The 57,671-nt window shown below is 63.5% G+C and carries 49 protein-coding genes; 31 read left to right on the plus strand and 18 right to left on the minus strand.

Going from position 1 to position 57,671, the window contains the following annotated elements; all coding sequences use genetic code 11:
* From AB0I57_RS09370 to AB0I57_RS09390, 5 genes are all read left to right on the plus strand, one after another.
* On the plus strand, positions 1–336 hold a 336-nt coding region (locus tag AB0I57_RS09370), incomplete at its 5' end, for an ABC transporter permease subunit (protein ID WP_358333355.1).
* 274 nt (positions 337–610) lie between these two features.
* A complete protein-coding gene (locus AB0I57_RS09375; RefSeq protein ID WP_358333358.1) occupies positions 611–1,345 on the plus strand; it encodes a GNAT family N-acetyltransferase in 735 nt (244 codons plus the stop codon).
* A 122-nt stretch (positions 1,346–1,467) separates the two neighbouring features.
* Complete coding sequence (locus AB0I57_RS09380) at positions 1,468–2,223, plus strand: (Fe-S)-binding protein (protein ID WP_358333361.1); 756 nt, start codon at positions 1,468–1,470, stop codon at positions 2,221–2,223.
* Complete coding sequence (locus AB0I57_RS09385) at positions 2,220–3,701, plus strand: LutB/LldF family L-lactate oxidation iron-sulfur protein (RefSeq protein WP_358333364.1); 1,482 nt, start codon at positions 2,220–2,222, stop codon at positions 3,699–3,701. The genes AB0I57_RS09380 and AB0I57_RS09385 overlap by 4 nt, the downstream gene beginning before the upstream one ends.
* Positions 3,698–4,309 carry an LUD domain-containing protein gene (locus AB0I57_RS09390; protein WP_358333366.1) on the plus strand — a complete coding sequence of 204 codons (612 nt, stop codon included), beginning with the start codon at positions 3,698–3,700 and terminating at the stop codon, positions 4,307–4,309. The genes AB0I57_RS09385 and AB0I57_RS09390 overlap by 4 nt, the downstream gene beginning before the upstream one ends.
* An 84-nt stretch (positions 4,310–4,393) precedes the next feature.
* Here AB0I57_RS09390 and AB0I57_RS09395 read toward each other — a convergent pair whose 3' ends face one another.
* The 3 genes from AB0I57_RS09395 to AB0I57_RS09405 form a co-directional block, all read right to left on the minus strand.
* Positions 4,394–5,230, minus strand: coding sequence for a F510_1955 family glycosylhydrolase (locus tag AB0I57_RS09395; protein ID WP_358334846.1), 837 nt, complete (start codon positions 5,228–5,230; stop codon positions 4,394–4,396).
* A gap of 44 nt (positions 5,231–5,274) precedes the next feature.
* On the minus strand, positions 5,275–6,816 hold the full coding sequence (locus AB0I57_RS09400; RefSeq protein WP_358333369.1) for a multicopper oxidase family protein: 1,542 nt from the start codon (positions 6,814–6,816) through the stop codon (positions 5,275–5,277).
* Between the two features lie 408 nt (positions 6,817–7,224).
* The gene (locus AB0I57_RS09405; protein WP_358333372.1) at positions 7,225–7,632 is read right to left on the minus strand and encodes a hypothetical protein; all 408 of its coding nucleotides are present in this window, start codon (positions 7,630–7,632) and stop codon (positions 7,225–7,227) included.
* Between the two features lie 228 nt (positions 7,633–7,860).
* Here AB0I57_RS09405 and AB0I57_RS09410 point away from each other — a divergent pair, with 228 nt between their 5' ends.
* The gene (locus tag AB0I57_RS09410; RefSeq protein ID WP_358333375.1) at positions 7,861–8,808 is read left to right on the plus strand and encodes a M23 family metallopeptidase; all 948 of its coding nucleotides are present in this window, start codon (positions 7,861–7,863) and stop codon (positions 8,806–8,808) included.
* 3 nt (positions 8,809–8,811) lie between these two features.
* Here AB0I57_RS09410 and AB0I57_RS09415 read toward each other — a convergent pair whose 3' ends face one another.
* Positions 8,812–9,831 (minus strand): PHP domain-containing protein, encoded by a 1,020-nt coding sequence (locus tag AB0I57_RS09415; RefSeq protein ID WP_358333378.1) that lies wholly within the window; start codon positions 9,829–9,831, stop codon positions 8,812–8,814.
* A gap of 166 nt (positions 9,832–9,997) precedes the next feature.
* Positions 9,998–10,966, minus strand: coding sequence for a 2-hydroxyacid dehydrogenase (locus AB0I57_RS09420; RefSeq protein WP_358333381.1), 969 nt, complete (start codon positions 10,964–10,966; stop codon positions 9,998–10,000).
* 393 nt (positions 10,967–11,359) lie between these two features.
* Here AB0I57_RS09420 and AB0I57_RS09425 point away from each other — a divergent pair, with 393 nt between their 5' ends.
* From AB0I57_RS09425 to AB0I57_RS09450, 6 genes are all read left to right on the plus strand, one after another.
* A complete protein-coding gene (locus AB0I57_RS09425; RefSeq protein ID WP_358333384.1) occupies positions 11,360–13,429 on the plus strand; it encodes a PhoX family phosphatase in 2,070 nt (689 codons plus the stop codon).
* A gap of 138 nt (positions 13,430–13,567) precedes the next feature.
* Complete coding sequence (locus tag AB0I57_RS09430; RefSeq protein ID WP_358333387.1) at positions 13,568–14,608, plus strand: BadF/BadG/BcrA/BcrD ATPase family protein; 1,041 nt, start codon at positions 13,568–13,570, stop codon at positions 14,606–14,608.
* Positions 14,605–15,540: an N-acetylmuramic acid 6-phosphate etherase gene (gene murQ, locus AB0I57_RS09435; RefSeq protein WP_358333390.1), complete on the plus strand. Its 936-nt coding sequence runs from the start codon at positions 14,605–14,607 to the stop codon at positions 15,538–15,540. Before AB0I57_RS09430 ends, murQ begins: the two co-directional genes overlap by 4 nt.
* Complete coding sequence (locus tag AB0I57_RS09440; RefSeq protein WP_358333393.1) at positions 15,537–16,745, plus strand: anhydro-N-acetylmuramic acid kinase; 1,209 nt, start codon at positions 15,537–15,539, stop codon at positions 16,743–16,745. Before murQ ends, AB0I57_RS09440 begins: the two co-directional genes overlap by 4 nt.
* A 39-nt stretch (positions 16,746–16,784) precedes the next feature.
* Positions 16,785–18,296: a sodium:solute symporter gene (locus AB0I57_RS09445; RefSeq protein WP_358333396.1), complete on the plus strand. Its 1,512-nt coding sequence runs from the start codon at positions 16,785–16,787 to the stop codon at positions 18,294–18,296.
* 178 nt (positions 18,297–18,474) lie between these two features.
* The gene (locus tag AB0I57_RS09450) at positions 18,475–19,506 is read left to right on the plus strand and encodes an alpha/beta hydrolase family protein (protein WP_358333399.1); all 1,032 of its coding nucleotides are present in this window, start codon (positions 18,475–18,477) and stop codon (positions 19,504–19,506) included.
* Positions 19,507–19,533: 27 nt separating this feature from the next.
* Here the strand turns inward: AB0I57_RS09450 and AB0I57_RS09455 are convergent, their stop codons facing one another.
* The 4 genes from AB0I57_RS09455 to AB0I57_RS09470 form a co-directional block, all read right to left on the minus strand.
* Positions 19,534–20,439 (minus strand): MurR/RpiR family transcriptional regulator, encoded by a 906-nt coding sequence (locus AB0I57_RS09455; protein WP_358333401.1) that lies wholly within the window; start codon positions 20,437–20,439, stop codon positions 19,534–19,536.
* 165 nt (positions 20,440–20,604) lie between these two features.
* Positions 20,605–22,200, minus strand: coding sequence for a PucR family transcriptional regulator ligand-binding domain-containing protein (locus tag AB0I57_RS09460; RefSeq protein ID WP_358334848.1), 1,596 nt, complete (start codon positions 22,198–22,200; stop codon positions 20,605–20,607).
* Positions 22,201–22,437: 237 nt separating this feature from the next.
* A complete protein-coding gene (locus AB0I57_RS09465; protein WP_358333404.1) occupies positions 22,438–23,184 on the minus strand; it encodes a glycoside hydrolase family 25 protein in 747 nt (248 codons plus the stop codon).
* 142 nt (positions 23,185–23,326) lie between these two features.
* Positions 23,327–24,205, minus strand: a complete 879-nt coding sequence (locus AB0I57_RS09470) for an alpha/beta hydrolase (RefSeq protein WP_358333407.1) — start codon at positions 24,203–24,205, stop codon at positions 23,327–23,329.
* A gap of 630 nt (positions 24,206–24,835) precedes the next feature.
* Here AB0I57_RS09470 and AB0I57_RS09475 point away from each other — a divergent pair.
* Positions 24,836–25,639: a hypothetical protein gene (locus AB0I57_RS09475; protein ID WP_358333410.1), complete on the plus strand. Its 804-nt coding sequence runs from the start codon at positions 24,836–24,838 to the stop codon at positions 25,637–25,639.
* A 197-nt stretch (positions 25,640–25,836) separates the two neighbouring features.
* On the opposite strand, the gene AB0I57_RS09480 is transcribed toward AB0I57_RS09475, so the two are convergent.
* From AB0I57_RS09480 to AB0I57_RS09490, 3 genes are all read right to left on the minus strand, one after another.
* Entirely contained in the window at positions 25,837–28,344 is a 2,508-nt protein-coding gene (locus AB0I57_RS09480) for an FtsX-like permease family protein (protein ID WP_358333412.1), read from the minus strand.
* 2 nt (positions 28,345–28,346) lie between these two features.
* Entirely contained in the window at positions 28,347–29,117 is a 771-nt protein-coding gene (locus AB0I57_RS09485; protein ID WP_358333415.1) for an ABC transporter ATP-binding protein, read from the minus strand.
* 147 nt (positions 29,118–29,264) lie between these two features.
* A complete protein-coding gene (locus tag AB0I57_RS09490; protein ID WP_358333418.1) occupies positions 29,265–30,737 on the minus strand; it encodes an MFS transporter in 1,473 nt (490 codons plus the stop codon).
* Between the two features lie 852 nt (positions 30,738–31,589).
* On the opposite strand from AB0I57_RS09490, the gene AB0I57_RS09495 reads away from it, so the two are divergent.
* Positions 31,590–33,032 carry an amino acid permease gene (locus AB0I57_RS09495; RefSeq protein WP_358334851.1) on the plus strand — a complete coding sequence of 481 codons (1,443 nt, stop codon included), beginning with the start codon at positions 31,590–31,592 and terminating at the stop codon, positions 33,030–33,032.
* Positions 33,033–33,109: 77 nt separating this feature from the next.
* On the opposite strand, the gene AB0I57_RS09500 is transcribed toward AB0I57_RS09495, so the two are convergent.
* A complete protein-coding gene (locus AB0I57_RS09500; RefSeq protein WP_358333421.1) occupies positions 33,110–34,582 on the minus strand; it encodes a PucR family transcriptional regulator ligand-binding domain-containing protein in 1,473 nt (490 codons plus the stop codon).
* Positions 34,583–34,691: 109 nt separating this feature from the next.
* On the opposite strand from AB0I57_RS09500, the gene AB0I57_RS09505 reads away from it, so the two are divergent.
* From AB0I57_RS09505 to AB0I57_RS09515, 3 genes are all read left to right on the plus strand, one after another.
* On the plus strand, positions 34,692–36,116 hold the full coding sequence (locus AB0I57_RS09505) for an FAD-binding oxidoreductase (RefSeq protein ID WP_358333424.1): 1,425 nt from the start codon (positions 34,692–34,694) through the stop codon (positions 36,114–36,116).
* A 38-nt stretch (positions 36,117–36,154) separates the two neighbouring features.
* Entirely contained in the window at positions 36,155–36,502 is a 348-nt protein-coding gene (locus tag AB0I57_RS09510; RefSeq protein WP_358333427.1) for a cupin domain-containing protein, read from the plus strand.
* 73 nt (positions 36,503–36,575) lie between these two features.
* Complete coding sequence (locus tag AB0I57_RS09515) at positions 36,576–37,118, plus strand: CAP domain-containing protein (protein WP_358333430.1); 543 nt, start codon at positions 36,576–36,578, stop codon at positions 37,116–37,118.
* A 43-nt stretch (positions 37,119–37,161) separates the two neighbouring features.
* On the opposite strand, the gene AB0I57_RS09520 is transcribed toward AB0I57_RS09515, so the two are convergent.
* Complete coding sequence (locus AB0I57_RS09520) at positions 37,162–37,533, minus strand: DUF4352 domain-containing protein (RefSeq protein WP_358334853.1); 372 nt, start codon at positions 37,531–37,533, stop codon at positions 37,162–37,164.
* Positions 37,534–37,741: 208 nt separating this feature from the next.
* Between AB0I57_RS09520 and AB0I57_RS09525 the strand changes: the two genes are divergently transcribed.
* The 3 genes from AB0I57_RS09525 to AB0I57_RS09535 all read left to right on the plus strand — a co-directional run bounded on the left by AB0I57_RS09525 (position 37,742) and on the right by AB0I57_RS09535 (position 40,300).
* A complete protein-coding gene (locus AB0I57_RS09525; protein ID WP_358333433.1) occupies positions 37,742–38,992 on the plus strand; it encodes a sensor domain-containing protein in 1,251 nt (416 codons plus the stop codon).
* Positions 38,980–39,624 carry a response regulator transcription factor gene (locus AB0I57_RS09530; protein WP_358333435.1) on the plus strand — a complete coding sequence of 215 codons (645 nt, stop codon included), beginning with the start codon at positions 38,980–38,982 and terminating at the stop codon, positions 39,622–39,624. The genes AB0I57_RS09525 and AB0I57_RS09530 overlap by 13 nt, the downstream gene beginning before the upstream one ends.
* 343 nt (positions 39,625–39,967) lie before the next feature.
* Complete coding sequence (locus AB0I57_RS09535; protein WP_358333438.1) at positions 39,968–40,300, plus strand: hypothetical protein; 333 nt, start codon at positions 39,968–39,970, stop codon at positions 40,298–40,300.
* A 427-nt stretch (positions 40,301–40,727) separates the two neighbouring features.
* Here the strand turns inward: AB0I57_RS09535 and AB0I57_RS09540 are convergent, their stop codons facing one another.
* Positions 40,728–41,945, minus strand: a complete 1,218-nt coding sequence (locus AB0I57_RS09540; protein WP_358333441.1) for a hypothetical protein — start codon at positions 41,943–41,945, stop codon at positions 40,728–40,730.
* A 483-nt stretch (positions 41,946–42,428) separates the two neighbouring features.
* Between AB0I57_RS09540 and AB0I57_RS09545 the strand changes: the two genes are divergently transcribed.
* From AB0I57_RS09545 to AB0I57_RS09560, 4 genes are all read left to right on the plus strand, one after another.
* Positions 42,429–43,685 (plus strand): hypothetical protein, encoded by a 1,257-nt coding sequence (locus tag AB0I57_RS09545; protein WP_358333443.1) that lies wholly within the window; start codon positions 42,429–42,431, stop codon positions 43,683–43,685.
* 207 nt (positions 43,686–43,892) lie between these two features.
* Positions 43,893–45,779, plus strand: a complete 1,887-nt coding sequence (locus AB0I57_RS09550) for a dynamin family protein (protein ID WP_358333446.1) — start codon at positions 43,893–43,895, stop codon at positions 45,777–45,779.
* A gap of 4 nt (positions 45,780–45,783) precedes the next feature.
* On the plus strand, positions 45,784–46,290 hold the full coding sequence (gene grpE, locus AB0I57_RS09555; protein ID WP_358333449.1) for a nucleotide exchange factor GrpE: 507 nt from the start codon (positions 45,784–45,786) through the stop codon (positions 46,288–46,290).
* Entirely contained in the window at positions 46,290–47,708 is a 1,419-nt protein-coding gene (locus AB0I57_RS09560; RefSeq protein ID WP_358333452.1) for a GTPase, read from the plus strand. The genes grpE and AB0I57_RS09560 overlap by 1 nt, the downstream gene beginning before the upstream one ends.
* Before the next feature lie 69 nt (positions 47,709–47,777).
* On the opposite strand, the gene AB0I57_RS09565 is transcribed toward AB0I57_RS09560, so the two are convergent.
* On the minus strand, positions 47,778–48,449 hold the full coding sequence (locus AB0I57_RS09565) for a DUF4352 domain-containing protein (protein ID WP_358333454.1): 672 nt from the start codon (positions 48,447–48,449) through the stop codon (positions 47,778–47,780).
* 241 nt (positions 48,450–48,690) lie between these two features.
* Between AB0I57_RS09565 and AB0I57_RS09570 the strand changes: the two genes are divergently transcribed.
* From AB0I57_RS09570 to AB0I57_RS09595, 6 genes are all read left to right on the plus strand, one after another.
* Positions 48,691–50,364 (plus strand): Hsp70 family protein, encoded by a 1,674-nt coding sequence (locus AB0I57_RS09570; RefSeq protein WP_358333456.1) that lies wholly within the window; start codon positions 48,691–48,693, stop codon positions 50,362–50,364.
* Between the two features lie 246 nt (positions 50,365–50,610).
* Entirely contained in the window at positions 50,611–52,602 is a 1,992-nt protein-coding gene (locus AB0I57_RS09575) for an Hsp70 family protein (RefSeq protein WP_358333458.1), read from the plus strand.
* Positions 52,603–52,786: 184 nt separating this feature from the next.
* Complete coding sequence (locus AB0I57_RS09580; RefSeq protein WP_358333461.1) at positions 52,787–53,527, plus strand: hypothetical protein; 741 nt, start codon at positions 52,787–52,789, stop codon at positions 53,525–53,527.
* A gap of 101 nt (positions 53,528–53,628) precedes the next feature.
* Positions 53,629–54,522: a C39 family peptidase gene (locus tag AB0I57_RS09585; RefSeq protein WP_358333463.1), complete on the plus strand. Its 894-nt coding sequence runs from the start codon at positions 53,629–53,631 to the stop codon at positions 54,520–54,522.
* Between the two features lie 169 nt (positions 54,523–54,691).
* Positions 54,692–55,057, plus strand: a complete 366-nt coding sequence (locus tag AB0I57_RS09590) for a hypothetical protein (protein WP_358333466.1) — start codon at positions 54,692–54,694, stop codon at positions 55,055–55,057.
* Positions 55,058–55,227: 170 nt separating this feature from the next.
* Positions 55,228–55,764: a sigma-70 family RNA polymerase sigma factor gene (locus tag AB0I57_RS09595; protein WP_358333469.1), complete on the plus strand. Its 537-nt coding sequence runs from the start codon at positions 55,228–55,230 to the stop codon at positions 55,762–55,764.
* A gap of 96 nt (positions 55,765–55,860) precedes the next feature.
* Here the strand turns inward: AB0I57_RS09595 and AB0I57_RS09600 are convergent, their stop codons facing one another.
* A complete protein-coding gene (locus AB0I57_RS09600) occupies positions 55,861–56,022 on the minus strand; it encodes a hypothetical protein (RefSeq protein WP_358333472.1) in 162 nt (53 codons plus the stop codon).
* A 383-nt stretch (positions 56,023–56,405) separates the two neighbouring features.
* Between AB0I57_RS09600 and AB0I57_RS09605 the strand changes: the two genes are divergently transcribed.
* Positions 56,406–56,681, plus strand: a complete 276-nt coding sequence (locus AB0I57_RS09605; protein WP_358333475.1) for a muconolactone Delta-isomerase family protein — start codon at positions 56,406–56,408, stop codon at positions 56,679–56,681.
* 23 nt (positions 56,682–56,704) lie between these two features.
* Here the strand turns inward: AB0I57_RS09605 and AB0I57_RS09610 are convergent, their stop codons facing one another.
* The gene (locus tag AB0I57_RS09610) at positions 56,705–57,532 is read right to left on the minus strand and encodes a class I SAM-dependent methyltransferase (RefSeq protein ID WP_358333478.1); all 828 of its coding nucleotides are present in this window, start codon (positions 57,530–57,532) and stop codon (positions 56,705–56,707) included.
* Positions 57,533–57,671: the final 139 nt, after the last annotated feature.

Raw genomic sequence — 57,671 nt, forward strand, 5'->3', positions numbered from 1 at the left:
CGCAGATCGATGGCCCTGGTCGTCGTCCCCCAGGGCGTGCGACGGGTCCTGCCCGCCCTGATGAACCAGTTCATCTCCCTGATCAAAGACTCGTCACTGATCTACTTCCTGGGCCTGCTGGCAACCCAACGAGAACTGTTCGCCGTGGGCAGGGACCTGAACGCCCAGACCGGCAGCCTCTCACCACTGGTAGCCGCCGGCCTGTTCTACCTCGCCCTGACCGTCCCACTGACCCACCTCGTCAACTACATCGACCACCGCCTGCGCACCGGACGCAGGGACAGATCCGGCACTCTCGATCCGGTGGAGCAGTCCATCGTCGCCGAAAGGGGATAGGGGCCCGACCGGAAGACCAAATCAGTTCGAGCCGAATGCGATTCCTCATGAGAATAGCTATCATGGACGAGATCTGGAGACCTGCTACCGAGTAGCGATCGGGGTCCAGGCAGGACCAGCAGGTGTGGAAAGCGTTCCAGATACTCATCCAAGACCGACCGGTCGCTCACGAACTCGAGAGAGCGAGACACCACCGCAATGGCACGCAGTGTCAACTCGGACAACCGATCTCGCGTTGGTTGACAGGTCTACGCAATTCGCTAGCGTGGCAATTATGACTACCATGAGTACGGTCAATCCACTAGTCTCGGAGGTTCACGAGTTCAATCGGTTTTACGCGCGAGCTATCGGATTGATGCACCCAGAGCTGGCGGATTCTTCTACCGAGTCAAGTGTGTTCGACGCGCCGAACATCGATCAAACCATTGTGGCCGAAGCCCTTCTGGCCCCACTGGGACGAGCGCAGCGGAAAGAGCTCGTCGATGCCATGGCGCAGATCCGCAACGCGCTAGGCGAGAAGCCTGAGTCTCCGAGCCTCGTCCTGCGGGCCCCGGAGCCGGGTGACCTCGGCTGGGTTGTGGAGCGTCACGGCTACCACTACGCGATCGAGCAGCAGTGGGACTCGACGTTGGAAGCAACCGTAGCCCGAATCGTCGCTGACTTCGCCGAAAGCAGCGAGAGCCGACAGGCCGGATGGATTGCCGAGTTGGATGGCGAACGGGTTGGCTGCATCTTCTGCGTCGCTACAGAGCGGGAGGCCACCGCTCAGCTTCGGCTGCTGCTCGTCGAGCCCTCAGCACGCGGTCTAGGGATAGGCACCCAGTTGGTCGACGAATGCCTACGGTTCGCCAAGCACTCCGGCTACGAAGACATCATGTTGTGGACTGTGGACGTGTGCAAAGCCGCGCGTCGGATTTATGCGCGGTCCGGGTTCCATATCGACAGGCGGGAGCCCACCCACCACTTCGGGCACGAGCTGGTAGACGAGTTCTGGTCGCGGAGTCTCTGAGCCCGACTGCCGAATCGTCGGCGTTGCTGTAACGAGTTCCGCCCTGCGGGACTTATGGCGCAATCACGGCGGTCCGTACCGCTACTGTGGATTTATCATGACCCAGTCCGGTTGGAGCGCCGATGAGAATCGCTTTGTTCGTGACGTGCCTGGCAGATGCCCTGTTCCCAGAATCTGCCACGGCCATCGTCAAGATTCTCGAAAGACTCGGTCATGAGATCGTATTCCCGGAGAGCCAGACATGCTGCGGGCAGATGCATGTCAACACCGGATACCTAGCTGAGGCACTACCGCTTGTCCGCCATCACGTGGAGGCGTTCGAAAAGGACGTCTCCTGGGACGTCGCTGTAGCACCCTCCGCTTCATGCGTGGGGTCCGTACGCAATCAACACGCAATGGTGGCGCGCCGGTACGGGGACGAGTCATTGGCGTTGCGCGCAGAGGAGATCGCCTCGCGCACATATGAGCTGTCCGAACTTCTCGTCGACGTCCTCGGCGTCACCGATGTCGGGGCCTTCTATCCTCACCGGGTCACCTACCACCCGACATGCCACTCACTGCGGATGTTGCGCGTCGCGGACAAACCACTGCAATTACTTCGAGCCGTACGCGGGATGACCTTGATCGAACTCCCCGTGGCCGAGTCCTGTTGCGGTTTCGGGGGAACGTTCGCGCTGAAGAATTCCGAGACGTCCACGGCGATGCTCGCCGACAAGATGAGCAACGTACTGAGCACCGGCGCCGAGGTGTGCACTGCCGGAGACTCGTCATGCCTCATGCAAATAGGCGGCGGCCTGTCACGGCTGCAAAGCGGGGTTCGGACCGTGCACCTCGCGGAGATATTGGCCGCCACCGAGCAGATCGCGGCCACCCCGTGACCACGTTCCTCGGCTCACCTACTTTTCCTGCGGGCACCGGAAACATCCGGGGCACGGAGAGTTTTCCTGAAGCAGCGAGGAAGTCGCTTTCGGATGCACAACTGCGCGCCAATCTCAGCGCGGCGACCACCACCATCCGCCACAAGCGAATCGCCGCCATCGCGGAACTCGACGATTGGGAGGAACTTCGCCGTGCGGGTAGTGCCCTGAAAGCGGACGTGATGGCGCGACTTCCCGAGCTGCTCCTGCAGTTCGAAGAGAACGTCATCGCGCGCGGTGGCACCGTCCACTGGGCTCGGGACTCGGACGAAGCGAACCGGATCATCACCGATCTCGTCCGGTCCACTGGTTCCACGGAAGTCGTGAAGGTCAAGTCCATGGCGACACAGGAGATCGGTCTCAACGAACACCTCGAGTCGAACGGTATCGCGCCGATCGAGACCGACCTTGCCGAATTGATCGTCCAACTCGGCGGGGATACACCGAGCCACATCCTGGTTCCGGCCATCCACCGCAATCGCGCGGAGATCCGGGAGATCTTCCTCGAATCCATGCCGGGAATCGACACCAACCTCACCGACGACCCCAACGCCCTGACCATGGCGGCGCGTGCATACCTGAGGCGAAAGTTTCTGTCCGCCAAGGTCGCAATCAGTGGTGCGAACTTCGGTGTAGCCGAGACCGGCACGGTGACAGTGGTGGAGTCGGAAGGCAACGGCCGAATGTGCCTGACTCTCCCCGACACTCTGATCACGCTCATGGGCATAGAAAAACTGGTCCCCACCTTCACCGACCTGGAAGTATTTCTGCAACTGCTGCCTCGGTCCTCGACTGCGGAGCGCATGAACCCGTACACCTCGATGTGGACCGGTGTATACCCCGGCGACGGACCGCGGAATTTTCACGTCGTCCTCCTCGACAACGGCCGTACCAACGTCCTCGCCGACGAAATCGGGCGCTCCGCACTTCACTGCATCCGGTGCAGTGCGTGCATGAATGTGTGTCCCGTGTACGAACGGACGGGCGGACACGCGTATGGCTCGGTGTATCCGGGACCGATCGGGGCGATCCTCAGCCCGCAACTGACCCGGACCACGGACCACGACGACCCGAATGCCTCACTGCCCTTTGCCTCGACGCTGTGCGGCGCCTGCTTCGATGCCTGTCCCGTCCGCATCGACATACCCGAAATTCTCGTCCACCTACGCGCAAAGCAGATCGACTCCGAGCGCCGTGGACTGCCTCATGGACAGGACCTCGCGATGAGGGCAGCGGGGTGGGTGATGCGATCCAAGCGACGGTTCGCGGCCGCCGAAGCGGCGTCCAAGATCGCCAGAGTGCTCGGTGGTAAGAAGGGCCGCATCACGTCATTGCCGTACCCGGGATCCGCCTGGACTTCCAGCCGAGATCTGACCTCACCCCCGAAAGAGACCTTCCGGCAATGGTGGTCACGTACTCACAGGGACGCCGAACGATGAACGCGCGCAGCGAAATCCTTTCGCGAATCCGTTCCGCGATCGTGAATGCGCAAACTCCCGAATCGGTTCCCCGCGACTACTACCGACGACCCGCGACCGGGCCCGGGGACGTCGAGTTCTTCGTTCGCACCGTTGACGAATACAGCGCCAGGGTCCACCGTGCCGAACCGGACACGATCACCGAGATCATCACCGGTCTGACCGCCGATGACGCCCGCGTAGTCATCCCGCCCGGACTGCCCGCCACCTGGCGACCGTCGCGCGACACGGTCGTCGACGGGAATCCGCACGTGTTGTCCACACCGGAACTCGACGCCATCGACGCCGTCGTTACCGGATGCACACTCGGGATCGCCGCAACCGGGACGATTGTTCTCGACGCAAGTTTGAGGCAGGGTCGGCGGGCGCTGACCCTGGTACCCGACCATCACATCTGTATCGTGCGCATCGATCAGATCGTCGACACCGTGCCTCAGGCCATCGCGGCCCTGGATGCGACCAGACCACTGACGTTCATCAGTGGCCCAAGTGCCACCAGCGACATCGAGCTCGAGCGAGTCGAAGGCGTACACGGACCACGCAAGCTGGATGTAGTCATCCTGGGCTAGGCCGTGCTCGGGCCCGCCCACACTGCGGTGGGCAGTGTGGGCGGACCGTTCCTCGCATCAGATTCCGGACCCCGGTCCGCGCAATCAGGATTCGTTCAGGGTGTAGAGCGATGTGGTTGTGGCGGCGTAGGCGGTTTCATAGTCCTTCGCGGTCAGGGCCGCAACCGGCCCGACCTGAGCAAGTTTCTGCCACTCCACACCTTCGCGACTGCGCCAGGCGTATCCTTCGATGTCGATTCCCCACAGCGCATCCCCAGCGCCGGCGAGCATCACCAGGTCCGGGGCGTCGGTGACGGCAGAGAAGGTGCGGGCACCGTCGGTGCTGTGTTCCAGACCCTGCCCGGTGATCGCCCAGATTCCGGAAGTGTTGACTGCCAAGGACATAGCGGGGATAGCCGCACCGCGAGTCCAGGTGCTGCCGCCATCCGTGGAAACGAGCAACCCGTCTGTTCCGTCGAAGCCGACCAGGGTGTTTTCGTCCGCAGCCAGTGCGTGGAAGTCGACCTGCCCTCCCAATGATTGTTCCACCCACGACTTTCCGCCATCGGTACTGCTGCGCAGTCCCAGGGGATTGGCGGCGGTGCTGGACAGGCCGGGGTGACCGGAGGCGAAGAGGGTATCACTGACAGGGATCCCGGCCAGGCCCATGAAGTCGTCATCGGATGTGCCGACCCGAGAGGGGGTATCGGAGTCGATGGCGAACAGGCCGGTGTGGGTACCAGCCAGGACGGTCCCATCGCCGTCTACATGCAGTCCGTGTAGATGGCTCAGTTCGGAGGTGAAATCGAGCACCGGGACGGTGCCGTCCGGTCCGGTGGCGTCCAGACCTGTAGCTTCGTCTTGCGACGAGCAGCCGGCAAGTACGAGCGCGGTGGCTGTGAAGGGCAGGAGGGTACGGGTGAAGCGACGGGCAGACAACATGGGAACCTCGTTTCTCTCGATGTGATTGAACAGTTGGTGCTGGGTCATTCGATGTAGGAAAGAGTGGTCATCATCCCGGCCTCGCCGTGATAGAGGTTGTGGCAGTGCACCATCCACTGACCGGGATTAGTCGCGTCGAAGTCCACCTCGACGGTCTGACCCGGCAGCACGAGCGTGGTGTCCTTGCGGGCTCCAACCCCCTGATCGTCGACGACCTGGAAGGTGTGCCCGTGTAGGTGCATTGGATGAAACATCATGGTCCTGTTCACAAAGCGCAGCCGGACCCGCTGCCCCTCGAGAACCTCGAGGGGTGTGTGCTCGTCGAAGGTGTCACCGTTGATCGTCCACGTGTACCCGGACATGTTCATGCCCAGAGTCAGATCGTGGACCCGATCGGGCTCGCGACGCCCGAGGCGCACATCCTCTCGTGAACGCAGATGCAGGCCCATGATCGGTTGTGTATCCAACTCGGCAGGCCGGATGGTCGGCTCCGGCGTCTGCCCTGCCCCGGTGCGGATCAGTGCGAATCCCTGCCCCTGCTTACCCTCTGCGGCAGCGACGATGGGGAAGACTCCGTCGCCGAGGGTGACGACCACGTCGAAGCGCTCGCCCATACCGATCAGCAGCGACGACCCGGTGACCGGCTCGACCGGGTAGCCGTCGCTGTGCGTGACGGTGAACTTGTGTCCGCCGACCGAGAAGCGGAAGGCGGTGTCGGCGCCGGCGTTGATTATGCGCAACCGCACTCTCTGGCCTGGGCGGGCTTGAAGTCCGAACGGATCGGCCGGGAGGGTGCCGTTGATCAGGTAGTAGGGGTACTCGACATCTCCTGTGTCGGAACCGAGCGGGGCGTGGGTGTCGGCCGCCGCACCCATTCCCATACCGCCCATCGCGCCATGGCCCATCCCACCCATGGACATGCCTTCGCGACGCAAGTCCTCGAGTTGCTGGTCAGGGGTACGGCCGGACACCCCGTCGAGCCAGTCGTCCAGGACCAGAACGGCCTCGAGATCGTAGTCGGCTCCGTCGGCGGGGTCTTCGACGATGACCGGCGCATAGAGACCGCGGTCGAACTGCATACCGACATGTGAGTGCAGCCAGTGAGTGCCTGCGTCTGGCGCGAGGAACTCGTAGGTGAACGTGTTGTTCGGAGCCACGCCAGGCTGGGTGAGATCAGGCACCCCGTCCATGTCGTTACGCATGGCGATGCCGTGCCAATGGATGGTTGACTCGTCCGGGAGTTCGTTGACGAGGTCGGCGCGGAGAAGGTCTCCACGGCTGAGCCGGATTTCAGGTCCGGGAAGTTGGTCGTCGTAGGCCCACGTGTCGACCAGGACACCCCCGAGGTCGATCGTGGTCGGCCGCGCCCGCAGCGATGCGGCCACCGTCCTCCCGGTCCCCATATTGGTACGGCGGACCTGCTCGGCCGCATTCACGGCGGCCGAGTCGGGCCCGACGGTTGACGCGGCCGAGTTGGCCGCCTTGTTGCTGAATCCGGCCACTGCCGCAGCCGTCCCCAGTCCGGCCAGCACCAAGAAGTTCCGACGGGACAGGGGGGCGCGGGCGGACGGAAATCGGTCGATCATGAAAAAACTCCTGTTCGAGCACAGATCAGGGCTACCGAGCCCATCTACGCAGCAATCTGGTAGACGGCGTGGGCAGGATTCCGACCTGCGGTTTTGCTATTGGAACTGCCGCTTGGAAAGCGGCCGGTACCCCTTCAGAGGGAGGCGGGGTCAGGTGCAGGCACGCGCAGCCGCACGGACCGAGTCAGGACCGTGGTGTCGCCGACCACGTTGCTCCGTCGCGGGAATCAGTTGACGGTGGCAGGCAGATAGGCCGAAAACGGCGGAAAGCCTGGAGGAACTGCATCATTCACTGAGGTAATCCCTGTATCTGACTACGACCGGACGCGCACCGTGGTAGGCAGCGATGTAGGTCACGAGAAAAGTCCTCGGATGACCTGCCGACTGCCGACAGCACCTGTCGATTGATCAGCACCTGTTGATACAGAGTTCGTTCAAGACGGTCCGGCCCTGCCGGACGCGAACGGATCGCGGGGGCGACCGCGGACTCAGGGCTGCTGACATCAGCACCATGACGACAGCGAAGACAGTGGCGACGACAGTCAGCGGGCGAAGCGGATTTTCCGAGCGCGGCATGGCCACGACGCCGTGCGCTTCGTATGGCAGGTGTGTCGATCCATCGTCAATGTGCGCTGGGCGAGGAACCGATTCCTCCGCTTGCAGCGACGTCGTGGAAGAGGCGACGTAAACGTTGTCGCCCTGGTAATCGTGCGCCAGATAGATCCCACATTGGGCGATCGTGTAGGCGAGGAAATACAGGACAGCCACGGCCGCAATAGCCGTCTGCATACGCAGGGGGGGTATTGCACGGGCCATCACAATTTCCCGACTATAGCACCAACGACATGGACATTCGTCCAGTTTGCCCTCACACGCCTTTGGGACATTTGAGACTCTTGTGGCATTTGGTTGAAAAAGTGGTTCTTGGCACCAAAGTGAAAACAGTCGACTAGAGTTACGGTGCGTCGGTTTGACTTACTCGCGACGAATCGCCAGTTCGACCGACCCCCAATCGTCGAATCCTGTGCGTCGGAAGGGACTGCGATGCGAGGAACACCGGGCAAGTTCAGGGCCCACAGAAGACTGACCGCCACAGTGATAGGCGCCTCAGCCACGACGGCCGTTCTGCTCACAGGGGCTCAGCCCGCATCCGGCACGCCGCCGACCGCATCCAGCGCGCCCACACAGTCGTCGACTTCGATCGCGACGACGGTGGCAAACATACTGACCCTCACCACCAACGCCGCCGAGCCGAACGTGGAGGTGGTGGATCCCAGCGTGTGGCAGACCGTCGCCAACGTCACAATCGCCACGGTGGAGAGCGCCGAGGCCAACGGGTCGCTCGGCGACGCCTTTGCCGTGCTCCAGATGCTGGCGGGTTGCACGCTCGAATGGGCGCTGTTCGCCGATACCGCCACGACCAGCCCTCTGAGCGCCTGTGGGAACGAGGTCGCCGGCATCGACGCCAGCATTGGTCCCCGATTGGTTGCCGCACTCGCAAACGGAGTGGCCGTTGGCACGTCCCCCGATGGAGCGAACACCCGCGACGAGACCGGGACAGGTACGCCGACACAAAACCCGGGGACGTGGAACGGGACCCGCGAGTTCGTGGCACCGTCCGCGGGGACAGTCACCTCGGGGTTCGGAGGTGCGCGCAACCACGGCGGTATCGACATCGCGAACAGTTTGGGGGCACCGATCGTCGCGGTTGCCGATGGGGTGGTCATCAACGCCGGGCCCGCCCAGGGGTATGGGATGTGGGTGCGCATCCGCCACGACGACGGCACGATAACCACCTACGGCCACAACAACGACAACCTCGTCACCGTCGGGCAACGGGTCGAAACCGGCCAGAAGATCGCAACCATCGGCAACCGCGGAAACTCGACCGGCCCGCACCTGCACTTCGAGGTCGAAACGCCCGCCGGTTACAAGACCGACCCGCTGAAGTGGTTGGCCGACCGCGACGCGTCGATCGTCGGGATCGACTGACCGTCAACCCCCGACTGGACGCGGAGCCGCCCAATCGAGCAACTCCTCCAGGGGCAGGGAATTGATGACGTTCGCTGGTTCCAACCCGCGTTCTGCTGCCCGCTCACAGGCGTAGCCCTGCCACGCCAGGTGGCCGGCGGAGTGCGCGTCCGTGTCGATGGCGAACATGCACCCGGTGTTCAGCGCGAGTTCGATCAGCCGTCCCGGTGGGTCCCGACGCTGAGGACGGGAGTTGATCTCCACTGCGGTGCCGCCCTCGCGGCACGCATCGAACACCCGCTCGGCGTCGAACTTGGACTCGGGGCGTATACCCCGGGGCCCGTCCACGAGGCGTCCCGTGCAGTGTCCCAAGACATCGACGTGCGGGGACTTGACCGCCTGCACCATCCGTTTGGTCAGCGTTGCACGGTCGTCATCGAGGCGGGTGTGGACGCTGGCCACCACGATGTCCAAGTCCGCGAGCAGCTCGTCGTCCTGATCGAGGGAGCCGTCCTCGAGGATGTTCACCTCGATGCCGGTGAGGACACGGAACGGCGCGAGTTCCGCGTTCAGTTCTGCGACCACACTTAGCTGGGCGAGCAGTTGCTCCGATGAAATTCCATTCGAAATCGCGGCGCCGAGAGAGTGATCGGTCAGTGCGCAATACTCGTGACCGAGTGCCGCGGCGCGGCGCATCATCTCCTTGATCGAGCACCTGCCGTCGGACCAGTCCGAATGAGTGTGCAGATCGCCCCGCAGAGCATGGAGCAGCTCCGCTCCACCGAGCCCGATCGGCTCGGCAGAGCCGCGCAGGTAGAGAAGATACCGCGGAGCTGAGTCGGAACACTCGCGAATGATGGCAGCGGGCTCGGAACCGATGTGAGGCGGAGGCGGTACATCACCGTTCATCAGAGCCTCTTGTTGCTCGACGGTGAGATCAGCGACGACATCGGCCGCGCGCCGGAAAGCCGCAGTTCGGTGTGCCTCGCCACCTGCACGCTCGAGCCAGAACGCAATTTCTCGTAGCGCTTCTACAGGATCCACCCTTCTATAGTGCACGACTACGAGACCCTGGTCAGGAGTCAATTTTCTGAACCGTGAGGGTGTGCCGTCGGAACGGCCGAAACATCGGCGGAACCTGAGCGAACGCCGCCGACCTCGAGATGACTGTCGGCCGAGATCCGCCTCAATCCCCAGGCGGAATCAATCTTTACAGGGAAACAGTCGTCGCCAGCGTCCACAGCGGCGGGAAGCCCTTGGATACGCGAGCGACGTTGAGAGCCGCCATGTCACAAATCCGCCGCCTTGCGGTGTCGCTACCGCCCGCGACATGTGGGCTCAGGAGGACGTTGTCCAGTGAGCGCAGCGGATTGTCGGAAGCCAGCGGTTCACTGTTGAACACGTCCAGCGCGGCGCCACCGACGCGGCCCGAGCGCAAGGCCTCGGTCAGGGCGATCTCGTCGACGACCGGTCCCCGCGCAACGTTGACGACGATGGAGTCCGGCGGCATCAGACCGAGTTCACGGCTGCCGACCAAGCCCCTCGTCTCCGCGGTCAGCGGCACCGCCACGACCAGGATGTCGGACTCGGCGAGCAGATCGTCCAATGGCAGATACCGGGCCGAGGCGATGGGCCGGGGCCGGCGCGCGGTGTAGGCGACTGCACACCCGAAGGCCTCGAACAAGGTGGCACACCGGCTGCCGATTTCACCGAACCCGAGGATTCCGACCCGCCGATCTCCCAGGTCGCGGCTGCCGCGTTTCAGGACCGCCCACTGTGGCCAGCCCTGCTCCCGCATCTTGGTGTCGGCCCACATCATCTTGCGGCTCACGGTGGCCGCGGCCACCACTGCCCACTCCGCGACCGAAGCGGCATTGGCGCCAGGGGTGTTGGCCACCGGCACACCGACCCGCGCCCACGCGTCGACGTCGATACAGTTGGTTCCTACGCTCGGCTGCTGGACGAGCCGAAGGTGGGGCGCGAGCTCAGCTTCCGCTGCCCCCAAAGTAAGTTCGAAAGTCCAGTCTCCGACTACTACATCCACGCTCGGCAGTAGTTCCCTCACGGCCTCCGAGGTCCGGGACGGGGGTAGGACCACCTCGTCCCCGGGCACTGCAGCCCGCAAGGTGGAGATCAGACCGCCCTCCTGATCATCGTTCGTCAGCAGCAGAATCCGCATCTTCCGGACCGTCCTCTCGCCGCGAGAAGTTGGCCGCCTTCAGGACGCAACCGACCTCACGGTCTGGTTACTGATTCGGCGGGTTCGGTAGCGCCGCGCTCTGCGCGTGCTCCGACGCCTTCGCCAGGGAATCCAGACTTGGCGAGTTGTACAGCGCCACCTGCTCATACTGCGACCAGTGACTGCCTTCGGAGTCTAGCTGAAGCCGGGCATCGGGGATGTCCCCAGTAATCGCACCTGGTTGTCAGCAACTTCAGGGCTCCACCCCGACAGATTTCGGAATCAGCCTATTTAGGGCTACCTCGTTGACCTCTTGTTTACCTGGATGACCCCTCCTTCTTGCATTCGCCTTCTACCCTGCCGGAATTGTCCAATTCCGAGTCAGGAGCCAATGTGAGCTTGAAACCCCTAGCGCTATTCGTCAATCACGGAGGCTCGTCATCACGCGCCGCCGTAACCTGCCAGTACAAATGCGGGAACGCCTGCTCACACGAGGTCCCGAACGCGTCCGAGGGGGAGTACTTCCGCGACATTGCTCGCACGGCACTCTCGCGTCGCAGGGTCCTGCGCGGCGCCGGAATGACGGTGCTCGCCGTCGGCGCGGGTAGCGCGCTTGTGGCGTGCTCTGACGATTCCGGCAACGGCAACGCATCCGCTACCGGAGCAGAGGATCGAGCGATCCCGGCAGGCACCGACTTCGACGTCGTCGCACCCAACACCCAAGACGCGGTCGTTGTTCCGGACGGCTACGAGCAGGTTGTGATGATCCGCTGGGGTGACCCGGTTCTGCCCGGCGCTCCCGCATTCGACTTCGACAACCAGACCGGACAAGCGCAATCGCAGCAGTTCGGGTTCAACAACGACTTCGCCGCGCTCCTGCCGATCGAAGGACAGCCCAACACCTTCTTGCTGGTGGTCAGCCACGAGTACTCCTCCGAACCGTTCATGTTCTCGAACTACGATCCCGAGAACCCGACACTCGAACAGTTCCAGACCGCACTCGCTGCGCACGGCTTGTCGGTGGTGGAGATGAAAGGCGAATCCGACTCGGGCAAACTCACTCCCGCATTCGGTGCGTACAACCGGCGCATCACCGGATCGACGGAGTTTCTCGTGACCGGTCCGGCCGCGGGCAGCGACCTGCTCGCGACGTCTGCCGACCCGACCGGCACCTTGGTGCTCGGCACCTTCAACAACTGCTCGGGTGGCCTCACCCCTTGGGGAACGGTGCTGTCGGGGGAGGAGAACTTCAACCCGTACTTCGGAAACGCCGAAGCGATCACCGACCCCGTCGCCGCCGCCCGCCTGAAGCGATACGGCGTGGAAGGTGGTGCGACCGAACGTAAGTGGGAACGGTTCGACAAGCGATTCGACTTGGCGCAGGAACCGAACGAGGTCAACCGCTTCGGTTACGTGGTCGAGGTGAACCCGTGGGATGCGGCGTCCACACCCGTCAAGCACACCGCGCTGGGACGGTTCAAACACGAGGCCGCGACGATTTACATCACCGACGACGACACCGTCGTCGCGTACAGCGGCGACGACGAGCGCTTCGACTACATGTACAAGTTCGTCTCCAGCCGAAAGATGATGAGCGGCAACAGCCAGGCGGCGATGCGTCACAACATGACACTGCTCGACGCAGGCACCCTGTACGTCGCGAAGTTCGCCGGCAACTCGGCGGACGAGATCGACGGTTCGGGCACCCTGCCGTCCGATGGCGCCTTCGACGGCACCGGCGAGTGGATCGCGCTGCTTCGCACGGGCGAGGACGGAACGGGTGAATCATTCGTCGACGGGATGAGCGCCGAGGAAGTGGCGGTGTTCACCCGAGAGGCCGGCGACAAGGTGGGCGCCACGAAGATGGACCGCCCTGAGGATTTCGAGCCGAACCCGAAGACCGGCAAGGTGTACGTCGCACTTACCAACAACACCAAGCGTGGTGTCGATGGTGCTGCGGCCGCGGACGAGCCCAACCCGCGAAACAACAACAAGAACGGCCAGGTGCTCGAACTGACCGACGACCACGCCGGAACCGCGTTCAACTGGAACCTACTGCTTGTGTGCGGCGACCCGCAGGCAGCGGACACCTACTACGGGGGCTTCGACAAGAGCAGCGTCAGCCCCATCTCCTGCCCCGACAATCTCGCGTTCGACTCCCACGGCAACTTGTGGGTGTCCACTGACGGTAACGCGCTCGGCTCGAACGACGGACTCTTCAGCGTTGTCCTCGACGGCGCGAACCGAGGCGAGACCAAGCAGTTCCTCACGGTGCCGAAGGGCGCCGAGACCTGCGGGCCGATTATCGGCGAGGAGCGCGTCATCGTCTGTGTCCAGCACCCAGGCGAACTAGACGGCGCCGATGCGAACAGCCCAGCGTCGCACTGGCCCGACGGCGGGACAAATCAGCCACGTCCCGCCGTCGTGGCCGTGTGGAAGCCGGACGGAAGAATCGGCGCCTGACCCTTCGGGGGCAATTTATCCGAACGCCAGTGGCCGAGCCTGGATCGCCAGGCTCGGCCACTGGCGTTCGAGCGCCCTCATGATGATCCGCAACGGGCGGGAAGCGTGTGAAGGATTTTTTCTTCCAAATACTTGTAAATGAAAGTAATTGACGACATCCATGGTCCGGCCTACATTGGCGATCATGGACAGATCGTGCTCGTCGCTTCGCCTACCTCGGCGTTCGAAGTCGTCATGACCCGGGTGCTGGCCTTCGACGTCGGCAAGTCGGGCTGCCGAGTCGCGCTGTTCGTCGACGGTCGCCGCGTCAAAGGAGCCGAAACCTGGGGTGCTCGTGGACTCGCAGACCGCGATGGGCTCGAGTCCACGCTGACCGCGATCCGGTCCGCCGCCGATGCAGTCGGGGCCGAACAGGTGGACGCCGTCGCAGCCGGAGTGGCGGGATATGCACAGGCCGCCGGCGCAGGCGGTGAACTGGTCGACGCCCTTGCCGAAAGTCACCGCACACGCCGGGTCGCGGTGGCAAGCGATATGACCACTTCGCACGCTGGTTCCCTCGCCGGACGGCCCGGCGTCGTGGTGGCGGCGGGGACAGGTTCGGTCGCATTGGCCATCGCAGCGAACGGGATCACCGCCGTTGCCGATGGCTGGGGATATCTGTTGGGTGACAACGGAGGTGGCTTCGCTTTGGGTCGTCGGGGCTTGGAGTCGGCATTGCGGGCCCGCGACGGACGCGGAGGCTCGGAAGTCCTGCGGGTACTGGCGCAGCGCAGATACGGCAACCTCGATCGTCTACCTCGAGTCGTACACCGCTCTAGCAACCCGGCCCGGACAGTCGCGGCGTTCGCGCGCGACGTCGTCAGTGCCGCGCGGGACGGCGACGAGTGGTCGTCGATCCTGTGCGCGGAGTCGGGTGTCGAGCTGGCCCGCACCGCGGCTGCCGCGGCGAAACGGGCCATGCCGGACGATCGTGCGGTCGAAATCAGCACCACCGGTGGACTCTTCGATGCGGGCGATCTTGTGAGCAGACCTTTCGCTAGCGAAGCGCGTCGGCTACTACCGGGTTGCCGTCTGGTTCCGCGAGCAGGCGATGCCTGCGACGGAGGGCTCCTGCTGGCCACACGCGACGATCTGCCCCACGAATCACTGATCCGCCGATACGAAGGAGTCCCCGCGTGACCGACCTCGACCGTGAGCTCGCACTGCTCGCCACCGAGCGCACCCGCCCTGAGCTGTCAGATCTCGATACATGGTCTACGCGCAGCTTGGTCGCCGCAATCGCCTACGACCATGCAGGTGTGCCGGAGGCGGTCGCTGCGGCGGGTGACGCTATTGCCGCAGCGGTCGACGTGATCGTCGAACGGCTCGAAAGCGGCGGACGGCTGATATATGCGGGCGCTGGAACCCCCGGCCGTCTCGGGGTCCTGGACGCGGCGGAATGCGTGCCGACCTTCAGTACCGAGCCCGGCCAGGTGATTGCGCTCATCGCAGGAGGTGCCGATGCGATGACAACGTCCCTTGAAGGCGCCGAAGACGACCCCGACGGCGCTGCAGCAGATCTGGCTGCCATCGAGATCGGCGCCGGTGACGTGCTCGTCGCCATCACCGCGTCGGGTCGCACTCCCTATGTGCTCGGCGCCGCCAGGGCCGCAAGAGAATCCGGTGCCGCCACCATCGGAATAAGCAACAACACCGACACTCGGCTCAGTTCCCTCGTCGACGTGCCGATCGAGGTGTGCACCGGCCCAGAGATCATCGGCGGGTCGACCCGCATGAAGGCCGGAACAGCGCAAAAGCTCGTCCTGAATACCCTCTCGACCGCCAGCATGGTCCGGCTCGGCAAGACATACGGCAACATGATGGTCGACGTCCGGGCGACCAACGACAAACTCCGGTCTCGCGCACAGCGAATTGTCATGGAGGCGACTGGCGTTTCACCGGATGCGGCGGCCGAAGTGCTGGCGTTGGCCGATGGCCACGTCAAGACGGCGATAGTCGCTCTGCTGGCGGAGATCGACGTATCCGAGGCCCGAAATCGGTTGGCTGCCTGCGGTGGTCGCGTCCGTGCCGCGATACACGGCGACTGCATCGCCCCTGGAAAACCGACATGATCGTACTGTCTCTCTCCTCGGGAACCTCGGTCGACGCCATCGATGTGGCTGCCGCAGACCTGACGATGTCCGACGGCGAGATCCGGATGGCGCCGCTGGGATACCGAGAAGTTCCGTACTCTGCGGAACTTCGTGGTCTAATCCTTGACGCTCTTCCGCCTGCGGGCACGACTCTCGAGACGGTGTGCCGCATCGACACCGGGGTGGGACAGGAGTTCGCGGTGGCCGCCTCCGCAGCCGCACACGATCTGACCGACGGCCGGGCCGAGTTGGTTGTTTCGCACGGACAGACATTGTTCCACTGGACCGTCGACGGATCGGTTCGAGGCACCCTGCAACTGGGTCAGCCTGCCTGGATCGCCCAAGCCACCGGGCTTCCCGTCATCTCGGACCTCCGGGTCAACGATGTCGCCGCGGGTGGCCACGGAGCGCCCCTGGCGAGTCTTGTCGACGTACTCCTGCTCAGCGACAGCAGACGACAATCGCTCGGTGATGACGAACAACGGTCGGCAGCACTGAATTTGGGCGGGATCGCCAACGTCACAGTCGTCGGAGCCGACGACGATCCGGTGGCCTTCGATACCGGTCCGGCGAATGCACTCCTCGACGCCGCCGTAAGAAGCCTGTCCGCCGGCCGTGACCACGCAGACCACAACGGAGCGATCGCGGCCCGTGGGCAGGTGAATCCACACCTTTTCGCGATGCTGCTCGATCATCCCTACTACCGGCGACTTCCACCCAAATCAGCCGGGAAGGAAGACTTCAACGCCAGATACCTCGCCGAGGCGATCGACCGCGCCGGGTGCCACGACATCACCTCGCAAGACCTGCTGGCCACCCTGGTCGAGGTCACCGCCCGAACCATCGCTGCCGCACTAGCCCCGTACGCGGTGGGTGAAGTGTTCGCATCCGGTGGCGGAACCCGTAATCCGACGCTCATGCACCGCCTCGACGAGAACCTCGCCCCGGCCCGATTCACCACCACCGCCGAACTCGGTCTCGACCCCGACGCCAAGGAGGCCTACCTCTTCGCGCTCATGGGCTTTCTCAGCTGGCACGGTTTGCCCGGGTCGATACCCGCCTGCACCGGGGCAGACCAGCCCACCGTGGCCGGTCGGATCACGCCGGGCGCCAACAGCCTTCGCCTGCCCACACCCGTCATCGATCCTCCCCACACACTTCGCATCGTCCATCACCCCGCCTAGCCACAACGCCGCGCGACTCGTCCCAAGTTTGGAGCCCCCATGCAGCCCCTCGACCTAGTGGTCATCGTGGCGTATTTGGCCGGCTCCGCCTGGCTCGGCCTCAAACTGTCCGGAAAACAGACGAATCTCAGGGGATACTTCCTGGGCAACCGCGACCTTCCGTGGTGGGCGGTGTGCCTGTCGATCGTTGCCACAGAAACCAGCGCGCTGACCGTCATCAGTGTTCCCACCGTCGCCTACCTGGGCAACACCACGTTCATCCAGGTAACCCTCGGATATCTCATCGGGCGCATCGTGGTGGCATTCGTGCTGCTGCCGCGCTACTACCGGGGCGAGATGACAACCGCATACGCCTACCTCGGGCTCCGCTTCGGACGCGGGATGCAGAGCACCGCCTCGGTCGCGTTCCTGTTCACCCGGTTGCTCGCCGACGGTGTCCGGTTGTTCGCGGCGGCCATCCCGATGAAGGTCATCCTCGACGCCTATGGAGTGCACCTGTCCTTCTTCGCGATCATCGCGATCCTCGGGCTGGTCACCATCGGCTACACCTTCATCGGGGGCATCCGAGCAGTGGTCTGGGTCGACGTGTTGCAGATGGTGCTCTATGTGGTGGGCGGTGCCGTTGCGTTGGTGTTCATCACCCGCAACATCGACGTCAACTTTCTCACCGCGGCCGCCGACGCAGGCAAGACGCAGATACTCGACTTCACCTCCAATCCGATCTCCGCGCCATACGCGTTCGTCACTGCAGTCATCGGCGGCGCCCTGCTTTCAACCGCCTCTCACGGTGTCGATCAGATCATCGTGCAGCGGTTGCTGACCTGCCGGACGGTCCGCGATGCACAGCGCGCAGTAATCGGCAGCGCCGTAGTGGTTTTCGTGCAGTTCGCGTTGTTCCTCACGGTGGGACTGGGTCTGTGGAGCTACTACCAAGGCCGCACACCCGAGCAGCTGGGACTGAGCACAGGCGACGAAATCTTCCCGACCTTCATCGTCGAAGGCCTGCCTGTCGGAATCTCGGGATTGCTACTTGCCGGGATCATGGCCTCCGCGATGAGCACGTTGTCCTCGTCGCTGTCGGCTCTGTCATCGTCGACAATGGCCGACCTGTACGAAAAGTTCACCCGCCGCACGCTCTCCGACGCCCAAGGGCTGCGCTTGGGTCGCATCTTCACCCTGGGCTGGGGACTGGTATTCATCGGTGCCGCCGCCCTCTTCACCGGAACCGACAATCCCGTGGTCGAACTCGGCCTGTCTGTGGCAGGCCTGACCTACGGCGGCCTGCTCGGCGCATTCTTCCTGGGACTGTGGGTCCGCAGGGCGCGTCAGGTCGACGCAATCATCGCCTTCGGGGCCGCCGTCGTCACAATGTCCTATCTGTTCCTCTTCCACGAGACTCTGGTTGGTTTCACCTGGTACACGGCAATCGGCGTCGTGATCACCCTCGGGCTCGGATACCTGCTGTCCCGGCGGCATCCCACAGAGTCACCCCAGGCCGTCGTGAACGTCGCCGACACGGAGTCCGTCGCCGGGAACGACGTCGCACCGTGAAGCGCGCACGGGCAGGGCGCGGTCGGCTGTTCGAGTCCGTGTAATCACACCAGCGATAGCTACTCCCGCCCCGGTGTCGATGTTGTACTTTCTGATGTGGGCGGGGGCCCGACACAGGGTGTGGCCCGTGGCATTTCCACTACGCGCGACAAATTCGAGGTTCAGGGGAGGAATTCAGGTGACGAGTTCGAAGGTTGGGCGCGCTCGCGCTCTTGCGGCGGCGGTTCTGGCTGCCGCATCGCTGGTTGTCGTGCCGGCTACGGCACTAGCCGAGAACGGTACAGCGACCGCACCAAGCGGGTCTGCGGCTTACCTGGCGAAATTCACCGAGAACTCCGATCGCAAAGTAACCATCTCGGTGTATTCGCCGTCGATGGACCGCAACATCCCCCTCGAGATCATCCTGCCTGCTGACATGAGTCAGCCGAGGCCGACGCTGTATCTCCTGAACGGCGCCGGCGGAGGAGAGGACTCCGCCACGTGGCAGCGCAGGTCCAATGTGATGGATTTCTTCGTGGACAAGAACGTCAACGTAGTGACTCCACTCGAGGGTGCCTTCAGCTACTACACCGACTGGGAGAAGGACGATCCGAAACTCGGTCGCCAGAAGTGGCAGACCTTTCTGCTCGAAGAGCTACCACCAGTCATCGACAAGACGTTCGGCACCAACGGAATTCAGTCCATTGCTGCGATCTCGATGACCGCAACCTCGGTACTCAACCTCGCAATCGCCAAGCCTGGCTTCTACGAGAGCGTCGGCTCCTACAGTGGCTGTGCCGAGACCAGTACCTGGGCGGGTCAGAATGCGATCCGTACGGTCCTCGCCCTGCGGGGCGGTGCCGATGTGACCAACATGTGGGGTCCACTCGACGGCCCAGGGTGGGTGGCGAACGACCCGGTCGTCAATGCTGAAAAGCTGCGCGGCACAGAACTGTACATCACCACGGGCTCCGGGCTGCCCGGCCCCCATGACAGGCTGGACGGTCCCCGGATCAATGGACAGGTCGACAAACTTGCCGAGCAGATCATCGTCGGTGGCGTCATCGAAGCTGCAACCAACTACTGCACCCACAACCTCGCCAATCGGCTCGCTCAGTTGAACATCCCCGCCACGTTCGACTTCCGGCCCGCTGGCACTCACTCGTGGGGCTATTGGCAGGACGACCTGCACAACTCCTGGCCGATGATCGCACGGTCGATGGGAATCTGAACCATCGCCCGAAACTGCGTGTTTCGTTCAGTGCTTTCGCGTTCTGCTGCTGCTGAGGGCTTCGTGGGTAGCGGCAACTGCACGGGTAGTGCGGTCAAAGGTTCGTTGTGCAATGGCGACAAAAATACAGTCGATAGCCATGAGATGGCTGATCCGGCTGGAGAGGGCGGCGGGACGAAAGATGCTGTCGCGTCCTGCCGCATACACGACGTGATCTGCGTGGGTGGTGAGCGTAGAGCCGTCGACACTGGTCACGGCAACAGTGCTTGCGCCGGCCTTGTGTGCTTGGCGCAGAAAGGCGAGGGTTTCGCTGGTTTCCCCGGAATGCGAGATCGCGATGGCCACGTCGCTCGGTGCCAGTAGGACAGCCTGGGTAACAGCGAGATGGTTGTCGGCGGGAGCATGACTGATCAGACCGATGCGAGTCAGCTTCTGATGAAGGTCGGCGGCGATCAGTGACGATGCGCCTGCGCCGTAGAGGACGATCTTGCGTGCGGCCACGACGGCATCGGCAATACGGTCAATCACTTCTGCATCGAGATGGGCTGCAGTTTCGCGCAGCGCGCGCTGCTCGGCGCCCGAGATCTTGTCGATGACATCACGTATCGAGTCGGAGACAGTGATATCTCCGGTGATCTGATCCTCTTGGCGACGCTGTCCCACTGCGGTGGCCAACGCCAGCCGCATGTCTGGGTAGCCGCGGAAGCCCAAGGTTCGCGCCGTCCGGACAATCGTCGCCTCGCTCGTGCCCACCACCTGCACCAAGTCGTGCAGCGTGGACCGCGACACCAGTGCAGGGTCGTCGAGGATCAGCTGCGCGACCCGCGCGGAGGCCGGTGGGAGGGAGGGGAGAAGAACGCGCACTCGTGCGACGAGCGCATCGGGGTCGATGTCTGGGGAATAATCGGCGGAACGGGACTTCGAGTCACTCACAACTTCTCCTGAAGAAGGTATTTTTCTTCTTTCTTAGCCGCGAGGAAGGTTGTTACCGTCACTCAGATGCAGCCTACATCGGCTGTATCGGTTGGGTTTCCGCCTGGAGAGCGGCTTCGCGAGTTCGCGCTGCCCAAACTGGTCAACGGGAGAAATCGGGCAAGCTCAGGAATGGACGCCGCGCATCGCCATGATCTTGAGCGCGAGCGACAGATCGAGTCGCAGAGCGGGGTTCTCGGTGAAGGACCCGAGTATCTTCTCGAGTTTCGCCAGCCGATACCGCAGCGTGTTGTAGTGAAAGTGCAGTTGACGTGCTGTTTCTGCGATATTGATGTTGGTGGCGAGGAGCACCTCGAGAGTACGTCGCATGTCCCGCGCCTCAGCGGTGTCCTCGGTGAGCTCACGCAGGGTTTCCTGGGCGAACGACTCGAGTTCGCTTTCGTCCTCGACAAGGCTGAGTAGTCGGCAGACACCCAACTCGTCGAAGTGCGTCACCGCCTGGGCGCCGGAGAGCTGACGCCCTATCTTCAGCGCCGTCTTGGCTTGGTTGTACATCGCGGGAATACCGTCCACTGTCGTCACCGGACGGGATACGCCGACCCCGAACTGGCTTCGCCCGCCACCGCCGCCTCGCACGGATTCGACGAGTTCGTGGACACGGTTCTTGGCGTCGGTGCCGGACTCCATCAGCATCACGGTCTCCGTTGCCAAGCCGACGACGGCGGCACCGGGATCGCGGTCGGCCACGGCGCCGGCGAAGGCCCGCGCCTGTCTTTCGACCAAGGGCATCCGAGCCGGTACCGACAACGTGTCCTCGACTACCGGATCGGGTTCGATCACGACGACGACCACCGGCCGGTCCAGGTCCCAGCCGAACGTCCGCGCATGCGCGACGACGTGCTCATGCTCGCCACCACGGCCGCGCAGCAGATCACGGATGAAGTTGGCCCGGTGCTTCTCCTCCACCGACGACACGACCAGTTCCTTAGCGACGACCAGCGCACACACCGAGGCCGCCTGCTCGAGGATGTAGAGATCCTCACTGCTCAGCGTGCGCTCCGTGCTGTGGAGCACCAGTCGGCCGTGATCGATCCCATTGGCAGAAATTGCCGAGACCACGACGAACTCGCCATCGAGGTTGTGCAGACCGAGACCGCCATCGATCGAATCGGTACGCAGCCGCCCGGTGGAGTCGAGCGCACGGCTCCCCACCAGACGTCGCAGTTCGGACTCGTTGCCGGAATGGCAGATTCGGCAGCCGTCGGGCGTGGTTATCAGCACCGCACCGGACATCTCGCGGGCAATCGACGCTGCGAGTTCATCATGGCCACCGCCGGCCATAACGAGGTCTACAAGCAGTTTGCGCAGGCGGTCGGCCGTGAACACGGCATCGACCTGCCGGTCCCATAGCTCCGCGAGGTCACCGGCCAGCGCATGCTCCAGGGAAAACAAGTCGTCGACGACAACGACGGGGAACCCCAGTTGGGTGGCCTCGTCGATCATTCCGTCGGGCAGTTTGGCCACCCCGTCGTCGAGTCGCACTGCAAGCCCGGACGCCGATCCCCTGTGGAGACGGGCGAGGAAAGCGTCGATCGGCTCGACAAGTCTGTTCAGGACGGACGTCGAGGTGATGAGCAACTGCCCGGGACGCAACCACGGACCGATATCTGGCACAGCCATCACGGCAACGGTCGACACGTCGCGCGCGACCTCGACATCGCCTGCCACAACTCTCGGTGAGAGCAGTAACCCGGAGGTCATGATGTCGACGAACCTTACCGGCGGAAAGCTGAGCTCCAGCTCCGTCTCGATGTCAGTCGACAGCCGGCACGCCGCAGCGGATCGGCCGATGCTTTCCGTCGTCACCGCCCACCCCACTCGTCTGGCCTTTGAATGTTCACGCGTCTTCGCGTGCGATGACCTTAAGTGTCCATACGAGTGTGGTCAAACGCTGCCGAAAGAATCATCACCTTCCTGCACACCGTCAACGGAGACGAACTAGCTTCCGAACGGCGGCGCGCTGTTGGAGTACCGCGCGAAATCACCTTGCGCACCGCTGTAGACGTTGAGGTCCACGTCGCCGATCACACCGGGGATGCGCCCGCTGCTCGTGTACTGCCAGAAGGTCCAGTTGCTCCAACCGCCCGGCAAAGGCCCTGGCGCGCTCTGGCCGTTGTAATCGGCAATCCACAGGGGATAGTCGCTGAACTCGGTGGTATTTGCCATCGCCGTACGCCAGAAATACGGGTACGTGTAGATGATCGGTTGACGACCGGTGAGGGCCCGAACCGTGTTCAGATAGCGGTGGGTCCAATCGATCAATGCCGCAGGTGGAAGACCATTCGACACTTCCAGGTCGAGGACGGGTGGCATGTCACCTGGCCCGTTTAGCCCCAGCACGATCGTGGAAAAGAACGCGGCCTGCAACTCGGGTGACTGCGTCGGGTCGGCGTAGTGATAGGCGCTGCGAGAAATTCCCGCCAACCGCATCGCGATGGAGTCCTCGACGAAGTAGGGGTTGATGTAGTCGAGACCTTCGGTGGCCTTGACCATTGCGAAGTCGTGGCCTGCGCCCCGGACTGCGAACCAGTTGATCGACGCACCACCTGGGTGTTGCCACGACGCCACGTCGGGGCCTCGAATCTGCTCGGCGGCTGCGATACCTGGTACCGCCATCAGGACAGGCGCCACCAGCAGTAGTGGCACGATCTTGAAGAACCTGCGGACCTTCGTCTCGATTGCCATTAGCCGAGGGTATCGCCTGTAACCGGTGTACGAGTGGCAACGCGCGAGGGAGAAAAATTCGGGTTTGCTCGGTAGGAGAACCGCTCAGCACCCCCGGCAAGTGGCTCGAGGTGGCAGCGGACCGCCTGCGATCGTCTCGGGCCTAAGCCTTGGCGTCCGTCCCGGCCGCCACTTCGAGACGGGTTGACGCGTTCACCTTCTCGATGGCATCGATAACGGACCCTGGATCATCCAGCGGGACAAACGTTCTCGCCTGAGGAACCTCGATCAAAGTCGAGTTGGGGAAAACGGCCTCCAGGCGCCTGCCGAGCCTTGGCGTAAAAAGCCGGTCACGCTGTCCCCACACGAGGAACACAGGCTTGGTGAATTGGTGAAGCCGAGTCGATACACCGACGAGATCGCTGGCGGTGATTTGCCGCGCCAGAATTGCCAGATCTCGGCAGATGCGAGAGTCGTTCCGGCACGGCTCGAACCAGGCTTTGGTGAGCTCCGCGTAGTCATTCGTAAGCAGGTCGTATCCGAACGGCGAGTGGCGCAATGGAAGCAGCAGCCGCATCGCGGTGAACATTGTCTTTATGGATACCGGACCGCGCATCAGTTGCAAAGTCAACGTGAACGGAAATGGCGGGAACTTCTCGAAGGCGTCGCAGTTGGCCAGAACCAAGCGTCCGACGTGGTCCGGGTAATAGTCCACCACCACTTGGCACAGTCCACCGCCGGTATCGCTACCGACAAGCGTCACATCGGTCAGATCGAGGGCATCCATCAGATCGCGGATGAGCGTCGCCAGGCCGGCAAAAGACAATGTGACGGTGTCATCCACCGGAATGGTATGAGAACCCAACGGCAGCGTGGGCATGACGCACCGAAATCCGCTGCGGGCTAACGACTCGGCAACCCCTGTCCACAGCCGGTAATCGACACAAAGACCGTGGATGAAAAGCACTGGCGGATATGCCGAGTCCTCGGGTCCTAACACGTGATACTTGATTGTTGCCTGGTCCAGCGTGACTTGAGGCATGTCAGCTACTCTCCTACGAACACCTGCCTGATGTGGTGTTCGCCTTGATCGAGTCAGGTCCATCGGGTCCCGCGTCTCGGGGCCCTGACCCTGGCTGGTCCCCTGTACTGAGTTCACCTGGAATTGGAGCCAGGTTGTTGTTGATCTGAATTCACTTGACTTCACAGGCGATTGGGTGTGCCTGCATTGCGGAGCCTACTCGGGCGGAATGCCATAGTCCAGAGTCGATGACCGTGGTTGTGCTCGTACTCCAAATCGACGGGCAGCTGCCTTCTTCGCCCCGGAATCGCCCCCGAAATGCCTTCCCCCGCAAGCAGGAGGGGCTCCACCGCCGGCCCCCGATCTTGCCCGTCGGCGTGCGCGTCGCGGTTTCCTACCGAGCTCGTTCCGGAGTCGTCCCGGATCCGGCGAACGGCTTCCCACGATCGCCGGTGCCCGTCAATGAGAGCTGTCACACAGCGGTGCGATAGTGTGCTCCGCGTCCGAACCGTTGCCCGAAATGTCCGGATTCGGGATTGCTTGGAAGGAGCTAAGAAATTGGAGCAACAGTGGGGGGAAGCGCCGAACACCCCATATGCAGGTGGCCCCACCCCATATGCAGGTGGCGCCACCTCACCTACAGGTGACCCGATGAAGCCCCCGTTCGAACCGCAGGCTCCAGCGAAAGAGAAGAACACGCTCGGGCTCATCGCGTTGATCGTCTCCGTGGTCGGGTTCATCTTCGCGATCATCCCAGGAGCGTTCATCGTCGGGTGGATACTGCTCCCGGTTGCCTTCATTCTCGGGATCATTGGGCTGACTCAGTCCGGAAAAGCCAAGGGCACAAGCATCACCGCGGTGGTTGTCTCCATTGTCGGGGTCATCGTCGGCTTCGTGGTTTTCTTCGTCGTGGTCGCGAATGCCGTCGACGAAGCTTTCAGTGAATCGGACCTGTTCGCGGACTCCCCGCTGACCATCACCGACAACGGTGCAGACGATTCCGACACCGGTAGCGGTTCCGACGCCGGTAGCGGTTCCGACGCCGGTAGCAGGGCGAACCCGCTCCCGATTGGTGAGACGGCAAGCAACGAAGACTGGGAGATCACGCTCGGCACTCCCCGTGAGGCGGGCGCCGAGATCGCAGCCGAGAATCAGTTCAACGACGCTCCAGAGGCGGGTATGGAGTTCTGGATCGTACCGATCACAGCCACCTACTTGGGAGACAGCACCGCGACTCCCTGGTTGGATCTCACCGCCGAGTTCGTCGGTTCGGACAACCGGACCTACGACGGGTACTGCGGAGTCATCCCCAACTCGATCGACGATGTCGGCGAGTTGTACACAGGCGGTGTGGCCGAGGGCAACATGTGTGTAGCCGTCCCCGCCGGCGCCGATGGACTGTGGACGATGTCCACCGGCTTCTTCGGTAAGCCCTTCTTCTTCACCGCCAAGTAGCAGTCGCGAACGTCACCGTAGGCTGACGTTCTTGTAGCGTGACCACCGAACATCCTGCCGATCAGTTCAAACCGCAGGTCCTCGGACTTGTCGGTGAGGGCGACTCGTGTTCCGATCGCGACGGCAGGGTGGTCGGTGGTGCGCTCGACCAGGAATCTCGACGAGCCACCCAACGTCGGCGGCCCCACGGGCCGCACCTACTCGCGGACTCCGACCGCGACTACCGGGTCTCGGCTCAGCGCCGCCCGGGTGGCAATCGCGATCGCGCCGGCACCCAGCACCACGGTGACGCCGAGGATCAGGGCGTAAACGGCCGGTGAGATGCTCGGGATCGGATACCCCGAGACAGCGACCGCGACACCCGCGAGCGGCGGGAGAGCGACCACCGAGCCGATGACCGCAGCGACGGTAACGACGATCGTCGCCTCAGCGCCCATCATCCGGCGGACCTGACGTGTGCTCGCGCCCACCAGCTGTAGAAGCGCGAACTCCCGCCTCCGTTCGACGGTGGCGAGCACGAGCGTGTTCACCACCGCGACCGCGAGGTATGCGAGCAGCACGGCAATCGCAACGACGCCCACCCAGGCCTGCTCGAGGCGTTGCTCTCGGATTGCGTCGACGAACTCCGCACGATCCGACACCGCAACCCCGCCCATCGCCGCGATCGCGGATCGGGCCTCATCGATCCGACCGGGTTCGGTGGACACCAGGAGCATGTCGGCCAGTCCAGTGGTGGTATGCGTTCGAACCAGCGACAGCGGCAGCGTGACGTCGCCGAAGCCGAGACCGCGGCTGTATGTAGCAACCACCGTGGGCGTGACGAGTGTGCCGTCACCGAGTCGGATCGGCACTGGATCGCCCACGCCGGCACCCATCACGAACGCAGCGTCCGTGCTGAGCGCTATAGTGCCGTCGCGTAGGTGCCCGAGGTCGCCATCGCGGATGTCGAGATCCAGGGTCGACCTCGTCGCCGCGGGATCGACACCCTGCACGGGGTATGGCTCGGTGTACGACGTCTCTCCCTCGGTGGTGTGGAGGGCCTGAGTGTGGATGATCGGGTTGGCCTCGCGGACAGCGGGATTCGTTGCGATGGTCTCGACCAGGGTGGGTGCCAGACCGGATGGGGCGGTGACCACGAGGTCTGCAGTGATGCCGCTGCGGGTCTGGTTCTCCGCTGCTGTGGCGATAGTGTCCTGGGCGAATAGCTGTACCGAACCGATCGCGATGGCGAGCGCAAGTGGTGTGATCGCTGCCGCAAGACGCCGCGCTCTGGCCCCCGAGTTCGCAGCCGCGAGAACGAGCGCCTGCGACGAACTGCGGCGCAGGAGACCACCGATGCGGTGGATGGCACCGGAGACCAGCATCGGCCCGATGAGTGCCACGGAAATTATCAGCATCATCGCGGATGATCCCGCGCTTGCTAGAGCTGCCTGCCCGGGCAGCACCACCGGCATCAGCGACGTGGCGAGGCCGACGACACCGATCACGAGACCAGTGCGCAGTCGCCTGCGGCCGATCGACTCGGGCTCGACGGCGGACTCACGTAGTGCCTCGGTGGGATCGAGTCGAGCCGGACGCCTGGCCGCAATCGCTGCGGCGATCCGGGCGGTGGCCACAGCGATTAGTACTGCAACCACAGCGGGTAGCGGGCTGTAAGCAAGCCCGAAATCCGACGAGAGAACTCCGGCCTCGGCGAACTGGGCGCGCAGGAAATGTGCGAGTAGGTATCCGGGACCCACACCCACAAGCGCGGCGGCGCCCGCGACCACCAGTACCTCGCCGCCGATCAGGCGGTGGATCTGGCCGGGAGTAGCGCCCACCGCCCGTAACAACGCAAACTCGCGTCGGCGCTGCTGAATTGACAGCGACAGTGTGCTGGCGACGACGAACATGGCAATCAACACCGCCAACCCAGCGAACGATCCGGACAGCATCATCAATTCGCTGCGGGATACGCCCGCGTCGAGAAATTCCGCGTTACCGCGGGCATCGCCCGTGTAGGTACGAACGTCGACGCCGGCGAGCGTATCGCGCGCCCGAGCGGCCAAGGATCGCGCGTCGAATCCGACGTCGGGGACCAGCCCCACCGCGGCAACCCGGTCACCGTGCGGCCACAGCTCACGAACGTGCACGTCGGACAAGAAGACGGTCCCTGGGCGGTCGGACCGCTCGGGCGAAGGTGCCGCAGCGACTCCGACCACAGTGTATTCGCTACCAATCCCACCGTGCCGCAATGTAATCCGGTCCCCGAGTCTGCCTTCTCCGGTGACAACGACCTCGGTTGATGCCGTCGGCGCCCGCCCGGACGTGAGCCGGTACGGAGCGAGGGCCGCTGATGCCCAACCGTGCCCCTCGAGCAGGGTTCCGGCGTCGGTGGCCAGCGGCACGCCGATATCACCAACGGCGGCGCGAACGCCCGGGAGATCGGCCAGCGAGTCGACGACTGCGCCCGGCAGCAACGCGCGCTCGACATACGGTGGGTCGAAGTCCTCGCGGATGTCGAGCGCCTGCGCCGCACCGACCACGACGTCTGCCCCCGCGTAGCGGTGCGGGGTGATACCGCCACGGATCCCCGATTCGAACAGTATGCCCAGGGAACAGGTGAGCACGGCGGCGCAAAACACCGCCACGAACACCGCCGCGAAGCCTCCCCGTCGTTGACGGATGTTTGCGTGCGCGAGGCTGCGTAGACGAGGTCCGCGCACGCTCACCACCCCCTGAGATGGGTCGTGTGTTCTGCGACGGCGGCCGCGGTGGGGGAATCCATGCGGCCGACGAGGCGTCCGCCCTCGAGGAACAGAACCTGATCGGCGTGTGCGGCCGCGAGCGGATCGTGGGTGACCATCACGACCGTCTGCCCTAGGTCGGTGGCGGTGCGGCGCAGGAGGTCGAGAATCTTGTACCCGGTATGACTGTCGAGTGCGCCGGTGGGCTCGTCGGCGAACACCGCATGCGGCTCGGTGATGAGCGCCCGCGCGATCGCCACACGCTGTTGCTGACCACCCGAAATCTCAGCCGGACGGTGGTCTCTCTTGTCGGCGAGCCCGACGGCGTCGAGGACGTGCTCGAGACGACCACGGTCGGTGGCCCGCCCCGCGAGCAGCAGCGGGAGGGTTACGTTCTGCTCGACCGTCAGTGCCGCCATGAGGTTGTAGGCCTGGAACACGAACCCCACATGATCGCGTCGGAACACCGTGCGGGCCTTGTGATTCAATGCGCTGATCTCGGTATCGCCCAGCCACACGGAGCCACGCGTCGGCTGGTCCAAGCCTGCAGCGCAGTGCAGAAAGGTGCTCTTTCCGGAGCCCGACGAGCCCATGATTGCTGTGAAGCTGCCTCGGACCAGCGCGAGGGTGACGTTGTCGAGTGCGGTGACCCGACTGCGCCCTGAGCCGTAAGTCTTACTGACGTCGCTGAGCTGGAGCGCCGACATCGGCGGACTCTGCATGATCGGTGGAGTGGAGGTGAAGGAGGACACGGTCCGAAACGCTATTGGCCCCGACCGGCACGAAACATCCTGCCAAGTACCCAATCGAGGGTGTAGTCAGCTATACCGACACGGCCCGGCCGATTCGGCATGCTCGACCGATGGACCAAGGCAAAGGCTCATGCGGGGGCAACTGCCCTACCGAGTTGCCCCCGGCTCAACCAATTCGGGCACGGAGATTTCGGCCGATGACGGCTTCGGAATGAAGAATGAGACCACCAGCGCTGACGCCGTGAACGCCGCTCCGAGCAATATGGCCGCGCTGTAGCCGGCTGTGCTGCTGCCCGAGCCGTCGCCACCGGAAGCGAGTGCGACTTGGAGTGCCGGCAGTGCCGCGAAGCTCAGGCCCGCACCAAGGTTGAAAGCCCCAGCATTCAGCCCGGGCAGGATGCCGGGATTCTCTGGCGGTGAGAGGACGACGCCGAGTCCATTGAGCATGATGTTCGCGATGCCGGCGTAGCAGATACCAATCAGTATCGTCGTCACGACGAGCACCGGCAGAGAATGCACGCCGACGAGGGCCATGAACACGATCGCGATGATGCTCCCGACCAGCCCGATGCGAAGGACCCGTCGGTAGCCGAAGACTGGCGCGAGCCGTCCCGCGAAGGGACCCACCAGCCATCCGATGAGGGCATACGGAGTCAGGAACACAACAGACGCGAGGTCCGCCCTCATTCCAAAGCCCGCGTCGTGGTTCTGCGCGATCGAAACGACAAGGCCGTTCACGACCGCGAAGACCCCAGTCAACGTAAGCAACGTGGTGAGAAGGACCGCCCACGTCGCACGGCGACGAAGAAGGTGGGTCGGCACAAGCGGCTCCGTGATCCGCTGCTCGAGAACCCAGAACATCCCGAACGACACAACCGACACCATGAGCCCGATGCCGACGCCCACCCAGTTCGCCGCGGCCAGCTTGCCGGCTTCGTCGATCACCATGAGCAGCGCACCGATGGACACGACAAGCGGCAAAACCCCCCACCAGTCCATCCGAACCCTCGAGGACGGGCGCGACTCGACACCCCATACTGCGACGAGCACGATGGCAACCGCGGTCACGACCGCAATCACCCAGAAGATCGACCGAAATCCGAACGACGTGGCAAGAACGCCGCCTGCGACGGCATCGATACCGGCAATGCCGCCGTTGACCGCGGTGAGCAGCCCGAACGCGGCACCGTAGCGGCGCGGATCGGCGATCTCGGAGCGAAGCATCAGAAGACAAATCGGGACAACTGGTCCGCTGACGCCCTGAATGATGCGTCCGGCGAAAAGCATGCCGACATTGACCGCGAGCGCGGCCACGACACTACCGATGAGCATCACGACCAGCATCCCCGTCAGAACTCGGCGCCGACCGATGATGTCGGAGAGCCTGGGGAGAAATAGGGAGAAGAGCGCAGCGACCGTGAAGAACAACGTTTGCGAGAGGCCGATGGTCGCCTCGTCGGTGCTCAGTTCCCTGGCCATCGTGACGAGCGCCGGGCTGAGCATGCTCGCATTGAGCTGAAAGGCGATGCAAGCGGCGAGCAGCGCTGCGGTGAGAGCGCCGATGCGCACAGCGCGAGATGGTACGGGTTCGCCCCCACCCGCTGCACCGAGCTTCGTCATTCGGACGCCGCCATTCGGGAACTAGTCGCGTCAGGGGCCGAAAGACCAACTCCGCGCTCGTGGATCATTACCGCGTCCTCGATGGTGATGGTCGGACCACTCGAGGCCGCAACGCTCCATGAAGTATGCGACAGAACCAATACTGCCTCAATGGCCAATACGGCCCGATCCTGTGCGAGACAGGAAGGCGACCGGTCGACCGCAGTCGGTGCCGACGCACCCGAACGACCGGAGACCCTCGGCAACACACTTGCCTCCTGATCGAAATCGGTTGTTGCCGAATATTGTTCGCCAGCGATTGCGATGCCACGTTTGCGAATACGGCGTCCCGACTCCACATGCGCAGGTAGAACAGTCCGAACCCGGGACCGTCCTGGTGCTGTGCACGGGCGTTCTGGAAAGTGGGCAACTAGACGATCGGCACGTACCCTTGCCCGTAGGCCTTCCCAAGGTCACCGTTTCAATCAGTGCTGGTCCATCCGGTACCGGCAGAGATCACGGCCGGCGCGGCCGCAAGTGCACTGGCGCCGCTTCCGCCGTGCCTCGAGGTCCGGGTATGTGTAGAACACCATCGCTCGCAGGTACCCGAACAAGACGATGACGCCGATGATCACGAACGGAAAAAGCAGGATGAACAGGAGAATCTCAGCGGGTTCGGAGCCTGGTCAACATTCGTGTCTACGCAGCGGGATTCACTCGACCTTTCATCAAAATGTATGAAGACTCGCCCGTGACGTTGTTGCGTTGTCGCATGGTGGGCTTCCACCCTCGCGAGCATGGTGACTCCCATCACAAGTTCGATCCTGCCCCGCATCAGCCAACCGAGGCGGGCGTCTGATGAAGGGAAATACCATGGGTGCGGTCTCGGACGGATCTCATCAACTCAAACCCGGCCTCAAACACCGGCACCTGACGATGCTCTCCCTCGGTGGGGTGATCGGTGCCGGACTCTTCGTCGGATCGAGCGCGATCATCAACCAGGCCGGGCCACTTTCGTTCGTCACCTACGGCATTACCGGACTGATCGTATTCCTGGTGATGCGAATGCTCGGGGAAATGGCTGCGGCCAAGCCGTGCTCTGGATCATTCACCGACTACGCGCGGATGGCGTGGGGTAACTGGGCAGGGTTCTCGACCGGGTGGCTCTACTGGTATTTCTGGGTCATCGTCGTCGGCTTCGAAGCCGTGGTCGGCGGCCAGATGATCAACAGGTGGATTCCATCGATTCCCGTCTGGGTGATCGCGCTCGCGCTGATGATCATCATGACCGCAATCAACATGCTGTCGGTCGGTTCGTTCGGTGAAGCCGAGTACTGGTTCGCGAGCATCAAGATCTTCGCGATCATCGCCTTCATCGTCGTCGGGACGCTGTTCGTCTTCGGGCTCTGGCCCGGGGCCACGATGGACTTCTCCAATCTCACCGAACACGGCGGGCTAGCGCCCAGTGGATTGGCCACATTGTTCACCGGGGTGGTCGTGGTCATCTTCTCGATGACCGGAGTCGAAGTCGTCACCATCGCCGCCGCCGAATCTTCGGAACCGGCAAAGGCGATCCGCCGCGCAGTGAATACCGTCGTCTTCCGTATCCTCACCTTCTTCGTCATCTCGACGTTCCTGATTGCGGTGATCGTGCCTTGGAACTCGGTGATTCCGGGCGAATCCCCATTCGTGGCCGCGCTGGATCGGATCGGTGTGCCGGGCACGGCGGACCTGCTGAACCTCGTCATCCTGGTGGCAGTGCTCTCGGTGCTCAACTCCGGCCTCTACACCTCATCCCGGCTGCTGTTCGTCATGGGCGGGCGCGGCGATGCACCGGCCTGGATGACCGAGACGAACCGACGCGGGGTGCCGGTCAAGGGCATCCTGTCATGCACGGTGGTCGGCTACGGCTGCGTTGTTCTAGCAGCCCTGTTCCCGGACACGGTGTTCCTGTTCCTGATCAACGCGTCCGGTGCGGTCTTCATGTTCGTCTACTTCATGATCTGCATTTCCGAACTGCGTCTTCGCCGCCGTTGGGAAAAGGAGAACCCGGGCATGCTGAAGTTCCGGATGTGGCTGTATCCGGGCCTTCCCCTTCTGGTCACCGCGTCCATCGTCACGGTCCTGGTGAGCATGGGATTACGAGAGGGCAACCGGATCGAGTTGTTTCAGGGCATCGCCGTGTGGGTGGCCTTGACCATCATCTACCTGATCCGGAAGATGATCCGACCCCCACAGTCCGGTTCCACGCCTGCGATGAACGAGCCCGGACCGGACGGGTCGTCGGGGCTTACCCGGGAGAGTATCAGTTCCTGAGCCAGACCCCGGTGTTCGAGCACGTTAGATGAGAACGCTGGTGTGGCAAGTCTTTTCGACTGGTCCCACCAGCGTCGTCAATCGACCAGTTCCTCGAGGGTCAGCTTGGAACGCTCAGCGCTGGAAAGAGCGAGCCAGAGCATCGCGGACCCCTCGGTGGAGGTCGGCTTCAACCCGGTGAGTTCTTCGACGCGGCGAAGTCGGTAGACGAGGGTCTGCCGGTGGATCTTCAACTCGTCGGCACTCTGCTTCCAGGCACCATCGTTGCGGAGGAACACCTTGACGGAGTTGACCAATTCGCCCTCACTGGTCCTGTCGTGAACGACCAGAGGTCCGAGGACGTCGCGCACTTGTCTGCGGGTAGCTTCCAGGCTGGAAGGCAGGAATCCGACATCGTCGTAGTCTTCGCCATAGACGTTCATCGTCTTGCCTTGCTCGTGGGCGCGGGCCACCGCGAGTTGTGCCTGTCGGGCGGCTTCGGCGACGTTGGAATTCGCCGTCAGAGTGGTGCTCACCCCGACCGCGCAGTCCAAGGCAAGTTTCGCGGCCATGGCCTCGAGCAGTTCCAGATCACGGGGCACCAACCCGATCAACATTGCAGACCGAGGCAGGAGCAGCGGCCAGTATTTCTGCAGAAACACCTGTCTGTGAATCGTCTCGTGATTCAGCGCGCCACCGTCGCTTGAACTCCAGCAGGCAATGACCAGGGAGTTCGTCATCCCACGGTGGCGCAGCGCCGGCCAGGCCGCGGCCAGGGTGACGACCTCGTCCAACAAGCTGGCGAGCATGTCCTGTCCGGAGTTACGGAACCAGTCACGTTGGGCGGCATCGTGTTCGAGCTCGAGCGCGATCAACCCTCCGAGATGTTGGAGCAACGCGCGGTCGTTGACCGGTAGTCGGCCCGGGGCGGCCGACAGCACAACGTCTCCGGTACCGGGGATGGGGATTTGCACCGGATCGACAGCGGTATCCACACGATTGCTGCGCTGGTCCGAGGCGAGGCGGCCGGCGAACATCACCTCACCTCCGGCGCCACGGTCGCGCACCTCGAGTGCCCACCCAGTTGTGCCCTCTAGCGCGGAAATCCGGTCGGCGAAGGAACCACGGGCGTGCAGCGCCTGCCAGTACACGTCGTAGAGTCGGGTGATGGTGGCCAAGCGCTGGCGTTCGGATTCGACGGCGCTTTCGATCACGGTGCGAGCAAGCGTGACGAAATGCAGATCGAAGCTCGCCGACAGCACCGGGAATCCGCGTCTGTCCGCGACATCGAGCAACTCCGCAGTGACATCAGGTGCGCCGGGTCTGGGCGCAATCACCAGTGCGCTTACCTGGCTGTCGATCAGATAGCCGATCCATTCGGCCTGTTCGGGTGGATCCTTCGGGAGTCCGCCACCGGTGGTCATGACCACGTCTCCCCGTTCGCACCACATCCACGGATCACGCAGGTCGCACGAATGCGCCCACGTGACCAGCCGCCCCCCACCGCTCGCACCGGCAAGAAACCGCAACCCGAGTGATGGGATCGCGGCGAGTTGATTGACGGAGATCACCAGGTCACACCTCCTCATACAAATGTACAGTCGCCGCCCTGAATGTCTGTCAATCGAGAGAATGTTCGAGTTCGCACTCCGCCCACAGACTGGATGTCACGCACTAACGATGACCGGAGGCTCAATAGTGGTCGGAAACGCCCATCAGGGGAACGGTGCAGAACCACCCCCGGACGCTGTGCCCCTGTGGCGTGAAGACCGTCTAGTAGCACCCCGGAGACCGGCACTGCCGTGCGATACCAGTGCCGACGTCGCAATCGTGGGCGCCGGATTCACCGGACTGTGGGCCGCCTACTATCTACTACAGGCCGACCCGTCGCTGAAAGTCGTTCTCCTCGAACGTGAATTCGCTGGATTCGGCGCCTCCGGTCGCAACGGGGGATGGGCGTCCTCGATCTTCCCGGTATCCCTTGGCCGCGTCGAACAGCTGTATTCACATCCGTCGGCACTCGCTCTGCAAGCCGCGATGAACGAGACCGTCGCCGAGATCGGGCGAGTCGTCAGCGACGAGAACATCGAATGCGATTACGCCCGAGAGGGTTTCGTCTCGCTCGCACGAAGCCAAGCGCAGTGGGCACGGGCGCAAGCCACGGTTGCCGGCGCCGAGAGGTTCGGCATCCCTGGCCAGTGGCAGCTCCTCGACGCCGGTGCGGCCCGCGACAAGATCAACGCCGCGGGCGTGTTCGGGGGAATCTACACCGAGCACTGCGCGCTTCTGCACCCCGACAAACTGGTCTGCGGCCTGGCGACGTGGGTCGAGAACCACGGCGGAGTCATATACGAGGACACTGCGGTCGACGAGATCGACAACGGGATCGTGCGAACAAAGCGCGGTTCGGTCACCGCCTCGGTCGTGATCCGCGCGACGGAGGCGTTCACACCCGAATTCGCAGCCTACCGACGAAATATCGCGCCGCTCTACTCGCTCGTCGTCGCCACCGCACCACTACCTCCGGAGCTGCGCGCGGAGCTGGGCCTATGCGGACGCACCGCGTTCAACGACCTGCGTAATCTGCGAATCTACGCGCACCCGACCAGCGACGGCCGATTGGTGTTCGGTGGCCGAGGGGCGCCGTACCACTTCAGGTCGAAAGTCGACCCGTCCTTCGATGTCGACGAGAAGATTCACCAGAAGATCATCACCACGATGCACGAGTTCTTCCCGGCGCTACGGGACGTGCCGATCACCCACCGCTGGGGCGGCCCGCTCGGCGTTCCCCGCGACTGGTTCCCATCAGTTGGCTACGACAAACGCAACAAGATGGCTTGGGCCGGGCCGTATGTCGGCGACGGGGTCGCGACCAGCAACCTCGCAGGCCGCATCCTACGCAACCTGATCCTCGGCAAACACGACGCGCTGAACTCGCTCCCGGTGGTCAACCACCGCTCCAAGAAGTGGGAAGTTGAACCATTCCGCTGGATCGAAGTCAACGCGGGCCTGCGTGCGGCCGCAACCGCCGATCTCGAAGAGCGCGTGACCGGCAAGCCGTCCAAAGTATCGGCGTTGATCGAAAAGCTCACCGGCGCCCACTGACAATTCCGAACAACGAAATATCAAGGAGAACGATCACCATGGCCACACTGATCCACCTACCCAGCAGCATCGTTCGTGGGGAGTTGACCCCCGCAGGCCAAAGGCCCGGCGCCGACAGCGGAGACCCGCAGCTGCGCACCCTGTCGGTCGACGGCAGCACCGACGCCCAGATCGGAATCTGGGAATGCGAGCCGGGCGGCTGGCCGGTGATCGACCGCCCCGACACCGAGACCTGCTACATCATCTCCGGCAAGGCCACGCTGACGGACGAAGAAACGGGCACCAAGGTCGACATCGCAGCCGGCGACTTCGTAGTTCTTCCTGTTGGCTGGTCCGGACGCTGGGACGTCACCGAGACCCTACGCAAGGCGTACAGCATCTTCTAGCACCGCTCTCATCGGCAAGGACGGGCGTCCCAGGTGGTCCCGGGAAGTCCGCTGGGTTCTATCATGTAGCCCCATGTCGCTTTCAGTTGTTGCATCCAGGCGCGTCATAGCGACCCTCGCTGTGACCTGTTCCGTCGCATTGTCCGCCGGCACCGCCACGGCGACCGCCGCCTCGTCTCCGTTCGACCTGCTGGTTTCCGGATCGGCTGGAACCGGACCCTCCGATTCGACGGATACCACGGTTGTCCAAGAGATCATCTCAGCCACCAATGCAGAACGCACCTCCCGCGGACTTCGGCCGCTCATCGTCGACTCCGGCCTCACCCGGACTGCGCAGGGTTGGTCCGAGGTGATGGCCAGAACCGGAAAATTCGTCCACAACTCATCTTCCGACGACGACCTACGGCCCGGATGGACCGCTGCGGCGGAGAACATCATCGCCGGATGGGATCCCGAATCTGGCTTCGATCTTGTTGCTCGGTGGATGCGGAGCCCCGGTCACCGCGCCAACATCCTCGATAGGAATCTCACTCACATCGGAGTCGGCTTTGCCACTTCGTCCGGGCGTGACGGCCGGTACGACCACTACGCCACTCAGAATTTTGCTGCCTACTGAACCGGCAAGGTGCGGGTGATCACAGCTTTCGGTGGGCCACTCGTCACCGTTCGGTGACCCAGCCGATTCGTGTGGTATCCGAGAAGCCGAAGAGCCCTTCACCGAGCACGACGTACTCCCCGGACTGTCCGGGGTCATCGAAGCACACCGAGCCGGAGACCGGGGAACCGCCAGGGGCGAGCTCGTCGTATTCGAGATCTTCGACGCTGGAAAGGTATTCGGAAGTACTACCGCGCCCTGCCGGGTCCTGTAGATGGAACCTGAAGATGCTCGGTACTCGCACGGACTCGTCGCTATCGTTTGTCAACGTCACTCTGGTGCAGAGGAATTGTTCGGTGTCGGCGTAGCCACCGGCCTGGATTTCGAGTGGGGCGGCGGTAATCGCGACGCCGCCGCGTTCAACCGTGGCACCAATCGGAACACCGGTGTCGTCCGAGTTGCCATCTGATCATTTCAGACGCTCCACAGCCTAGATGAGTTCCCACGAAGATCGATTTCGGCTCGGTAGGCCGGTTGACCGGCCGCGTTTTCTCAGCTGGTCGACCTACGAGAATGAAGAACCGCGCGCGATGGTGTAGTCAGCTATACCGACACAGCCCGACCCGATACGGCATGCTCGAGCGATGGATCAAAACGAACGGGTAGCGGTGCGCTTGCGCGCCATCCGTTTCCTCGCAGTCGAATCCGTCTTCGGCTTCGTATCCTTCTGCTTGTTCATGGTTGGGCTCGTCATCGGGTCATTGCTCATCCTCATCGTGGGCTGGCTCGCGGTACCCGCGTACGTCCGGGTGCTGCGGTGGTGGGCGGGACAGGCTAGGAGCCGCGCCGGGCGTTTCACCGGCACCGACATCGTCTCCCGGTATCCGCCGATTCCGCAACACCCCGGTCTCGACGACCTGCCCAGACTCTTGATCGCGGCGTCGACCCGGCGCGACTTCACGTGGTTGATGATTCACGCGGTTGCAGTACCTGTTGCCGGGTTGACGGTGGTCTGCCTGCCATTGGCGGCGCTCAACTCGATGGCCATCCCCTTCTACTGGTGGGCGTTTCCTGCAGACATCCCGGTCGGCAGCATCTATCCCGTCACGTCGTGGTGGGGGGCAGCGCTGATGCCGCTCGTCGGGATCGGGTACGCAGCCATCGGCTGGTGGCTGATCCCGCTCACAGCGCGCGGGGTAGCGACACTCGCGGTGGGACTCCTCGCGCCACGGCGGGAACTCGAACTGTCCGAACGGGTCTCGGCCTTGACCGCAAGCCGGGCTGCAGCACTCGACGCGCATGCGGCGGAGTTGCGGCGCATCGAACGCGACCTCCATGATGGAGCCCAGAACAGGCTGGTGGCCGTCGTGATGATGCTCGGTCTAGCCGAGCGCTCCTTGCGAATCGATCCCGAACAGGCTCTTCCGCAACTACTCCGGGCCCAGGACGCCGCTTCGGATGCACTATCGGAACTCCGGACCCTCGTTCACGATATCTATCCGCCGGTGCTCGACGAGCTCGGACTCGGTGGTGCTGTCTCAGCCCTGGCAGGCCGCTGCGCGGTACCGTGCGTGCTTGACGTGGCGCGGTTACGTCGTGCACCGGCAGCAGTCGAGTCCGCCGCCTACTTCGTCGTCGCCGAGGCGCTGACCAACGTCACCAAGCACAGCGGCGCTGAGCGCGCAGACGTGACCATCGAAACCCGTGACGACGACCGGGGGGCGTTGTTGGTGATCGAGGTCGTCGACAACGGCATGGGTGGGGCGGTCGAAACTGCGGGCAGCGGGTTGGCAGGGATCCGTCGTCGCGTTGCAGCATTCGAGGGAAGTATGAAGATCACCAGCCCGCTCGGCGGGCCGACACGACTCGAGGTGGAGCTGCCGTGCGGATACTGATCGCAGAAGACGACGCGCTGTTGCGGGAGGGACTCGCGCTCCTGCTCGGCAGCGTCGGGGTCGAGGTGACGGCAGCAGTCGGCGATGCCGAGAAGTTCCTCGACTCGTTCGAGACGGATCCGCCCGACGGCGCCGTGCTGGATGTCCGGATGCCGCCGACGTTCACGAACGAGGGCTTGAAAGCTGCCATCGAGGCCCGTCGCCGGCGTCCAAGCTTTCCAGTCTTGGTGCTGTCGGCCTACGTCGAAGACCGATACGCGGGCGAACTGCTGGCGGGCGGCGCAGGCGGTGTCGGCTACCTCCTCAAAGAGCGGGTCGGCAAAGTCGAGGAGTTCGTCGACGCGCTACGGCGGGTCGTCGACGGGGGAACCGTGATGGATCCCGAAGTGGTCTCTCAGTTGATGAGCCGACGCCGCGCCGACGATCCCATCCGGACGCTCACCCCACGGGAATCCGAGGTGCTCGAGCTCATGGCCGAGGGCCTCGGTAACGGCGATATCGCCCGCAAACTGGTAGTCACCGACACAGCGGTGAGCAAGCACATCGGGAACATCTTCGCGAAACTGGGCCTGTCTGCCTCCGACAGCGGACACAGGCGGGTGCTCGCTGTCCTCGCCTACTTACGGTCCTGAGTCGGGAAGCTCCTCGAGCAGCAGCACCCATCATGGCGGACATGCAATACTCCATCCCGTGGAATCCGGGGGGCGGAGGGACGTTCGGCTAGAGGTGAAGCAACGGGGACTCGACTCGGACTCGTGGCTAGCGAACAAGATGGGCGACCAGATGCTTGCGCTCGCGCATCCGGTGCCGCCGGTGTGCGCACGACACGGTGAACCCGAAGTCGAACGAAAGCCTAGGACGCTCGTCTCCATGCCAACGAAGCCCAAGCATGCACTTCCGGTGTGGCGGCGAAATCTCATTGCGACACCAAGCTTGCTCGAGGACACGCTCCGAGCCCCGACGACCGTGTACACCGTGGGATTGGATTGGCCTTCATGCGCTCGCTGTATCAAACTGAAGAAACGTTGGAACACAGCGGCGCTGGTCATGTTCGTTACCGCCCTCATCATGGGAATTGTCCCCATTCTGCTTGCCTTGCAGGGAATCCGGGGTGGAGTGGGAATGTCGTTCGTGTTTGTCGGATCACTTGTTCCGTTGTTCTTCGCACTGAAACTGAACCAGTTCGCAGATTTGAACGGAGGCCCGTTAGCCGACATGGTCGGCGGCGCCAAGGTTGCTCCAGATGGCTCGGCTGTCATCGTTTGCCACGCGCATACGGAATTCGTGCGTCAGGCTACGCATCAGTAGTTGGGATAGACGGAACCTCGACCGAGGTGTAGCACCGTTCTGAGCAGGCACCCGAACTACGCGGATGATGGCGCTACCTTGTCCGCAACCGCGGTCTCATAGCCGCACACCCGTGACACGAGACACCTTCGTAGCCGCGGTACAGCGAATGGTCGACGCCGTTGCCGCCAAGAAAGTCTCTACAGCAGCGACCATTTCGCATCATGCAAACGTATTGACGAGCATCGCTGAGCGTTTTCTGGAACGGGCCCCACGCAACCTCCGTCGATGCCCTGCGTCGCCGTTCCGAATAGGCGTTCGCGGAGTCACGCGACATGGTAGTCGTGGTGCCTGTCGGCCCGGTCTTTGTGTCGACACACTCATGCATAGGAGCTGTGGCACTCCACCCGCCCATGCGGATGGAGTGCCACAGTAGTAGACCCCGAACTTATTTGGCGTTGTTCAGGATCAGGTACTGCGCGGAGATCCGCTGGTCGATCTGCTCTTTGGGGCCAGATGTGGACTGGCCCACGTACCGGCCGTTGGCCACCCAGCAGGCATTGCTCCCGCCATTCGTCGTGCATTGCGCCTCGGGTAGGCCGATCGGGGACGCGGCCTTCGTCCAGCCTTGATCGAGATTGGCGGCAACGAGTCCTTCTACGAGTTTCTGTGCCGACTCGGGTGATCCGGATCGGTAGACGGTCGAGTCGTATACGGCGATGCGGTCGGTGTTGGTGTCGTTGAGTAGCGTGTAGAGGCGGGAGGCGTCAGTGACCTGGTCGTTCGCGAGTTGCGCGAAACCGCGCGCACCGTAGACCGCCATCTCCTTGTCGGCCAGGGATCCTCCGTCGCGTGGCACGGTGTAGATCAGTACATCGTCCTGGTCGATCTTGATGTCCTCGATCTGCTCGACCGGCGTTGCGGGGAACCGGTCGATCAACGGTTCTTGTAGTTCGAGGGCCTGCGCGATCGTCCGCGCGGTGGCATCCTTTTCTGCGACCGGCACCCACGCCGAGGAGAACAACAGGTAGTTGCCGTGTGCGGTGAAACCCTGTACGGACACAACAGGTTGCTCAGTCCTCCAGTCAGTCGACTCCCTGCTTGACACATAAGTGTTCGGCAGAATTGCGATCTTCTCCTCCATACGGGTGTTGTCCCCGTCGGCGTCGGGGGTTATCAGACTGGTGTGGACCCGTTCGGCGGCCGAGGCCGCCGCCGCGGCGTCGGTGAGGCGCAGGACCATCTGGGAAAACTCCCGCTCCCCATCCGGCGTCTTCGCGGAGGTCTTGTAGCCGGCGACCAGTGCTTCACCCATGATGGCGGCCGCTTCATCGGAGAAGGTGGACTCGAGATCCTTGCCGGTGCTCAACGGACGCGAGGAGCCGAACGACTCAGTCAGCTCAGGGTCGACCTCGAACGGTAAGATGACGAACTCGGCGAGCCGTTGGCTTTCGATCGCGGCGGCCTTGGCCGAGTCGGCGGTGCCGTATGGGGGCTGCGGAATCGTCGGGAAGTCTCCGGTGTCCAGCGCAGCGCTGCCCGCGCCTGCAGTAGAGGGTGCAACGTCGCCTCCGGTAGCGTCGGCTTCCTGATCGCCGCATCCCGCCAGCAGGATCCCGGCGGCAACTGCACCGGCGGCCGCGCGCACAACTTTGGTCGTTCTCACCTGCGTATTTCCTTTCCTGCGAGTGTCACCGCACGGCAGCGGTGTGTCGCTGGTAAATATGTCGTCCCCGGTTCGATGCCCCCGGAGCGTAGAAAGTTCCCGGTGTGACTTGTCAGGATCATCTGTGACGGCATGGAGTACCGCCACGGCAAGGCGTAGATCGACGAGATCCCCGCGGCCTACAAGACGATCGACGTGGTGATGGAAAACGCATCCGGCCAAGTCACGTCCTGCATGAACTGCGCCAGTTCCTGAACGTCAAGGGACAGTGAGGATTGGAGTTCGACACTGAAGAATCGGATGCTTGTTGTCAGTGAGATTGTTAGCCAGGTCACATCAAAGGTGCGGAACATTCCTGCGCTGGGGCGCATCGAACCGAAGACGATTCCCCGCCTCGGCGGCATCTACCCGGTCACGGGCACGCAGCCATCGTTCGACTACCGCTGCCGTGCACAGTGCCACACGATGCAGGAAAGGTAGACCATGAAAAAGCTTCACCGACCGATCTACGCGGCTACGGCCATCGCCATGGCGATGACCCTGGCAGGATGCGGATCAGCCGAAGGTTCATCCGACCCCACCGGCGGTAGCGGCATGGATGCACCTCAACTCGACCCCGGCGCGTTCCCCACTACAGCACAACCCGAATCGGGCCCGGTCGCCGACGAGACGGAGGGCCGGAAGGTAGAGGGGATCCGGATGGCCCAGTACGTGTCCCTGCCGGCAGAGATCGACGCATCGCTGGTCGAGCAGAACTTCGTCACAGCACTCGACGGCACCGATACCTCGCTCACCGAGGCCATGTACATCTCCGATGACGGTGCACGCGCGGTCGCCGAGAAGGGTCTGGTCGCCGGGTACACCACCTCCGGGAACGTGACCACCATGATTCCCGACCCCGACGGTGGCCCCGAGATCGTCAACCCGGACATGCGTACCGTCAGCCACGGGGTGTTCCGGTTCACCGATGCCGCCGCGGCGACCGCTGGCGCGCAGGCGATGCACGCCGCGATGCTCGAGCCTTACGAGCCAGTCGGCCCGGGCGAAATCGGCCAGATCAGCGTGATGCCGAACTCTCTCGTCGTTCACCGATCGGAGGAGGAATTCGGCGTACTCAAGGACACGCTCCAGGCGATCACGGTGCACGGAAACTACGTGATCTCCACCCAGGCGGATGCTCCCGCCGAACACGCCGAGTGGAATGCGAAAGCCGTCGCAAACGCTCTCGCCGTGCAAGAACCGCTGATCGACCAGTTCGAACCCACACCACTCGACAAGATCGACGAGCTTCCCGCCGACCCCACCGGGCTGCTCCGATACACGATCCCCGAACCTGAGGACACGAAGTACCCGCAGCCCGACGTCATGGTCCTCGGCGCGCGCGGCTATGAGCACGAGAGCGCCGGCAGCACGAACAACATCGAAGAATTGGCGGAGGCCAACTTCGTCGCGGCGGCACTCGATCGCACCACCGTGATGCGCACTGCCAGTAACGATGATGCGAAGACGCTCGCGGCATTGACCCTCGACGAGTACAAGACAGATGGGTATACGGTTACCGATTCACCCGCCGGGCTGCCGGAGGTGCCGTGCTACCTCAGCGAAGAAGTCAGTGGTGACTACATCGAGTGCGTTCTGACACGCGGACCGTTCGTCGCGATCGCTTCCAGCCAGAACGATGCCACTGAAGCCCATCAACTCGCCGCCGCCCAGTACATGATCCTCGGCGACGCTCGATAGCTGACACCGGCGGGGGTCGACGACACGTCAACCCCCGCCACTCATCACCCGACACCTGCAATCAGCGGTTTCGCCATACTCGATCAATGCCGTAACGCGGTGTCGGTGGCGGTGTGGTCGCCCGCTAATGTCTACGCGGCGATGACCGGTTTCTTCGCGTCCGCACCGAACTCGGCGGGGTGTGAAGTCACTACCCAGGGGAGATCCATGGAAGGCACTGCCCAGCTTGCACAGAGCGCACCCACACCGGCCCCAGCCGCTGCCTCACCCGCACCGGCACGCCCTACCGGAACCCCGGAAGCACAGGCCAGGGCGGCGCTAGAGGCTGCGTCGAAGATCCTGCGCCCGTATGGGTTCGACGCGACCGCCGATCTCGCCGAACAGAAGGCCTCCCGCACCCAGCAGACCCGAACGGTCGTGGTGGTTGGTGAGGTCAAACGCGGTAAGAGTTCTCTGGTCAATGCGTTGGTCGGGCAGCGAGACGCCTCCCCGGTCGGGGTCGATGTCACCACTTCCACGACAATCAGTTTCGCGGCCGCCACCCCCGAGCATCCTGCCGGGACCGCTGAGCTCCTCTTCCCAGGCAAGTCCGAGCGGATTCCCCACCACGAGTTGTCCGACTGGGTCACCGTCGACGGCCGGCATGTCCGTGATGCCCGCGTTGAGACCCTCCCGACCCGGGCGATCGTTCCGGTCGAGCCCGGTGCACTCGGCGATGTCACCGTGATCGACACCCCCGGCATCGGTGGCCTCGACCCCTCCTACGCCCAGTTGGCAGTGCATTCAGCACAGCAAGCCTGCGTGCTCGTCGTCGTGTGCGATGCCACCACTCCCTTGACTGCACCGGAGATGGCGTTCATCAACGACGCCGCGGCCGCCGTGGACTCGGTGGTGCTCGCGGTGACAAAGACGGACAAGAACCTGCGACGGTGGGAACCGATCGTCGAGGAGAACCGGAAGCTGCTGCGCAAACACCTACAACGCAGCGTCCCCGTGGTCGGAGTGTCGAGCCTGCGGGCCGTGGCCGCCGCCGAGATGCCACCGGGTCAAGAGCGGGAGCGGGCCGAGCAGGCGTCGGGGATCACCGCACTGCGGGCCGAAATCCTCGGGCGCCTCGACATGGCCGAGCACCTGCCCGCGGTGGATGGATTGCGAACCGCGCTCGGTGGGATGCGGAAGATACTCGACAAGATCGGCACCGAACTCGCCGCTGTCGAGAACGGCGAAAACGCCGTCCCGGATCTGACCGCGGAACTCGAGAAGCTGCAATCACTCAAGGACCATTCCCAACAGTGGGAGCAGTACCTTCAGCGGGATCTGACTCTGATCCGGCAGAAGGCCGTCGACGAACTCGATCGAGGCCTCGACGAGATCCGCACCAAGTGGACGAACCGGGTCAACAAGAGCGGGATGGAGGTGCTGCGCCGCAACCCGCAGAAGTTCACCGCAGAGATGGAAACCGACCTGCACCGAGCGATGGCGGCGTCGATGGATCTGTTCTTCGAGCAGCTGTACACCGTGATCGTCAACCCCCGCTTCGACTCCGAAGTCGTGTGGAACGAGATCTACCAGCAGATCATGGCGACCATCTCGGACCGGCGGATCGAAACGGCACAGGTCGGCACCAAGCGGCAAGGCTTGCTCGACCCGTCCATGCTGACCATGGGGGTCATGGGATCGTCGATGCTCGGCGGTCTGATCGGGGTATCGAGCATCGTCGGCGTCGGGGTGGTGGTGGGTGCTGTATGGGTCGGTGTCAACCTGGGCTTTCGTGCGATGCGGTCGGGGAAGGCGAATCTTCTGACCTGGCTTCGGGAGACCATCGGCACCACCAAGACGACAACGGCCCGGCTTCTCGAGAGCGCCACCGCACTCAGCCGCCCGGAGATCGTGATCCGCTACCGCGAGCACCTGCGCACCCGCATGGAAGAGCTGCAGAAGCAGATCACCGACGCAAAGGAAACCGCGCGCCAGGATTCGGCCACACGGGAGAAGAACATCAAGCGGCTCAACAACAATCAACGTGTGGTCACCGCACGCAGCGCGGAAATCGAGAACATCATCACGCGGCTCACATCATCTCAGGGGGAGTAACCAGATGGAACTTGTTCTCGCGGTGGGGTTGATCTGCCTGCTCCTCGGACTGGCAGCCGGGTGGGCCCTGCGCACACTCAATGCACCCCGGCCCGCACCCGCCACAGTTCTCCCGCCCGCCACTCCGCCACAGGGCACCGAGGTCGACACCAAACCACCCGCTGAGCCGACGTCAGCCGCCCCGGACACCCGGATGTCGGGCGGTCAGCTCGAGAAGCAACTCGTGCAGGCGCTGATCTCTCTACACGACCTCACCGAGGCCGCTTCGTTGCGCACGCAGATCACCGAAGACCTCGCCCGCGCCGGAGTCTGCCTCATCGATGCCCGCGCCGGCGCCGGATTCGACCCCGCCCTGCATCGCGCCGTCGATACCTCCACCGCCGGGGCTCCCGGTGACACCGATACCATCGCCCGGCAATTGCGGCCCGGCTGGATCACTGGAAACACCGTCCTCCGGTACGCCGAGGTGGCCGTTTACGCTGCGCCGAAGACCATCAAAACGGAGGTGTGATGTCCACGCCCACAACACCTCTCGACCCAGTCCGCGCGAGTCTCGACCGGAGCCTGCACGCCCTCGCCGGGCTCGGCGGAGATCTGGTCGCCCACGCCAACCGGATCGGTGCGATCCTGTGGTCACCGCCGCGCGTGGTCATCGTCGGGCGCCTCAAGGCCGGAAAATCCACACTCGTCAACGCCCTGATCGGTGCACCCGTCGCCGAAACCGCAGCACTCGAGGCCACCCGTCTCGTCGCCGTTTACCAAGACGGCGCCCCGTCACGGGCCGAAGTGGTCGGCCTCGACGGCACCCGCCGTCCCATCGACCTGGTTCGCGGTCAGCCCGCCGACCTCGGTGTGCCCGCCACCGACATCGCCTACCTCCACCGCTACCTCCCATCGGCGGCGATCCGCGACTTCACCCTGATCGACACTCCCGGCCTGGCAACCCTGACCGCCGAGAACGAGTCCGCCACGCGGCGGGTGTTGATCGACGGTTACGAACAGACCCGAACCGCATCCGTCGACGCCGACGCCGCGGTATTCCTCTTCGATTCCACGCCCCGTGCCGACGAAGTCGCCTTCCTCAAAGAACTCGGGTTCACCCCACTGAACACCCTCGGGGTCCTCTCCCGCGCCGATGGCTTCGCGGAAGGCGCACTCGGGCAACGTGATCCGATCGAGTACGCGCACCAGCACGCCCGCACCCTCGCCGCACGGCTGGCGGACACCGTGATGACCGTTGTCCCAATATCCGGTCTGATGGCAGAAACCAGCCACACCGGTGCCCTGACCGAGGCCGATGCCCGCACCCTCACCGAACTCGCCGGCTTCGCCCCGTTCGACCTGATCGATCTCCTCGAATCCGAGGACACCCGCCGGCTCACCACCGGGCAGCGGGACCGGCTCGTCGACCTGCTCGGCGAATACGGCATCATCCACGGGCGCCAGATCGCGGGCCGCGGTGCTGCGGCACTGAATGAGTGGCTCGCCGACAACTCCGGCATACGCCCTCTGCGCCAGATCCTGCACACCTCGTTGGCCGAATTCGCCTCCGTGCACCGCGCCCAGCGGATCCTCCTCGAACTCGAGAACCTCGCCTACAGTCACCCTTCACGCGATCAGATTCGCACCATCGTCGACCAGGTCCGTGACGACCCTGCCATGCGACAGGTCGTTCTGTTCGGGGCACTGCGCAGCATGCTCGAAGCCGACCCACGTTCGCCCGTCACCACCGAACTGCGCCGGCTCCTCCAAGGCGGAACCATGGCTGAGAAACTCGGGCTGCCAGCGGACACTCCTCCGCATCAGTGTCAGGCCGAGGCCCGTACGAAACTGTCCTGGGCGCACGGGCAGGCACTGTCGACGATGACCGCCGCCGAAGACGACGCCTTGGTCACCCTCATCCGTACCTACAACGACATGAGTCACTGACACTGCACTCGGCCTGACACGCCCGCGACCAACGACGCGGTGCCTGGGTCTGGGCGATGTGCCGGTTGTCTACCGCTCGGTGACCCAGCCGATTCGGTTCTTGTTGAGGTAGCCGAAGAGATGGTTACCGAGGACGACGTACTCGCCGGACTGTTCGGGGTCGTCGAAACACACAGGCCCGGAGACTGGGGAACCGCCGGCGGCGATTTGGCCGGATTCGAGTTCCTCGATGCCGGAACCGAATGAGGAACTACGACCGAACCCTGCAGGGTCCTGCAACTGGAAATCTAGGCTGCTCGGTACCCGCACCGACTCGTCGCCGTCGTTTGTCACCGTGATTTCGGCGCAGAGGAATTGCTCGGAGTCCCTGTACCCACCGGTGCGAGTTTCGATTGGCCCGACGGTGATGGAGACGCCGCCGCGTTCGACGGTGGCACCGATCGGGGCCCCGATGTCGTCCGCTTGTCTCCCGGTGAAATCGACGTCGGAGGGTGCGGGTGAACCATTTTGGGTGACCTGGATACTGTCACCGAAGAAGTCGAAGCCCCCGGTGATCCTCAGGCCCAGCAGGACAGTGAGGACCACGAAGGCACCGAGGCCGAGATACAGGCCTGTGCGAGTGCTCTTCACCGGTTGGGGGTGTTGGCTGTATCCGTGGTGGGCCGTGGGCTGCCCCTCCATCGAGGGAGCTTCGCCGTACGACGAGTGGTGCTGCGGGGAGTAGGGGTTCGGAGACGTCATGGCCGGGTCCTCACTTGTGCTGGTGCCGCCGTGAGCAGGGTACGGCGCCGTTCTTCTGTACTGGATCGTTGGAGTCGTCGGCGTACAAGAATGTTCCCGGAAAGAAATCTCGACAGTCCGATCTGTAGCCGCCCGCCCTGGATTCGGTGAATGTTCGACAGGGTGGAATGATGCGACGCGGTTCGCGTCATCGGGGTGTGGACCTCGACTGTGCTGGACGGATCTGGGGGGGGAGCGGGCGATGTCTACGTCGTGGCTGTTGGGACTTGATTTCGGCACGGCGGATACTGCGGCCGCGGCAATGGAGTCGGGTTCGCCGTCAGCGTCGACCGTGCGACTCTCCAGCGATGGCCCGGCCATGTCGTCGGCGGTGTTCGTCGAATCTCCGAACGCCATCACCGCCGGCCAGACTGCAGTCGACGCGGCCGAGCGCAACCCGAGCGGCTGGACACCGACCCCCAAACGTTCAGTGGGGCTGCACGCGGTGTCGATCAACGGCTACGACGTCGAACCGGTTCGTCTTGTCACCGCGGTCCTCGGTGAGGCGGTCAACCGTGCCACTACTGCGCGCGCGGCACAGGCACAGCCGGGGCGGACGGAACTGCCCAGCCAGTTGATCCTCACCCACCCCGAGGACTGGGCAGCCGACGAGGTCCGGGTGCTCCATGACGCCGCCACGGCCCTCGGGTTCACCCCAAACTCGATCCGGACGATCTCCGAACCGCGCGCCACCGCACACCACTGCGTACCTGCGGACATTGCGGCCGGCACACGGGTTGGCGTGTTCGACCTGGGAGCAGGAACCCTGGATGTCACCGTCCTCGAGGCGGACGGCTACGGTAGGTTCAATGTTCTTGCCGCCCGGCGCGATCACGCACTCGGTGGTATCGCCTTCGATGCAGCGATCCGCGGATGGGTGGACATACGGCTCGCCAGTGAGAACCCTCAGCTGCTGACCCACCTCCGGGAAACGTCTCCCGCCGGCGACCTGCGGCATCTCGACGACTCGATCCGCCGTGCCAAGGAACTGCTCTCGACGGAGCCAACTGCGACGATCACCGTCACCGGTGCCGGACATCACCAGAACATCGAACTCACCCGCAACGTCTTTCATTCACTGATCGACGAGATGATCACCCGTGGTGTGGGCCTGTTCGAGCAGGTACTGGGCGATGCCGGTGTACGCGGATCCGACCTGCACACCGTCTATCTGACGGGTGGGTGCTCCCGCATCCAGCTTGTGTACCAACGTCTTTCGCCTATCGCATCGGTCATCACGGTCGACGATCCGAAGACGGTCGTCGCCCGCGGCGCCCTCACGGCGGCCACGGTCGGCGCGGTCGACACCGCACCGACCGTGAACGATCACACCTCCCCGGCCTGGTCGCCGCCCGTCGCTGCAGAGCCCCGACCCACCGAACTCTCCGGCCGGAAGAAGGTGTGGGCGGGCATCGCAGTAGCCGCCGTCATACTCGTTGCCGGTGGCGGGCTGGTGTTGAACCAGACCGTATTCTCCGGTGACGCCGACGCCGTGACAGGAGGGTCACCGGCCGCGGCTGCCGGTTCCGATACGGTACCCGGGCTGGCGGCGAGCGCTGATCCGGCCGCCGATGAAAAGGCGATCCGGGAGCTCACTGCCGCCTACGCCCGGGAGGTGCCCGGTGCCGGAGCAGATGTCGTCAACTCCTTCCGGTGCGCGGAGAAACAGGTCACCCCGAACCAGGTGGTGCCCGATCCCGGGGAGAAGTTGGCGATCGACGAGATCATCTCCGTCGCTACCCACGGCGACACGGCCAATGCCCGCGTACGAGTGACCCAAACCCTGTCCGGAACCGAGCCGATCACGTCGACTCACATATTCTCCTACACCCGCGAGGACGGCGGATGGAAGATTTGCGGCATCACCGACCAATGAGACCAATGATCGTGTGCACGCCCTGGTGTCGGGAACTTCCAACACACGATGTGCATCTCACAGTCCAGACAGCCGCGACATCCGAGTGAAGGAGTACCACCGAGATGAATACCACGGGCCCGCCTACCCCGCCTACCCCGCCTGGGTGCCCGGATCCGCGACTGCATGGCATGATGCTCGCGCGCCGCACCCACCGAGAGAGCACTGCGTGGCGCGCACAAGCACAATCGGGAACTGAGGGGGGACATGTCTACGCCTGAGTGGCTTCTGGGTATCGACTTCGGCACGTCAAACACGGCTGCGGCCCATACCGGTGCGGTCAGTGGGTCTGTCGAAGCACTTCCGCTGACCCATCAGGGCAATCTGATGCCCTCTGCGGTCTTCGTCGAGTCACCGGACTCGATCACAGTCGGTGACGTCGCGATCAACCAGGCTGAACGCAACCCTGCGGCCTTTCTGCCCTCGCCCAAGCGGGTGATTCGGCAGGGAATGGTGACCGTCAATTCCTACGATCTGCCCGCGTCGGTGCCCGTTGCTGCCGTCCTGCAGAACGTGATGGGGCGGGCGATCGGGGCGCATGGTGGGCAACCACCTGCTCAGCTGGTCCTGACCCACCCGGAGGCTTGGTCGCCGCGGGAGATCCAAGTACTTGTCGATGCCGCCGGCACTCTCGGACTCGACCCGGCGAACGTGCAGACGGTGTCCGAGCCGCGCGCTGCGGCGCACTACTACACGCGCACCAATACCCTCGCACCGGGCGCGAAGATCGCGGTGTTCGACTTCGGTGGCGGCACCCTCGATGTGGCGGTCCTCGCCGCCAACGACGAGGGCTCTTTCGACGTCCTCGCCGCTCGCGGTGACAACGGGTTGGGAGGCAAGAACTTCGACGCATTCCTCCGCCGTTGGGTCGACGAGCAACTCGAGGGACGCAACCCCGAACTACTGACCTACCTGCGGCAATCGGCACCCGTCGGGGTGCGGCACAATCTCGACGACTCGATCCGTCGCGCCAAGGAACTTCTCTCCGAGTCACCGTCCGCGACGATCACGGTGGCCGGGGGCGGATTCCACGAAACTTTCCAGATCACTCGCGACGAGTTCGAGGAGCTTATCTCCGCTCCCCTCGACAAGGCGGTGAACCTCACCCGGGCCACCCTAGCCGACGCGCAGATCACCGACCCGTCACAGCTCGAGGCGCTGTATCTGACCGGTGGCTCCTCCCGGATCCCGCTCGTGCACGAGCGGCTCAAGCCACTCGGACCCATTGCCACGCTCGATGATCCGAAAACTGTCGTTGCGCAGGGCGCGCTCGCTGCAGCAGCACCTGTGCTGCGGGGACTGCCCGCACAGAATGCGCCCGCACATCCACAGAGCCCGGTGGCGGCTTACGGCGGGCCGAACGTGCAGGCGCCACCGCAGTACGGGCAACCTGCTGCTTACGGTCAAATCCCCGGGCCGGCCTTCGGCCAGCCGCCTCAGTTCGGCGGGCCCGGCCAGGGCGCACCAACGCAGAATCCGGTCCCCCGAGCTCACCCTGTCACGTCGCATCCAGGAGGTCCAGCAACAGAGTGGCCGGCACCGCCGGCTGCGCCGGACTCCACGCCGTCTGCAGCAAAGGGGAAGAGTAAGTGGGTGATCGCCGGGTCCGCCGCCGTGGCATTGGTCGCCATCGTCACGATCGCGTCGACCGTGCTGCTCACGGGCGGGAGCAATGACACCGCCGACGCGGGCACCGATGGCATCTCCAACAGCGCCCAACAGGCCGACGACGCGCAGGGGTTGTCCGGTGACGACACACCATCGGTCGCCCTAACCCAGGAACAGGTCTTGGCCACACTGCCCGCCCCATTGAGCAGAGATCTTGAGGACTGCAAGAAGATCGGGTTCACCGATAACGACGGTCTCCAGATCCAATGCACCATCAAGAAGGGCAGCAACCTCACCACGGGCGTCACCGACGGCGTCTTCGACAGCATCATCGTCTCCGTCGACAAGGCAGCCGCGAAGAAAACCGTCCTGGCTATCCGCCAGGGATTCCAGAAAAACACTGCCGTAGCGGAGAACGTGATCGTCGAAAACACCGCGCGGACCGCGGCCGCGCACATTTCGGGCCCGTATTCGCCTGACTACTCCATCTACTACGCCAACAACGCGAACGGGGTAAAGGCCTCCTTCTCCGGCGCGACGAGCGTCGAGACCGCAAGAGTATTCCTCTCCCGTGCCGGCCTGCTGAACTGACTCGACGTCAGACCCTTCGAGGCCATGCTGCGTCCGCGTCACCGCTCGAGAGGTGACGCGGACGTTCGTCATCCTGTTCGAAAGTAGTTCGGCGACTGCGGGAACTTTTTCAGCGGCGCCCGCATCTCACTTATACGAGCAGGGAGATCGGCTCCCTCTTACCGGACCGACAAGGATGACGAAGATGACGAACCCCTCCAACGACGGCCCTACCCTCGCTGACGTCGAGGCGCAGATCGATGACCTGTTCGGCAACGATGGCACCACTGCGACGTCTGAGAATCTGACCGGGTCCCCGGAGGACGCCACCTTCACCTCCGGCTCCCCGGAGGTAGAACTCGAACCCGAGGGTGGTGACAGTGACTTCTACCGTTCCGCCCGCGACCTCGATGGTGACGGGCATACCGACACCGTCCACTCGAACGCTTTTGGTATCGACCAGATCGAGCACCTCGATACCGACGGCAACGTGACCACCGTAGAGCTCGACATGGACGGCAACGGCACCTACGAGTCCGTGGTTCAATCGGAGGCCGATGGCAGCAGTCGAGTTCACCTCGATATGGATGACGACGGAAACGTTGATTTCACAAGCCATTTCGACGCGCAGGACAACCTGGTGCAGGACGATATCGTCGTCGACGGCATCGTCCGCGAGTCCCACCGCGACACCGATGGCGACGGGACCCTCGAGACCACCATGGTGGACACCACCGGGAACGGACAGTTCGACACCGCCGTCATCGACAGCGATGGCGACGACATCCCCAACACGGTCGTTGTCGACACCAACGGCGACGGAATGGTCGACCTGCAGATGGAGGACACCACCAACGACGGTGTCCTCAACGAGATCACCTACAGCTCCGGCGCTGAAGACTTCGGAGCCGTCGACGAGCCCTTCGCCGCCGACGACCTCGTCTGATCCGTCCGGTCTCCCGCTGCCGTACACCCCGCGAGATCGTCGGTGTGTACGGCAGCGGCCGCTCCTAATCCCTTGTTTGGACTCACAGAGAGATCGATTCGATGGACGACACCATTTCCGACCTCGAGGACCGCAACGCCGCCCTCTGGGGTCCTGGTTCCGACCTCGGGGAGGCCCCGCTGAGTCCGGGATTCTTCGACGAGCCGTCCCCCGATTTGCCCGAGGACACTTTCTCTGACGTCCCGTCGGACGACGCTGCTCCACTCGCGCCTGCCTCAGATCTGCCAGCCGCTCCTTCTGAGCCGGATCTGTCGGCGATGCCTGCCCCCGAGCCCGAACCGGAACTCGCCCCCTACTCCGAACCCGAGACCGACCCCGACGACGGTGTCTCCGGCAACCCGGAACAGTGGACCACCAATTGGTTTTTCCAGGAACTCGACGGGTACTGCGGGCCGTCCAGTGCCGCGCAACTCGTCTCCGAGTACACCGGCCTCGACATCACCGATCCCCAGCAACTGATGGACCGGGCCATGGCACTCGGCCTGATGGCCAACGACGATCCCTCGCAGGGGATGACGCTGCCGAACCTGGAAATCCTCCTCGAAGATCAGGGAGTGCCCAGCCACATCGAGAACAGTTCCCTCGACGACCTGAAATCCAAGCTCGAAGACGGGTACGGCGTCATCGCAATGGTCGACTCCGGAGAGATCTGGACACCCACGGGGGAGACCGTCGAGGACGATCTACCGGATCACTTCCTCGTTGTCGCCGGCATCGACGAAGCCCGCGGTGTAGTCATCCTGTCCGATCCGGGAAGCCCCAACGGCAACCAGCTCGAGGTGCCGATCGCCCAATTCGAAGGAGCCTGGCAGGACTCCGGATACCAGATGCTCGTCGCCGACGAGATCGACCCAGACCTCGCCCCGCGTGAGACCACACCTGATCCGACGGCCATGGCCCTCGATCACCGTCCGTGGGCCATGCTGCCATTGTGAGCGAAGGCGACACGGCGCAATGTCATGGACACTGACATGGCGGCCCCGAACAACGGGATCCGCAACCCGTTGTCGTCGGCGTGGGAACATTTCTGTTCACTCTGGCATCCAACACTCGAAACGCCGGATGCCACCGGTACCGAACTGAGTAGGGAAGAGGTGCGGAGCGATGGAGGACCATGATTCCGTCCTGGAGTCGTTGGGCCTGACGGCCGAGAACACACCGGTACCGGAGCATATCTGGAACCACGCGCTCGAGGTTGCGCTCGACCCACAGACCCCCGAGATCGACGACTCCCTCGTCCCGGAGATGGACGACGCCCCCGTCGTCGCCGAGGACGAGTTGATCCTCGATCTCGACGATTCAGACGACGGCAGTGTCGATCTCGGTGACGACACTCCAGCCGGAGACTGGGGCGACGACCTCGCCCCGCACATCGATCCGAGCCTCCCCGACGACGTGCCGGCTGACACCGAGGATCAGCTGCCCGTTCTCGAGATGCCCAATCACGATTTAGGGCACGAGAGCTTCTGACCTGCGCGCACCGGCAAATGGTCAGCGGCTCCGACACCGATCCTCGAAGACGGCCTCCTGGGCTCCGCCGACCATGAAAAGCGGGCACGCGGGACCCCGGATTCAAGGCGGGTACGATCACACGGCACTTGACAGAAGCGACGCAACACGATGCCCCGGGGGAACAACTGATGGACGATGCTGAGCTGATTCTGCGGTGCCGAAACGGTGATCAGGACGCCTTCGCCGAGTTGGTTGGCCGGTACCGGAACAACGTCTGGGGTGTGTGCCTGCAGATCACCGGCAACCAGTTCGACGCCGAAGATGCACTCCAGGAAACCCTGACCGCAGCCTGGCGGAACCTCGACAAGTTCCGCGGCGAGTCCCGATTCAACACTTGGCTACACCGTATCGCGGCCAACGCCGCCCTCACTGCTGTGCGCCGCAGGCACGACATCAGCAGCCTCGGCGCCGGAGACGACGAAATCGAACTCCAACTCGAAGACCCCGCCCCTCGCGTCGATGACCGCGTGACCACAGTCGACGCCGTCCGCCGCGCACTCGCCGAAGTACCCGAAGACTTCCGCGTCGCTATCGTCCTGCGCGAGTTCGCATCCCTGACGTACGCCGACATTGCCGAACATCAGGGCGTAAGCGTCCAAACCGTCAAGACTCGAATACACCGCGCCCGGACCCAACTCGTCAAACTCCTCGCGCCCGTAACCTGACAGCCCGAGAGAGTAGCCGGTAATCAGTGAGTGTCAGCGATCACCCCGAACCATAGTTATATGTAACATCCGTGCCGACCTACCTCGAAGCACGCATCAATCGAGGGGAAATTCTTCTCCGGCTGCGATATTCGTCGTGCGGTCGAGGCGCACCGAGGGGTCCCGCTTCCAGCGGCACGGCATCTGAATCGGTGGCTTGATCGTCAGCCGGATCGTCGAGTCGGCGCCCACGGGCAGGCCGGTTGGTGGTCGTGTCAAGTTGCTACGTTGCCGCCATCTGGCGTGCAGTTCGAGACTTCGCCCGCGAGCGGGATTTCGGATATTGATCCCGGCCCGAGCGCTGAGTACGCTCGGCATGGATGACCTGCAGGAGTTCGATCGGCTGGGGCCACGATTGACCCCGGATCCGTGGAAGACGTACACCGATCGACTCACCCTCGACGGGGCTGAGGAGGATGTCTTGCCGGGCTTCATCGAGTGCGCCGACTGGATGCCTGCATTCGGTTTCTTCCGCAAAGGGCTGCATCGAACGGCTAGCCCACCCTGGAGATCTCGGCTGGGCGCGCGGCCATGCTCACCGTGCCCGAACATCTCACCAAGATCCGGTTCGATCTGATCTGACGACACCCAAGGAGTGCATTGTGGAATTTCTGGTTCGAATCAATACAGATCTGCCCATGGACATGGCGTCCGAGGAACGCGAGCAACTGAGCACGCGCGAGCGGGACAGAACCGTTGAACTTCGTGCTGAGGGCACCTTGAAAAGACTGTGGCGGGTACCTGGACGTCGGGAGTTGGTGAGTCTGTGGGAGGCGAAGGACCCGACGGTCCTCCACGACGCACTGGCGTCGCTGCCATTGTTTCCCTGGTTGGACATCGACGTCGAGCCACTCGCTACTCATCCATCGGAGCGATGACCACGAAGGCCTTCGGTAGTTCTTCAGCCCGCGAATCCGCAAAGGGTGAGCGTGGGCCGGGCATTGCGAAGCGGCCGCATGTCAAAGAGCGTCCGTAGTATTCTCGACCCCCACAGCCCGCGTCCCAAAGGTAGGGAAACCTCACGGGCGAAAGCGATCTCGGGGATTCGCTTGGGTAAGGCCATCGCTTCGGTGGTCGACAGGTGGAAGGGCATCTGCGGAGCGGTGTAGTTTCGGCTGACGCGCAATCCTTTTATTGTCCTGTTGCTCAACCACTTCGGGATGGAATCGAACATCATCCGTCCGCCCGGGAAACGTCGCGCGCAGTCGGTAATCAGCCCCAACGACTCCTCGGTCGGCAGGTACATCAGTAGACCCTCGGCGGTGATGAAGACCCCGCGGTCGGGATTCACGTAGTCCATCCACGTGCGATCGAGCGCCGAGATCGCCAACGTCGTGACGTTCGGCTCGGACGGCAAGAGCCGCTCGCGCAAATCCACCACCTCGGGAAGGTCAACCGACAGCCACCGCACCTCGTCGTCACCGATGCGCCAGTAGCTGGTTTGGAGTCCTTCACCGAGAGCGACAACCGTGGCCCCTGGGTGCGCCGCGAGAAACAAGCGAACCTCTATGTCGAAGGCGCGCGCCCGTAGCGCGTGGGATTGATCCGCTAGACCGAAATTTTCGTACGGATAGTCGATCGCCTCGTAGAGCTGCACACTCAGCGGATCTTCGAGCATCCCGTCCGGATGAGATGCCTCGACCGCACGGTTGCGCAACGTCCACATCATAGTTGCGGACACGCCGCCGAGAGCGGTCGCATCGACGCGATTCCCCCCATTTCCAGCCATGAATCATGGGTAGCCACATTTGGTGGTGATCAAACAAGAAATACTTGGTGGCCGTAGTCGATGGCAGGACAAGCACATCGAAGCTACATCACATTCCGCAGTCAAGGTTTGTCGTAAACCATTGCACGCGTTTACATGT

It is taken from the genome of Rhodococcus sp. NPDC049939, assembly GCF_040656415.1.
Lineage (GTDB): Bacteria > Actinomycetota > Actinomycetes > Mycobacteriales > Mycobacteriaceae > Rhodococcus_F.

Coding starts and splice junctions, on each gene's coding strand:
- AB0I57_RS09580 (WP_358333461.1), top strand. CDS start 52,787: ATGACGAACCCCTCCAACGACGGCCCTACCCTCGCTGACGTCGAGGCG.
- AB0I57_RS09470 (WP_358333407.1), bottom strand. CDS start 24,205: ATGCCTCAAGTCACGCTGGACCAGGCAACAATCAAGTATCACGTGTTA.
- AB0I57_RS09525 (WP_358333433.1), top strand. CDS start 37,742: ATGGATCAAAACGAACGGGTAGCGGTGCGCTTGCGCGCCATCCGTTTC.
- AB0I57_RS09570 (WP_358333456.1), top strand. CDS start 48,691: ATGTCTACGTCGTGGCTGTTGGGACTTGATTTCGGCACGGCGGATACT.
- AB0I57_RS09390 (WP_358333366.1), top strand. CDS start 3,698: ATGAACGCGCGCAGCGAAATCCTTTCGCGAATCCGTTCCGCGATCGTG.
- AB0I57_RS09490 (WP_358333418.1), bottom strand. CDS start 30,737: ATGACGAAGCTCGGTGCAGCGGGTGGGGGCGAACCCGTACCATCTCGC.
- AB0I57_RS09445 (WP_358333396.1), top strand. CDS start 16,785: ATGCAGCCCCTCGACCTAGTGGTCATCGTGGCGTATTTGGCCGGCTCC.
- grpE (WP_358333449.1), top strand. CDS start 45,784: ATGGAACTTGTTCTCGCGGTGGGGTTGATCTGCCTGCTCCTCGGACTG.
- AB0I57_RS09560 (WP_358333452.1), top strand. CDS start 46,290: ATGTCCACGCCCACAACACCTCTCGACCCAGTCCGCGCGAGTCTCGAC.
- AB0I57_RS09430 (WP_358333387.1), top strand. CDS start 13,568: ATGAAAGTAATTGACGACATCCATGGTCCGGCCTACATTGGCGATCAT.
- AB0I57_RS09565 (WP_358333454.1), bottom strand. CDS start 48,449: ATGACGTCTCCGAACCCCTACTCCCCGCAGCACCACTCGTCGTACGGC.
- AB0I57_RS09495 (WP_358334851.1), top strand. CDS start 31,590: ATGGGTGCGGTCTCGGACGGATCTCATCAACTCAAACCCGGCCTCAAA.
- AB0I57_RS09515 (WP_358333430.1), top strand. CDS start 36,576: ATGTCGCTTTCAGTTGTTGCATCCAGGCGCGTCATAGCGACCCTCGCT.
- AB0I57_RS09575 (WP_358333458.1), top strand. CDS start 50,611: ATGTCTACGCCTGAGTGGCTTCTGGGTATCGACTTCGGCACGTCAAAC.
- AB0I57_RS09475 (WP_358333410.1), top strand. CDS start 24,836: ATGAAGCCCCCGTTCGAACCGCAGGCTCCAGCGAAAGAGAAGAACACG.
- AB0I57_RS09400 (WP_358333369.1), bottom strand. CDS start 6,816: ATGATCGACCGATTTCCGTCCGCCCGCGCCCCCCTGTCCCGTCGGAAC.
- AB0I57_RS09395 (WP_358334846.1), bottom strand. CDS start 5,230: ATGTTGTCTGCCCGTCGCTTCACCCGTACCCTCCTGCCCTTCACAGCC.
- AB0I57_RS09410 (WP_358333375.1), top strand. CDS start 7,861: ATGCGAGGAACACCGGGCAAGTTCAGGGCCCACAGAAGACTGACCGCC.
- AB0I57_RS09510 (WP_358333427.1), top strand. CDS start 36,155: ATGGCCACACTGATCCACCTACCCAGCAGCATCGTTCGTGGGGAGTTG.
- AB0I57_RS09505 (WP_358333424.1), top strand. CDS start 34,692: ATGACCGGAGGCTCAATAGTGGTCGGAAACGCCCATCAGGGGAACGGT.
- AB0I57_RS09420 (WP_358333381.1), bottom strand. CDS start 10,966: ATGCGGATTCTGCTGCTGACGAACGATGATCAGGAGGGCGGTCTGATC.
- AB0I57_RS09465 (WP_358333404.1), bottom strand. CDS start 23,184: ATGGCAATCGAGACGAAGGTCCGCAGGTTCTTCAAGATCGTGCCACTA.
- AB0I57_RS09380 (WP_358333361.1), top strand. CDS start 1,468: ATGAGAATCGCTTTGTTCGTGACGTGCCTGGCAGATGCCCTGTTCCCA.
- AB0I57_RS09610 (WP_358333478.1), bottom strand. CDS start 57,532: ATGGCTGGAAATGGGGGGAATCGCGTCGATGCGACCGCTCTCGGCGGC.
- AB0I57_RS09590 (WP_358333466.1), top strand. CDS start 54,692: ATGGAGGACCATGATTCCGTCCTGGAGTCGTTGGGCCTGACGGCCGAG.
- AB0I57_RS09375 (WP_358333358.1), top strand. CDS start 611: ATGACTACCATGAGTACGGTCAATCCACTAGTCTCGGAGGTTCACGAG.
- AB0I57_RS09460 (WP_358334848.1), bottom strand. CDS start 22,200: ATGACCTCCGGGTTACTGCTCTCACCGAGAGTTGTGGCAGGCGATGTC.
- AB0I57_RS09545 (WP_358333443.1), top strand. CDS start 42,429: ATGAAAAAGCTTCACCGACCGATCTACGCGGCTACGGCCATCGCCATG.
- AB0I57_RS09595 (WP_358333469.1), top strand. CDS start 55,228: ATGGACGATGCTGAGCTGATTCTGCGGTGCCGAAACGGTGATCAGGAC.
- AB0I57_RS09405 (WP_358333372.1), bottom strand. CDS start 7,632: ATGGCCCGTGCAATACCCCCCCTGCGTATGCAGACGGCTATTGCGGCC.
- AB0I57_RS09550 (WP_358333446.1), top strand. CDS start 43,893: ATGGAAGGCACTGCCCAGCTTGCACAGAGCGCACCCACACCGGCCCCA.
- AB0I57_RS09585 (WP_358333463.1), top strand. CDS start 53,629: ATGGACGACACCATTTCCGACCTCGAGGACCGCAACGCCGCCCTCTGG.
- AB0I57_RS09440 (WP_358333393.1), top strand. CDS start 15,537: ATGATCGTACTGTCTCTCTCCTCGGGAACCTCGGTCGACGCCATCGAT.